Origin of the sequence: Paraurantiacibacter namhicola (assembly GCF_001687545.1) — a bacterium.
GTDB lineage: Bacteria > Pseudomonadota > Alphaproteobacteria > Sphingomonadales > Sphingomonadaceae > Paraurantiacibacter > Paraurantiacibacter namhicola.
Genome location: NZ_CP016545.1, coordinates 2,140,446 through 2,197,003, shown reverse-complemented (window position 1 = coordinate 2,197,003; position 56,558 = coordinate 2,140,446). Strand labels below are relative to the sequence as shown.

55 protein-coding genes and 1 tRNA gene (2 of these 56 cut by a window edge) are annotated in these 56,558 nt (G+C 63.4%); 21 read left to right on the top strand and 35 right to left on the bottom strand.

The window, feature by feature from the left end; genetic code table 11:
* The 4 genes from A6F65_RS10710 to A6F65_RS10695 all read right to left on the bottom strand — a co-directional run.
* Positions 1–270: the 5' portion of an NAD(P)-dependent alcohol dehydrogenase gene (locus tag A6F65_RS10710; protein WP_067788576.1), read on the bottom strand. Its footprint begins 831 nt before the window's first position; the window shows 270 of its 1,101 coding nt (coding positions 1–270); its start codon is at positions 268–270; its stop codon lies beyond the left edge, outside the window.
* A gap of 11 nt (positions 271–281) precedes the next feature.
* Positions 282–1,397 carry an NAD(P)-dependent alcohol dehydrogenase gene (locus A6F65_RS10705; RefSeq protein WP_067788574.1) on the bottom strand — a complete coding sequence of 372 codons (1,116 nt, stop codon included), beginning with the start codon at positions 1,395–1,397 and terminating at the stop codon, positions 282–284.
* Between the two features lie 73 nt (positions 1,398–1,470).
* Positions 1,471–2,001 carry a DUF1993 domain-containing protein gene (locus tag A6F65_RS10700; protein WP_067788572.1) on the bottom strand — a complete coding sequence of 177 codons (531 nt, stop codon included), beginning with the start codon at positions 1,999–2,001 and terminating at the stop codon, positions 1,471–1,473.
* 64 nt (positions 2,002–2,065) lie between these two features.
* Complete coding sequence (locus A6F65_RS10695) at positions 2,066–2,770, bottom strand: GcrA family cell cycle regulator (RefSeq protein ID WP_067788570.1); 705 nt, start codon at positions 2,768–2,770, stop codon at positions 2,066–2,068.
* Positions 2,771–2,827: 57 nt separating this feature from the next.
* On the opposite strand from A6F65_RS10695, the gene A6F65_RS10690 reads away from it, so the two are divergent.
* Entirely contained in the window at positions 2,828–3,730 is a 903-nt protein-coding gene (locus A6F65_RS10690; protein WP_083989474.1) for an ABC transporter permease, read from the top strand.
* Here A6F65_RS10690 and A6F65_RS10685 read toward each other — a convergent pair.
* Together A6F65_RS10685 and hspQ are read right to left on the bottom strand one after the other, a co-directional pair.
* Positions 3,727–4,329, bottom strand: coding sequence for a hypothetical protein (locus A6F65_RS10685; RefSeq protein WP_067788567.1), 603 nt, complete (start codon positions 4,327–4,329; stop codon positions 3,727–3,729). The genes A6F65_RS10690 and A6F65_RS10685 overlap by 4 nt on opposite strands.
* 77 nt (positions 4,330–4,406) lie before the next feature.
* Positions 4,407–4,787 carry a heat shock protein HspQ gene (hspQ, locus tag A6F65_RS10680; protein WP_067788565.1) on the bottom strand — a complete coding sequence of 127 codons (381 nt, stop codon included), beginning with the start codon at positions 4,785–4,787 and terminating at the stop codon, positions 4,407–4,409.
* Between the two features lie 179 nt (positions 4,788–4,966).
* On the opposite strand from hspQ, the gene A6F65_RS10675 reads away from it, so the two are divergent.
* From A6F65_RS10675 to A6F65_RS10655, 7 genes are all read left to right on the top strand, one after another.
* Positions 4,967–5,056 (top strand) — tRNA-Ser (locus tag A6F65_RS10675).
* Between the two features lie 115 nt (positions 5,057–5,171).
* The gene (locus tag A6F65_RS10670; RefSeq protein ID WP_335645321.1) at positions 5,172–6,380 is read left to right on the top strand and encodes a tyrosine-type recombinase/integrase; all 1,209 of its coding nucleotides are present in this window, start codon (positions 5,172–5,174) and stop codon (positions 6,378–6,380) included.
* A 158-nt stretch (positions 6,381–6,538) separates the two neighbouring features.
* Complete coding sequence (locus A6F65_RS12955; protein WP_157093122.1) at positions 6,539–7,138, top strand: hypothetical protein; 600 nt, start codon at positions 6,539–6,541, stop codon at positions 7,136–7,138.
* A 127-nt stretch (positions 7,139–7,265) separates the two neighbouring features.
* Positions 7,266–7,463, top strand: coding sequence for a helix-turn-helix transcriptional regulator (locus A6F65_RS12950; RefSeq protein ID WP_157093121.1), 198 nt, complete (start codon positions 7,266–7,268; stop codon positions 7,461–7,463).
* A complete protein-coding gene (locus tag A6F65_RS13075; RefSeq protein WP_169817027.1) occupies positions 7,460–7,903 on the top strand; it encodes a hypothetical protein in 444 nt (147 codons plus the stop codon). Before A6F65_RS12950 ends, A6F65_RS13075 begins: the two co-directional genes overlap by 4 nt.
* Positions 7,900–8,151, top strand: coding sequence for a transcriptional coactivator p15/PC4 family protein (locus tag A6F65_RS13070; RefSeq protein WP_067788558.1), 252 nt, complete (start codon positions 7,900–7,902; stop codon positions 8,149–8,151). The genes A6F65_RS13075 and A6F65_RS13070 overlap by 4 nt, the downstream gene beginning before the upstream one ends.
* A 115-nt stretch (positions 8,152–8,266) precedes the next feature.
* Positions 8,267–8,959: a hypothetical protein gene (locus A6F65_RS10655; RefSeq protein WP_157093120.1), complete on the top strand. Its 693-nt coding sequence runs from the start codon at positions 8,267–8,269 to the stop codon at positions 8,957–8,959.
* Positions 8,960–9,042: 83 nt separating this feature from the next.
* Here the strand turns inward: A6F65_RS10655 and A6F65_RS10650 are convergent, their stop codons facing one another.
* Positions 9,043–9,723, bottom strand: coding sequence for a thermonuclease family protein (locus A6F65_RS10650; RefSeq protein ID WP_067788552.1), 681 nt, complete (start codon positions 9,721–9,723; stop codon positions 9,043–9,045).
* Positions 9,724–9,848: 125 nt separating this feature from the next.
* Here A6F65_RS10650 and A6F65_RS12945 point away from each other — a divergent pair, with 125 nt between their 5' ends.
* A complete protein-coding gene (locus tag A6F65_RS12945; RefSeq protein ID WP_157093119.1) occupies positions 9,849–10,421 on the top strand; it encodes a hypothetical protein in 573 nt (190 codons plus the stop codon).
* Positions 10,422–11,087: 666 nt separating this feature from the next.
* Here the strand turns inward: A6F65_RS12945 and A6F65_RS10640 are convergent.
* The 14 genes from A6F65_RS10640 to A6F65_RS10575 form a co-directional block, all read right to left on the bottom strand.
* Positions 11,088–13,256: a DUF11 domain-containing protein gene (locus A6F65_RS10640; RefSeq protein WP_067788549.1), complete on the bottom strand. Its 2,169-nt coding sequence runs from the start codon at positions 13,254–13,256 to the stop codon at positions 11,088–11,090.
* A complete protein-coding gene (locus A6F65_RS10635; protein WP_083989470.1) occupies positions 13,253–18,277 on the bottom strand; it encodes a COG1361 family protein in 5,025 nt (1,674 codons plus the stop codon). The genes A6F65_RS10640 and A6F65_RS10635 overlap by 4 nt, the downstream gene beginning before the upstream one ends.
* 69 nt (positions 18,278–18,346) lie before the next feature.
* A complete protein-coding gene (locus A6F65_RS10630) occupies positions 18,347–19,393 on the bottom strand; it encodes a DUF11 domain-containing protein (RefSeq protein WP_083989468.1) in 1,047 nt (348 codons plus the stop codon).
* 68 nt (positions 19,394–19,461) lie between these two features.
* Positions 19,462–19,941 carry a hypothetical protein gene (locus A6F65_RS10625; RefSeq protein WP_067788545.1) on the bottom strand — a complete coding sequence of 160 codons (480 nt, stop codon included), beginning with the start codon at positions 19,939–19,941 and terminating at the stop codon, positions 19,462–19,464.
* A 28-nt stretch (positions 19,942–19,969) separates the two neighbouring features.
* On the bottom strand, positions 19,970–20,932 hold the full coding sequence (locus A6F65_RS10620) for a DUF11 domain-containing protein (protein WP_083989466.1): 963 nt from the start codon (positions 20,930–20,932) through the stop codon (positions 19,970–19,972).
* A 528-nt stretch (positions 20,933–21,460) separates the two neighbouring features.
* The gene (locus tag A6F65_RS10615) at positions 21,461–22,240 is read right to left on the bottom strand and encodes an SDR family oxidoreductase (RefSeq protein ID WP_067788543.1); all 780 of its coding nucleotides are present in this window, start codon (positions 22,238–22,240) and stop codon (positions 21,461–21,463) included.
* Between the two features lie 22 nt (positions 22,241–22,262).
* The gene (locus tag A6F65_RS10610; RefSeq protein WP_067788541.1) at positions 22,263–23,057 is read right to left on the bottom strand and encodes an SDR family NAD(P)-dependent oxidoreductase; all 795 of its coding nucleotides are present in this window, start codon (positions 23,055–23,057) and stop codon (positions 22,263–22,265) included.
* Positions 23,058–23,083: 26 nt separating this feature from the next.
* The gene (locus A6F65_RS10605; protein ID WP_067788537.1) at positions 23,084–24,460 is read right to left on the bottom strand and encodes an FAD-binding oxidoreductase; all 1,377 of its coding nucleotides are present in this window, start codon (positions 24,458–24,460) and stop codon (positions 23,084–23,086) included.
* On the bottom strand, positions 24,457–24,852 hold the full coding sequence (locus A6F65_RS10600; protein ID WP_067788535.1) for a VOC family protein: 396 nt from the start codon (positions 24,850–24,852) through the stop codon (positions 24,457–24,459). Before A6F65_RS10600 ends, A6F65_RS10605 begins: the two co-directional genes overlap by 4 nt.
* 34 nt (positions 24,853–24,886) lie before the next feature.
* Positions 24,887–25,966, bottom strand: a complete 1,080-nt coding sequence (locus A6F65_RS10595) for a cupin domain-containing protein (RefSeq protein ID WP_067788533.1) — start codon at positions 25,964–25,966, stop codon at positions 24,887–24,889.
* A gap of 91 nt (positions 25,967–26,057) precedes the next feature.
* Complete coding sequence (locus tag A6F65_RS10590; RefSeq protein ID WP_067788532.1) at positions 26,058–26,261, bottom strand: hypothetical protein; 204 nt, start codon at positions 26,259–26,261, stop codon at positions 26,058–26,060.
* Positions 26,262–26,313: 52 nt separating this feature from the next.
* Entirely contained in the window at positions 26,314–26,625 is a 312-nt protein-coding gene (locus tag A6F65_RS10585) for a 2Fe-2S iron-sulfur cluster-binding protein (protein WP_067788529.1), read from the bottom strand.
* Between the two features lie 20 nt (positions 26,626–26,645).
* Positions 26,646–28,049, bottom strand: coding sequence for an aromatic ring-hydroxylating oxygenase subunit alpha (locus A6F65_RS10580; RefSeq protein WP_083989464.1), 1,404 nt, complete (start codon positions 28,047–28,049; stop codon positions 26,646–26,648).
* A 55-nt stretch (positions 28,050–28,104) separates the two neighbouring features.
* Complete coding sequence (locus A6F65_RS10575) at positions 28,105–29,004, bottom strand: hypothetical protein (protein ID WP_067788527.1); 900 nt, start codon at positions 29,002–29,004, stop codon at positions 28,105–28,107.
* A gap of 197 nt (positions 29,005–29,201) precedes the next feature.
* Here A6F65_RS10575 and A6F65_RS10570 point away from each other — a divergent pair, with 197 nt between their 5' ends.
* Positions 29,202–31,076, top strand: a complete 1,875-nt coding sequence (locus A6F65_RS10570) for a DUF3604 domain-containing protein (protein WP_205631874.1) — start codon at positions 29,202–29,204, stop codon at positions 31,074–31,076.
* A gap of 114 nt (positions 31,077–31,190) precedes the next feature.
* Here the strand turns inward: A6F65_RS10570 and A6F65_RS10565 are convergent, their stop codons facing one another.
* The gene (locus A6F65_RS10565; protein WP_067788525.1) at positions 31,191–33,548 is read right to left on the bottom strand and encodes a TonB-dependent receptor; all 2,358 of its coding nucleotides are present in this window, start codon (positions 33,546–33,548) and stop codon (positions 31,191–31,193) included.
* Positions 33,549–33,710: 162 nt separating this feature from the next.
* Between A6F65_RS10565 and A6F65_RS10560 the strand changes: the two genes are divergently transcribed.
* Positions 33,711–35,609 (top strand): outer membrane protein assembly factor BamB family protein, encoded by a 1,899-nt coding sequence (locus tag A6F65_RS10560; protein WP_083989458.1) that lies wholly within the window; start codon positions 33,711–33,713, stop codon positions 35,607–35,609.
* On the opposite strand, the gene A6F65_RS10555 is transcribed toward A6F65_RS10560, so the two are convergent.
* On the bottom strand, positions 35,606–36,169 hold the full coding sequence (locus A6F65_RS10555; protein ID WP_169817025.1) for a nucleotidyltransferase family protein: 564 nt from the start codon (positions 36,167–36,169) through the stop codon (positions 35,606–35,608). The genes A6F65_RS10560 and A6F65_RS10555 overlap by 4 nt on opposite strands.
* Positions 36,170–36,283: 114 nt before the next feature.
* On the opposite strand from A6F65_RS10555, the gene A6F65_RS10550 reads away from it, so the two are divergent.
* From A6F65_RS10550 to A6F65_RS10530, 5 genes are read left to right on the top strand one after another with little or no spacing between them, the layout of a single operon-like run.
* Positions 36,284–36,760: a (2Fe-2S)-binding protein gene (locus A6F65_RS10550; protein ID WP_067788521.1), complete on the top strand. Its 477-nt coding sequence runs from the start codon at positions 36,284–36,286 to the stop codon at positions 36,758–36,760.
* A complete protein-coding gene (locus A6F65_RS10545; protein WP_067788519.1) occupies positions 36,757–39,123 on the top strand; it encodes a xanthine dehydrogenase family protein molybdopterin-binding subunit in 2,367 nt (788 codons plus the stop codon). Before A6F65_RS10550 ends, A6F65_RS10545 begins: the two co-directional genes overlap by 4 nt.
* A complete protein-coding gene (locus A6F65_RS10540) occupies positions 39,123–39,905 on the top strand; it encodes an FAD binding domain-containing protein (protein ID WP_067788517.1) in 783 nt (260 codons plus the stop codon). Before A6F65_RS10545 ends, A6F65_RS10540 begins: the two co-directional genes overlap by 1 nt.
* An 18-nt stretch (positions 39,906–39,923) precedes the next feature.
* Positions 39,924–40,508 (top strand): CoxG family protein, encoded by a 585-nt coding sequence (locus A6F65_RS10535; protein WP_067788515.1) that lies wholly within the window; start codon positions 39,924–39,926, stop codon positions 40,506–40,508.
* A gap of 13 nt (positions 40,509–40,521) precedes the next feature.
* Positions 40,522–41,499, top strand: coding sequence for an XdhC family protein (locus tag A6F65_RS10530; protein WP_169817024.1), 978 nt, complete (start codon positions 40,522–40,524; stop codon positions 41,497–41,499).
* Here the strand turns inward: A6F65_RS10530 and A6F65_RS10525 are convergent.
* Genes A6F65_RS10525 through A6F65_RS10510 form a run of 4 tightly spaced genes read right to left on the bottom strand, consistent with a single transcriptional unit; the run spans position 41,486 to position 44,511 of the window.
* Entirely contained in the window at positions 41,486–41,956 is a 471-nt protein-coding gene (locus tag A6F65_RS10525; protein ID WP_067788513.1) for a MarR family winged helix-turn-helix transcriptional regulator, read from the bottom strand. The genes A6F65_RS10530 and A6F65_RS10525 overlap by 14 nt on opposite strands.
* Positions 41,953–43,188 carry an MFS transporter gene (locus A6F65_RS10520; RefSeq protein ID WP_067788512.1) on the bottom strand — a complete coding sequence of 412 codons (1,236 nt, stop codon included), beginning with the start codon at positions 43,186–43,188 and terminating at the stop codon, positions 41,953–41,955. The genes A6F65_RS10525 and A6F65_RS10520 overlap by 4 nt, the downstream gene beginning before the upstream one ends.
* A complete protein-coding gene (locus A6F65_RS10515; RefSeq protein WP_067788510.1) occupies positions 43,185–43,970 on the bottom strand; it encodes a 2-keto-4-pentenoate hydratase in 786 nt (261 codons plus the stop codon). The genes A6F65_RS10520 and A6F65_RS10515 overlap by 4 nt, the downstream gene beginning before the upstream one ends.
* A 4-nt stretch (positions 43,971–43,974) precedes the next feature.
* A complete protein-coding gene (locus tag A6F65_RS10510) occupies positions 43,975–44,511 on the bottom strand; it encodes a VOC family protein (RefSeq protein ID WP_169817023.1) in 537 nt (178 codons plus the stop codon).
* A gap of 86 nt (positions 44,512–44,597) precedes the next feature.
* On the opposite strand from A6F65_RS10510, the gene A6F65_RS10505 reads away from it, so the two are divergent.
* From A6F65_RS10505 to A6F65_RS10495, 3 genes are read left to right on the top strand one after another with little or no spacing between them, the layout of a single operon-like run.
* Complete coding sequence (locus A6F65_RS10505) at positions 44,598–44,972, top strand: limonene-1,2-epoxide hydrolase family protein (protein WP_067788508.1); 375 nt, start codon at positions 44,598–44,600, stop codon at positions 44,970–44,972.
* Positions 44,973–45,002: 30 nt separating this feature from the next.
* Positions 45,003–45,779 carry an SDR family oxidoreductase gene (locus A6F65_RS10500; protein WP_067788505.1) on the top strand — a complete coding sequence of 259 codons (777 nt, stop codon included), beginning with the start codon at positions 45,003–45,005 and terminating at the stop codon, positions 45,777–45,779.
* A complete protein-coding gene (locus A6F65_RS10495; RefSeq protein WP_083989448.1) occupies positions 45,776–46,765 on the top strand; it encodes an amidohydrolase family protein in 990 nt (329 codons plus the stop codon). Before A6F65_RS10500 ends, A6F65_RS10495 begins: the two co-directional genes overlap by 4 nt.
* Here A6F65_RS10495 and A6F65_RS10490 read toward each other — a convergent pair.
* The 6 genes from A6F65_RS10490 to A6F65_RS10465 are packed head-to-tail and all read right to left on the bottom strand — an operon-like array spanning position 46,762 to position 52,716.
* Positions 46,762–47,523 (bottom strand): SDR family NAD(P)-dependent oxidoreductase, encoded by a 762-nt coding sequence (locus A6F65_RS10490; RefSeq protein WP_067788503.1) that lies wholly within the window; start codon positions 47,521–47,523, stop codon positions 46,762–46,764. The genes A6F65_RS10495 and A6F65_RS10490 overlap by 4 nt on opposite strands.
* Positions 47,516–48,205 (bottom strand): ThuA domain-containing protein, encoded by a 690-nt coding sequence (locus A6F65_RS10485; protein ID WP_067788501.1) that lies wholly within the window; start codon positions 48,203–48,205, stop codon positions 47,516–47,518. Before A6F65_RS10485 ends, A6F65_RS10490 begins: the two co-directional genes overlap by 8 nt.
* On the bottom strand, positions 48,205–48,948 hold the full coding sequence (locus A6F65_RS10480) for an SDR family NAD(P)-dependent oxidoreductase (RefSeq protein ID WP_067788499.1): 744 nt from the start codon (positions 48,946–48,948) through the stop codon (positions 48,205–48,207). The genes A6F65_RS10485 and A6F65_RS10480 overlap by 1 nt, the downstream gene beginning before the upstream one ends.
* A complete protein-coding gene (locus tag A6F65_RS10475) occupies positions 48,945–50,153 on the bottom strand; it encodes a cytochrome P450 (RefSeq protein WP_067788496.1) in 1,209 nt (402 codons plus the stop codon). The genes A6F65_RS10480 and A6F65_RS10475 overlap by 4 nt, the downstream gene beginning before the upstream one ends.
* Positions 50,153–51,373, bottom strand: a complete 1,221-nt coding sequence (locus tag A6F65_RS10470) for a cytochrome P450 (RefSeq protein ID WP_067788494.1) — start codon at positions 51,371–51,373, stop codon at positions 50,153–50,155. The genes A6F65_RS10475 and A6F65_RS10470 overlap by 1 nt, the downstream gene beginning before the upstream one ends.
* Positions 51,373–52,716 carry a metal-dependent hydrolase family protein gene (locus A6F65_RS10465; RefSeq protein WP_083989446.1) on the bottom strand — a complete coding sequence of 448 codons (1,344 nt, stop codon included), beginning with the start codon at positions 52,714–52,716 and terminating at the stop codon, positions 51,373–51,375. Before A6F65_RS10465 ends, A6F65_RS10470 begins: the two co-directional genes overlap by 1 nt.
* 240 nt (positions 52,717–52,956) lie before the next feature.
* On the opposite strand from A6F65_RS10465, the gene A6F65_RS10460 reads away from it, so the two are divergent.
* On the top strand, positions 52,957–54,234 hold the full coding sequence (locus A6F65_RS10460) for an acyl-CoA dehydrogenase family protein (protein WP_067788492.1): 1,278 nt from the start codon (positions 52,957–52,959) through the stop codon (positions 54,232–54,234).
* A 28-nt stretch (positions 54,235–54,262) separates the two neighbouring features.
* On the opposite strand, the gene A6F65_RS10455 is transcribed toward A6F65_RS10460, so the two are convergent.
* Together A6F65_RS10455 and A6F65_RS10450 are read right to left on the bottom strand one after the other, a co-directional pair.
* A complete protein-coding gene (locus A6F65_RS10455; RefSeq protein ID WP_067788489.1) occupies positions 54,263–55,039 on the bottom strand; it encodes an SDR family oxidoreductase in 777 nt (258 codons plus the stop codon).
* Between the two features lie 29 nt (positions 55,040–55,068).
* Complete coding sequence (locus tag A6F65_RS10450) at positions 55,069–56,112, bottom strand: phosphotransferase family protein (protein ID WP_067788487.1); 1,044 nt, start codon at positions 56,110–56,112, stop codon at positions 55,069–55,071.
* Between the two features lie 182 nt (positions 56,113–56,294).
* Here A6F65_RS10450 and A6F65_RS10445 point away from each other — a divergent pair, with 182 nt between their 5' ends.
* Positions 56,295–56,558, top strand: the start of a protein-coding gene (locus tag A6F65_RS10445; protein WP_067788484.1) for an aldehyde dehydrogenase family protein. 1,140 nt of this gene lie beyond the right edge of the window; 264 of the gene's 1,404 nt are visible here — the first part of the coding sequence; it begins with the start codon at positions 56,295–56,297; its stop codon lies beyond the right edge, outside the window.

Here is a 56,558-nt window from a genome sequence, read left to right as displayed (position 1 = left end):
TGAGCCGTAGGAGAGGACGACCTTGTCGCCCTTCGCCACGTCCTTCACATGCTCGCCGACCGCTTCCACCGTGCCTGCGCCTTCATGGCCTAGCACGACGGGGAAGTTGGTCGGGAGATCGCCCGCCTGCACGGCCAGATCCGTGTGGCAGACACCGATGGCGGCCATCTTGACCAGCACTTCATGCGGGCCGGCCCGGGCAATCTCCGCCTCCCGCAGCGCAAAATCCGCGCCCTTTTCGTCGACGACTGCGATGCGTGCCTTGGTCATGCGTTCTCTCCTCAGCTCACCACTTCGCCGCGGACGGGATCGTCCACCCGCGTGGCGCTTTCGGCAGCGTCGCTGTCATTCTTCAGGCTGGCCATGTCGATCACATGGCGGAAGCGTACATCCTCGCCCTGCATGCGCTCGAATGCCTTATTGACGCCGCTCATCTCGATCATCTCCACCTGCGGGCGGATGCCGTGCTTGGCGCAAAGCTCCAGCACTTCCTGCGTATCCGGCACGCCGCCGATCAGCGATCCGGTGATGCCGACATGCTGGAATACCATGGTCGCGGTATCGACATCCTCGAAGCCCAGGAAGTTGCCGACCACTGCGATCTGGCCCTTCGCGGCCATCAGCTGAAGATACTGGTTGATGTCATGCTTGTAGGGGATGGTGTCCACGATCAGGTCGATGCTCTGGGCATGGGACTTGAGTGCGTCCTTGTCGTCCATCAGGACGATTTCGTCCGCGCCCAGCGCTTCGATGGCCTCGCGCTTTTCCGGGCTGGTGGTGAGGGCGACAACCTTGGCGCCCAGCGCCTTGCCGATCTGCACGGCCATGTGGCCCAGGCCGCCGATACCGGCGACACCCAGGACCTGGCCTTCCTTCAGCCCGAAATGCTTCATCGGCTGGAATGTGGTGATACCCGCGCACAGGATCGGCGCGGCATGCTGGCTCTCGATTGCGTCGGGAATGGTCAGCGCGAACTCCTCGCGCACGGCGATGGCGGTGGAATATCCGCCATAGGAATTGGTGCCGTCCGGTTTCTTGGGGCCGTTATAGGTCAGCGTGCAGCTCTTGGGCCCGGTGCAATACTGCTCGTGCCCCATGTCGCACTGTTCGCAATCCTGGCACGAATTGACCATGCAGCCGATGCCCGCGCGGTCGCCGACCTTGAACTTCGTCACGCCTTCGCCGACTTCGGTGACCGTGCCCACCACCTCATGGCCGGGGATGCAGGGCCAGACCGTATTCTCCCAGTCGTTGCGCGCCTGGTGCAGGTCGGAATGGCAGACGCCGCAATGCGTGATCTCGATACCGATCTCGCCCGCGCGCACAGGTTCCCGGTTGAATTTCAAGGGCTTCAGCGTGGCGCTGGCTTCCTGCGTCCCGTATCCGATGACCTGCATGGCGATTTCTCCTGTTGGCGTTGATTGCGTGCCAACAGAGCGCCTGCGGAGCGTGCTTGTTCCGGGCTTTCGTTCAGCCGGTCGGCATCATCCGCATCGGGCCGAGGAAATCGCGCTTGCCAAGCGGCACGCCCTTCATGCGCAGGATGTCGTAGAAGGTGGCGGCGTGGAACATGAAGTTGGGCTGGTTGAAGCTGAGCACGAAGTCCTGCCCGTCGAACGTCATGAGCTTCTTCCCGCCCAGCACGAAATGCACGGTCGTGCCGGCATAGCCTTCCATGTCCTCGGGCGTGGCTGCGGCGAGGCGGTCCTTCGCCTCGCCGATCATCGCACGCATCGCGGCCCAGTCGGCGGGCAGGTCCGTGAAATCGGGCGTGAACTCTCCGGTCGGGACTTGGTCGAGCGTATATGCGGAATGCATCCAGCAGGATCGCACATGATGGGGCAGGGCCCACATCGTTTCGTGCAGCCTTGCCTCCAGCAGCTCAACCGCGTCGATGCCATGTTCGGCGCAATGCGCCTCCGCCTTGTCGATCTGCCCCAGCATTCCGTCCAGGATCTGGAGGCAGTTGGGGACGAAAGCGGCGTGCAGGGTCAGGCTCATCGTGGGGTTCCTCACAAAAGAAAAGGCCCGCGCGGCTTGCACCGGCGGGCCTCTTGAAAACGTGTCAGCGGACCCGCGGGCCGCCGAAGGGCAGCGGGGGCGGGGGACGGCGCGCACCGCGGGGCAGCTGTGCCTGATAGGCCCGGCCGCAATGTTCCACGCAATAGGGGAAGCCCGGGTTCACCTTCTCGCCGCAGAAATGGAAGTCCGCTTCGCCCGGATGGCCCATCGGCCAGCGGCAGACGCGGTCGTTCAGGTCCAGCAGGCTGGTCTTCTCGGCCATTTCCGGCAGCGGCTTGGCCGGGACCAGGCGGCGCGGCGGGGCCGGCGGAATCGGCGGTTGCTGGTCACCAGGGCCCTGCCGCAGGAAGCCGCCGGGGCCGACAGACACGATCTTGGGCAGGTCCGACTTGTTGCCATCGGGCATCGGCTGGCTCTGATTAACAGGGCCGGTCGCAGGCTTGCGCGCGGCAGCCGGGGCGGGCGCGGGTTCGGGCGAGGGCGCCGCTGCCTTCTTGGGCGCGGCAGCCTTTGGTGCAGGTTTCGCCGCGGCCTTCGGCTTGGCCGCAGGCTTCTTGGCCGCGGGCTTCGCCTTTTTCTTGTCGTTGGCCTTCACCGGGCTGGGGCGCGATTTCAGGCCGAGGCGGTGCGCCTTGCCGATCACGGCGTTACGCGAAACACCGCCCAGTTCCTCGGCAATCTGGCTTGCCGTATTGCCGCCTTCCCACATCTTGGTGAGGGTGGCGATGCGTTCTTCGGTCCAGCTCATCGAAATCCTGTTACTCGTTCATTGCGGGCGGGGTGACTGGCTGTTAACCCGCCTCCCATGGCCGATACCTCCACCGCCGCAGCACCCGCAGGGGGCACCGAAACGCCGGAATTCATCGACCCCGTCGGGGAAAGCGGGCGCCGGTTTCCGCCCAAAGGGCAGCCGCAGATAACCGGGATCAACCGGATCGGGCTGTGGAGCCTCTATATGAAGGAGGTGCGGCGGTTTCTCAAGGTCCACACGCAGACAATCTGGGCCCCTGCCGTCACGACATTGCTGTTTCTGGTCATTTTCACCGTCGCGCTGGGTCGCGGAGGGCGTGAAGTGCTGGGCGCGGACTTTGCCAGCTTTGTGGCGCCGGGCCTGATCATGATGGGCATGATGCAGAATGCCTTCGCCAATTCCAGCTTCAGCCTGCTGGTCGGCAAGATCCAGGGCACGATCATCGACGTGCTGATGCCGCCGCTTTCCACCGCGGAACTGATGATCGGCATCGTCGCCGCCGCGGTCACGCGCGGCTTCATGGTGGGCGGGGCGCTGGTGCTTGCGATGCTGCTGTGGCCGGGCGTGTCGCTGGAAATCGCGCATCTCTGGGCCATCGTATGGTTCGCGCTGATGGGAACGCTGTTCCTGTCTCTGGTGGGCCTGATCACGAGCCTGTGGGCCGAAAAATTCGATCACAACGCCGCGATCAGCAATTTCATCGTCGCGCCACTCAGCCTGCTGTCGGGCACGTTCTATGTCATCGACAACCTCAGCCCGCTGTTCCAGATGGTCAGCCGGTTCAACCCGTTCTTCTACATGATCAGCGGTTTTCGTTACGGCTTCCTGGGTGAAAGCGACATCGGCGCGGGCGCGGACCCGGTGGTGTGGGCGGCCGTCGGCTTGCTGGTGCTGAACCTGGCGTTTGGCGTGCTCTGCTATCGCCTGCTGAAAAGCGGCTGGCGCATCAGGAGCTAAAGCTCGCGCTGGCGGCGCTCCATCGCGTCGCGCAGGGTCGCCTCGACGGCAGCGATGCGCGGGACGCGGCCGACGACAGCCGTTTCAGTCGTTTTGTCGCCATCGCTGTCGTGGCCCGTACCGGTCATAATGGATAGGTGCCCGCTACCATCCTTGTGCTCGACCCGTTTGATCGACCCCAAGCGCTCCAGCCGAAAGGATTCAACGCTCGTCGCGCGCAATTTCGTGATGATCAGCAACCGGCGGTTCGTGATGCCGAAGACCTGCCGCTGCTTCAAGAATAACGGTGCAAGCGGAGCAGCCAGCATGCAGAGGCCCACCACGATGAATGGCACGCCGAACAGAGGGAAGGCATAGGCCAGAAGGCCCAGGGCCGGCCCGTCGGAATCTGCGGTGGTGCTGATCCCCGCATAGGCCATGCCGGTCCAGAACAACGCGAAGGCCGTCCACGGAATGGCGAACAGCCAAATGCTGAAGCCCATCAGCGACAGCCGCTGCTGCGGCTTGTCGTGCCACAGCAGGCGCTCGCCGGCCTGCAGCTCCTTGCGGAGTGCCTCGCCCAAGACGTCGGCCTGAGGATGGATGGCAGCCATTTCCATGGCCGCCGCGATAACGGAAAAGTCTTACGATCGCGTCAGCAAGCGCCGCGCCCGACTGGACGGGCTCGTAAAACCGATCAGTGCGTCATGCTCCGGCGCAGGTGATAGCGCCCGGCATCGAAGCGATCGAACAGCTCGCGCACCGTGGGGTGGTCCACCTCACCGCCATTGCCGTCTTCCAGCAGGTTCTGCTGGCTTACATAGGCGACGTAAGAGCTTTCCTCGTTCTCGGCCAGCAGGTGGTAGAACGGCTGGTTGCGGGCAGGGCGGATGTCTTCTGGAATTGCCTCGTACCAGTCCTCGCTATTGGCGAAGACGGGATCGATGTCGAAGATCACGCCGCGGAAATCGAACATCTTGTGGCGCACGACATCGCCGATGCCGAAGCGGGCGCTGGCATTCAGCGGTGCTTCGACCTTGCGGCCCGCCTGCGGGGAAAAGAAGTGACCGGTTTCCATTGCACTGCAACAAATAGGGATCCGCGATGAACGTGCCAAGTGCCGCAGCCTAGCAAATCCCCCGTAATTTCCGCTGAGGCAGGATCCCGCGCAACAGGGGCTTGGCAAGCTGCACGCCTTGGGCTAACCGCCGCGCACCTTTTGGCCATGGGCGTTTGCGCGCCCGCCACACCATCTGCGGAGAGGTGCCGGAGTGGTCGAACGGGGCAGTCTCGAAAACTGTTGAGCTCGCAAGGGTTCCGAGGGTTCGAATCCCTCCCTCTCCGCCACCGCCTCTTTCCGGGCCGATCCTACACATCCCAAATTTACGGCTAGAATAGCGGATAATAGCCATTTCCGCGTTCCCCGTTGTCCCTTGCCGTTCCCTGCCAGCCGCCTTATGGTGTGGGAGAAATTGTGGGAGCGAGCGAAGTGGGCAATCTAACTGCAACGGCGGTAAAGGCAGCAAATGCGCCGGGGCGCTATGGCGATGGGGACGGGCTTTTCCTGCTTGTCGGCAAAGGCGGCGCGAAAAGCTGGATTGTGCGAATCCAGAAAGACGGGCGGCGGCGCGACATTGGACTGGGTAGCGCAAGCAAAGTCCCACTGAAATTGGCGCGGGAACGCGCGGGCGAGGTGCGGGAGCAAATAGAGGTCGGGATCGATCCCGTTGCCGAGCGCGCCAAGGCGGCTGGCATTCCCACATTCCGCGAGGCGGCAAGGCAGGTTCATGCCGAGCACAAGGCAAGCTGGAAAAATGCCAAGCACAAGGCGCAATGGCTATCCACGCTTGAAAGCTATGCCTTTCCAGCGTTCGGGGATCGATTGATTGCCCATGTGGATGCGCCAGCCGTGCGCGATGCCTTGGCGGCAATCTGGCTTGAAAAGCCGGAAACGGCGCGGCGGCTGCGCCAGCGCATTCGCACTGTCATCGATTGGGCGGTGGCCAAGGGCTACCGCGACGCGGCGCTGGCGATGCCCGTAATTGATAAGGCACTGCCCAAGCAGCGCGCCAAGGTGCGCCATCACAAGGCTGTTCCTTATGCCGATCTGCCCGCTTTCATGGGTCAGCTGCGGGCAAGCGAAAGCATGGGGCGGCTGGCGCTTGAAGCGGTTATCCTGACAGCGGCGCGTTCGGGCGAAGTGCGGCTGGCAACATGGGGCGAGTTGGACTTGGACGCTGCCACTTGGGCAATCCCAGCCGAGCGCATGAAGGCGGGGCGGGAGCATATTGTCCCGCTTTCCTCGCAAGCTGTTGCGCTTTTCCGCCGGATGCAGGTGCATCGGCGGGAGGATAGCGACGCTGCGCTGGTGTTCCCCGGCCTGAAACGGGGAAGGCCGCTAAGCGATATGACGCTAACCAAGGCGATGCGCGACATGGGCCGGACGGAAACCCCGCACGGCTTCCGAAGCACGTTCCGCGATTGGGTTGCCGAGCAAACGACATGGCCAGCCGATCTGGCGGAAGCGGCGCTGGCGCACGTAGTGAGCGATAAGACGGTTGCCGCATATCAGCGCGGATCAATGCTGGAAAAGCGGCGGGATTTGATGGCCGCATGGGCTGACTATTGTGACGGGGCGAGCGGCGGCAACGTTGTCCGGCTGGCGCGATGAAGAATCCTCCTACGAGTGTAGACTCGTTCGCATTAGACGCTGAAGACTGTCAGGCTTTTCACTTTCGTCTTGATGCTCTCATAAACGGGAGGGCGCGGATACAGCGTCTGGCAGACCCAGAACTGGGCACCCCCACATCTATACTCCGAGCAAACAGATTGGAACTCGCAAGGCATGCGGCTGCGCTAATCGGCGACGTATGCGGAGATTGGATAAAAGTCAGCGAATTGGATGCCGATTCGAAGCTCGAATACGCCGTGTTATCTTTACAGATTTGGCAGCCCGCAATCGCCATGCACGACAGAAACGATTTTTTCTGGGACAACCTAATTGATGAGTTGCAGCGGTTACCGTTCGGGGATGAGCCAGAGGTGCTAAAGCCAGCGAAGCGACCTCCAGGCAGCCATTCTCAACCAGCGAAGCTATCTTTTCGGCGGCTGACTGCTCTGATCTGGGCCGGTTATCTCAAGTCCAAAGGCGTTAAACCGGCAGATTTTCGGCGAGATATATCGCTCGCTTATGGCGCAGATTGGGACGCGATAAGAAAGTGGCGGCAATCGTGTTCTAAGGTTCTTGGATCAAGCATTGTAGAGCGCAACTTGGAATATGCGCCTCAGGCGGTCGGAATACGCGATGACTTTCCGGCATATCACCAAAGCCTATACGCTAATGGCGCAGTCTATCGTGAACTGATGGGGCTGCCCAAGCTTGGTTGGAAGGCATATATGAACGCGGTGGACGGAATACCTAGACGATAGAATTTCCGGAATTTCCAAGCGGTTCGTATTCCCTTTGGCCTTCGCCGTTCATTGCTAACCTTAGCAGCACCTCGGCAACCGCTGGGGTGCGCGCCCGGCGCTTCGCTTCCGGGCTGGAGATAGGGCAATGCATAATTCCCTTCCCGAACTGCTTACGGTCGCCGATTTCTGTGACCGATACTCTATTGGAAAATCGTCATTCTATCGCGAGGTGAATGCCAACCGGCTGGCCATTCGTAAATTCGGATCGGCGACACGAATTGCCCGCGAGGATGCCGAGGCATGGGCTGCGAGCCTTCCCAAATATGATGGGGAAGCAGCATGACCGCGCGCCCGGTAATGGAACGGCCCCCGGTTGCGGTAACAACCGAGGGCCAGCCGAACGCTGTGGGAGCCAACGGCGACGGTCTTGTCGCGCATCGTGGCGCGGCTGGCAAGCCGATTAAGGCCGATCTGAGTGCATCATCGGATGCTGGCGGTCGAATGCCTGCCAGCGTCGCCTATCGCGGCCAGAGTGGCAAAATCTGGCGCTACAAAGGTAAGCGCGGGCGGGTGCTCGCCATGCTCGCCACCATGCCAGCCGGTTTGACGCAATGGGATACCCTGCCTTGGCACACGCGGCTGGGCGGCACGATCCATGCGTTGCGACGCGACGGGCTGGCAATCGACACAGCGCGCGAGGGCAAATTCCGCCATGCGCGCTATCGGCTGGTGACGGTCGGCTCCCTGTTGAAACAGGCAGGAAACAGGGAGGGCGGAGCATGAGCGGCCTTCCCGGATTTACCGACGCGCCCGTGTGGGAACTGGCGAGGTTCGATGGTCGCCTGATAGCCGGGGAGCGCGAATTTCGCGGGAAGCGGTTTTTCGAGCTGCGGCTGTGGGCTGGCGAGCATGGTGACAAGCCGACGCAGAAAGGTGTGACGCTGCCCACGGAACAGGTGCGGGCGTTGGCCGATGCGCTGCAATCCTATGCCGACAGGCGCGATGCTATCGCGCCGAACGTGCCCGCTTAGAGCGAAGTGGGGCGCATCGATCCAGCCGGACCGTGCGCCCCCTTCCAACAAAACTTGAAACTTGACCGCGATGGGCGATTTTAACCTGCCACGCGTTGGGCGCGCCGATGCGGAAATGGCGAAAAGCCCCGCGGCGCGCCGATCTGGCACGGCGCTTGCTAACTATAGCTATAGTCCAAGTTGCGAACGTGCTTGTGGCTGGGGCGGCGCGCGCAACCTGGCGGATCGGGCGAGCGACGGGCTGACTGACAGGCAGGTTGCAGGGATGCTGGATGCGGCGGCATTCGCTCTGGCGACGGGTCGCACGTTCCAGCGGCACTGGATTATCCACTATGGCAAGGCAGGCATTGCCGCGCATGACGGGGCGCGATTTGTGTCGCAGGTGCTGGCGCTGGCGAGCAAGCAGGCACGGCGCGAGGGCGGCGCACTGACTGCCCTATGGGTGCGGGAGCGGGCGAGCGAAAAGGGCGAGCACGTCCATATCCTGCTGCACCTGCCAGCCGCGATGCGATTGCATGGCCGGACGCGGCGCTGGATCGATACGGCGGGCGGAACATGGCGGGCAGGGGTTAGCCGGGTGCGAATAGTCGGCGGGCGATTGCCGAGCGGCGATGCGGCGGCTGGCGAGGCGCACGCGATGAATGCGGCGAACGTGCTGCGCTATTTCCTGAAAGCAGGAAGTCAGGAAACCGGAAAGCGGCTTGGCTTGACGCGGGCAGGTTGCAGCGGGCGTATCATCGGCAAGCGGTGCGGCTGGACGCAAAATATCGGCGCGGCGGCGCGAGGGCGGGGCGGGCCGCAAACTTGACGGCGGTATGGGTGCATGGCGGTGCGTTTCTGGCGCGTAATCGCTAATACAGTTTTTCGCCCGCGTCGCGCACGCGCGCGAGGCTACTTGCCGCGATAAGGTTCGCACGCAATCCCGTCATTGTCGCCATCCATTTCCGGGCGATAACCCGGCTGGCCACGATAAATAGGGGCTGCGCCAGCCGCCCGCGCCTCTTTACAATTGCGGTAATAGACGGTGCGGCTGGGCTGGGCTGTTGCATCCCGACGCGCGACGGGCGCAGGGGCGGGGGCGGGCACAGCAAGCTGGGTTGTCTTATCGGCCCGAAAATCGGCCGGATTTTGGAATGTTCCGCCCCACATACCAAGGCCAGCGCCACGGGCTGCATCCTGCCGGTCTAGCAGAAGCGTATCGCTTTCATCGATCACAATTGCCAAGCCGCTGCCTACCATCTCCCCGGCCAGGTCCAGCCTGCCGACGCTACAGGTTGCAAGGACGCGCTGGTAAATGTCCCTGCCGATCTGCCTGCATTCAATCCGGCCACGTTCCAGAAGGGCTTCGAGCAAGGCAATCGCATCGGCCCCGCACTGCCATTGGACACCGCCCCTTTCGCAAAACTGGCTTGCCTCAGGCGCATCGATCCCGACAAGGCGGATACGTTCCTCGCCTATGCGGATTGTGTCACCATCCACGGCAACGGCGCTTCCCGAATAGACTTGCGCCTCTGCGATTGAATAGCCGCCTGCCAGTGCGAGGGCGGCGACAAGCGTTAGCGATTTTTGCATCCACAAATCCCCGGTTGCCTGCTTTGATTGCTGACATGAAATGGCATAAGTTGCCTAATGTTTTCGGAAAATATCGGGGCGCTGGCATGGGCGGTTTTGGATCGGGGCGATACGGCGGACGGCCATTGGCAGACAGCTCGCTTCGCATCGATCTGGCGTGGATGCTGCGGACGGGGCGGGCGCGCGAGGGATGCCATTTTCGCGGCACGCTAAGCTGGACGCGTGCCGGAAATGAAGCGGGATCTATTAGCTATACCGCTGCCATGCATGAAGCTGGGCAGGAACGGCTGGAATTAACATTCACAAACGCTTCGCATGGCGAGCGGCGGGATGTGCGCCAGACTGTGCGCCTTTCCCATACCGTGCCGCATTTTGGCGGGAAGCGATGGTGGATGCATTGCCCGGTAAGCGGGCGGCGCGTCGGCAAACTATATCTGCCAACCGGCGGGGACATATTTGCATCCCGGCAGGTATGGAGGCTGGGCTATCATTCCCAGCGAGACGCGGCGCGCGACAAGCCGTTCACACGGCTGTTCCGGCTGCAAAAAAAGCTAGGCTGCACCCAAGGGTGGGAGCAACCGATATCCAAGCCCAAAGGTATGTGGGAACGCACATGGCAGCGCCACCTAGCCGATTACTGGCGGCTGGATGCGGAATGCGCTGTGGAGGTGGCCGCGATGATTGATCGGCTGGGCTGAAGCGGAGAGAGGAAACGGGAATGAAACGACGGGTAGGACGATTGCCTGTGACGGTGTCTTTGAGCGCGATATTCTTACTTGGTGGGTGCGGGTCCTTAGTGGCAGAGCCGGTCACGCTTTACCGAAACTCGACTGTTGAACGGTCAATGCGCGTTCACTTCGCAACCTTTGATGCCGCCGATGGGCTGGAATACAACTTGGCGAACTGCCGAATGGCCGCACGGGCATTGAATGCGAACGTAGCCGCGCTTGCTGAGAAACTCGCCTACGAGCGCCAATCGGACCTAGGCTATTGGTGCGAGGCTGGGGCCTTTGACCAACGCGGCGACGTGCCTGCCACATTTGACACCGAATGGCCTACTGAAGCTGAGTGAACTGGCCTTAGCGTGGTAAAAAATGTGGGAGAAGATTCTGGCCACGAAAAAATATCAAGAAAAATCAAATTGTAAGAGCGTGCGTTAGGGGGACTCCCTCTCCGCCAGTGGCCTCGCCCGAAGGGCGGGGCCGATGTCGGATCGGCGAGCGGTGGACGGAGCCTTGGTTCGGACTCGCAGGCGCATCGCGCCGTAGAGGGCCGTAGCGTAAGCGAAGGCCAATCCCTCCCTCTCCGCCATTTTCCTCACGCCGCTAACCGTACTTGGCGTCGCTGCCATCGCGCCGCCGATCCTATTCGATCATGTAGCGTGTGCGCAGGGTGAAGCTGCTACCTGCGGCGAAGCTGCCTGTGGGACGAATGCGGAAATGGGTGATGGCCGTGTCGCATCCGTCGGCATCGGGCACGGGCTGGTAGGTGAATGTCGAGCCGCCGTCGTTCGAGAATGTCAGATTGTCCCCCGCATCGGTGAGTGAGGCGTAAGTGTAGGTCAGGCCGGAAGCGGGCGAGCCTTGCGTGAATGTGACAGGCGTGCCGCTGCCGGCAGCATCGAAGCACATCTTGGCCTCCGGCGGGCCGAAATCGATGATGGAGACCGTGTTCACATCGGTTGGCGAGATGCCGGTGTTCTGTACGCTGATGATGTAATCGACCAGCGCGCCGGGGATGGCCTTGGGATTCGCGGTCCCGTTGATCGGGTCGGAGTTGATCGTGCTGACCTTCGTCACCGACAAATTCGTATCAGGCCGGCAGAAGGTCATGTCGTGCATCGCGATGCCCTGCTGGCCCGGGTTGGTCGGCGCCAGGCCGTGGTTGCCGTAGCGGATGATGATCGTGTCGATCGGCTGCGAGAAGGTGGCCCAGATCGTGCCGTTGGCGCTGTCGCTATCCGAAGGGCCATCGCCATAGGCGGTGTTGCCGATGACGTAATTGGACACGCCATTGGTCAGGACTGGGATGACGGTTGCGCCGTTCAGGCGGCCTTCCACCACGATCCGGTCCGCGAATTGTCCGGCGGCGTAATCGATGTCGAAAATGCGGAACTGTGCACCCTGCATCCGGGCGGGCAGGGTCACTGTGGTGGTCACGACGTCGGTCGTATTGGCCATGTCCACCAGCTGAAGCAGCGAATTCTGGTTCGTGCCGCCGTGCACCACGTTCTGGCGCGTGGGCGACTGCCCGCCGACGGTGGCGTTATTCAACCAGGTTCCGGGATTGGCCATGTTGAAGGCGATATTGCCCAGATTGGCCAGCGGATAGGTTTGCGAAGTCGAGCCTGCAGGCCAGGCGATCAGGTCCCAGTCGAAAACCACCTGCCCGTTGGTGCAGACGAGCTGCGGCTGCGTACCGGCGGTTCGCGCGCCGGATACGGACATCGTCGCGGCGGCATAGTCGTCCTCGATCGTCGATCCATTGTTCGGCGTTGAATCTGGGTCATAAGTACTGCTTGTCCGCACCTCTGCGGTATTGGTCAGCTGCGCACCGGCCGTGGCATTGACCGTGCCGGTGATGTCCAGCGTCACGCTCGCGCCGGGGGCGATGCTGGCCACGGTCCAGTCGCCCGTGGACGGGTCGAACGTGCCCGTACCCGTGTGTCCGGTGTAGACGAAACCGGCTGGCAGGCTGTCGCGCACCACCACGCCTGTTGCCGTGCGGCTGGACTGCGCGGAGTTGGAAAGCGTCAGCCTGAAGGTCGCGCTGCTGCCCGCCGCGGGGGTGGCATTGACGGCAATCTTTGCCAGCGAAAGATCGGCTGCCGGACGCGTATAGCTGAAATCCGAGATGCCGGTGAATTGCCCGCTGGGGTCGCCGGTGCCGGTGTAGCTGAAATAGATAATGCGGATGCGCTTCACCGATGTCGTGCCGAAATTAAAGCGCAGGTCGCCATTCGTGGCGGTGGTGTCGGAGCTTGCGATGCCGGTCCAGCCATTCACGATCGTATCGGACGTCCGCTGCACGGCCGAATTCGCGCTCCAGAACGAGGCGGTTGTGGCCGCATTGCGCCATACGCCGTCGCCATTGTCGTATTGCACTTCCATCGCATCGCGGAAGGTGCCGCTGTCGATGTCTGTCAGCGTGAACTGCAGGTTCTTCACCGGCTCCGACAGGTTGAAGATCGTGGTGACCTTGTCGTTCGGATCGTAGCTGGAATTGTCGAAATTCAGCAGCAGGGGTTGGAAGGCGCTGCCGATCTGCTGGTTATAGTAGGACAGGAAGCCGCCATAGCTGGGCACGAAGGTGCCGCCATTGATCTGCGCGCTGTAAGTGACGCGAACGGTGGTGCCGTCGCTGCCCGCCACCGTGAAATCCGTCGGCGCTGCGGTCAAATTGCCAAGGCCGGCGCCGCCCCAGTCGATCGTCTCCGTCTGCGCGGCAGCAGGTGCCGCCCACAGCGACAGCGCGATGCCCGCTGCCAGGACCAGCCGCGCGAGGGCGCGCATCAGGGATTGCGCGGCGTTCATTCGCCTAGCCCCAGGAACGAGAAACTGTCGGCATCAAACTTGATGCGCACGCTGGCGTAGAACCCCTCATCGGTATGGCGCATGCCGGAAAAATCGGGGTCGCGAAAGCCCGTGAAGTTGTAGCCCACGGTCAGCAGCACATCGTCTGCCGGCACGAAGCCGATCTGCGGGCCGATGGCATAGCTGACGGTGTCGTCATCAAGGTTGGCGCGCACGGTTGCCATGCCGCCCAGTTCGATACGTTCGCCGATGCCGAAGCGCGCGTCGAGACCGGCCAGCACAGCCGTGCTCGACAGGTCGAAATCGCCCATGCGGTCGAAATTGTAGCGCGCGCCCAAGAACAGGCCGAACTCGCTGCGGCGATACAGGCCGTCCTCATCGTCAAAGCCTTCGGGCGACCAGTTGGTGGAAATGCTGCCAATCAGGCGGCGCGAGGCGGCATCGCCGTCCACGAGCAGCGCGGTGCGGCCCGCGGGGCCGGTTTCGCCCAGAACGGCGCCGGTGACGCTGTCGCTGCGATATTCGATCTTGCTGAGGAACGCGAATTCGGACTCGGCCGGGCGATGCGCCCATGCCAGCGCAATGTCGGTCACTTCGGTCGATGCGCCATTCGCGCCCTTCGCGCGGGTCCAGGTGAGGCCCGAACCCAGCACGCTGCCATCGCCCAGTTGGCGGATTGCGCCGACCGTGATGCCGTAACGATTGGCAAATTCACCGTCGCGATATTCGGCGCGTGCCGTGGCGCTCCACGGGCCTTCGCGCCAGGATCCGCCCAGGGTGACTGCGGTGAAGTCCTCGAACAGCGCGCCGCCGGGGCCGAATTGGCCACCGCTGGAGGCGGGCTGGTCGGGATTGACCAGGTCTTCCAGCGCGGGCTTGCCGTCGATCGTCCAATTGCTGTCAAAGGTGAAATCCAGCGACAGGGAAGGGCTGACCTGCAGGGTCTGGGCGAGCCCGAATGCGGCGAAGCTGCGCTCGCCGCGCTCGGCAATGTCCTGCTTCCCGATGGTGGTGACCACCTGCCCGCCGCGCCACGGGGCAATCTCGAACCCGCCGCGCAGCGTGCTTGCATTGTACCCATTGCCATCGGCGTATTCGTAATCAGCCAGCACGCGCACGTTGTTGGTCACCGCGAAGCGCGCGCCCACGCGGTGGCGCAGCGGCAGGTCCACGCTTTCGGTCGAGCCGAGCGGCATGGAGGTGCTGGCGCTGACTTCCAGCTTGCCGTGGAACAGGCGCTGCGTGGCGCCCGCTTCCAGCACGGTGGAGCGGTTGCGGCTGCCGTCGGCAAGGCGGTCGTCAAAATGTGCGATGCCGACGCGCAGGTCGCTCGACTGCGCGGAATAGCCGAGCTCGATGCGGGCGGCGCGGCGGCGGGCATTGTCGGTCAGGCTGTCATCCTGCCATGCGCTGCCCAGCAGGCTGAATCGCTCGCCAAGGCGCATGCGGGCATCCACGCCGAACTTGCGGCGGCCCAGTTCCGCGCCGCTTTGCTGGCCAACGCCGTAGTCGGCCTCAACCGACTGGACATAAGCCAACAGGTCGAGATTGCCGGACTGGTGGCGGACTTCGGCCAGCCATGCGGTTGCCGTGTCGCCATCGCGGTGGCTTGCGGCGAGTTCTGCGCGCACTTCCGTGGCCGTTCCGATGCGGGCACGCAGGTCCACGGCGCCGATTTCGGTGCGCGGGCCATCGCCCTTGTCGGTGATGGCGGTGGCGCCGATGCGGATCGTGTCCGCGGCATCGGTCCAGTCGACGCGGATACCGGCATTGGTCTGCCCGCCGCGCAGCGTGTCGGTCTCGTAATCGATCACGATGAACTGCGGGTTCAGGTCGAAGTCGCGGCTCAGCACCGGCTGCTTGAAAGTGATGGTGCCGGACAGGAAGTCGATATCGTAATCGACGAAGCGGCTCAGCTCGCGGCGCTCGACGACCAGCTCGGAGCGGAAGCGGTCGCGCGTTTCGATGACGACGCTCTCGCTATTGGGAACGATGGCCCGGCTGCCGAGGCGATAGGGGCCGGAAATGCCTTGGCCCTGGATCTCGTCGCGCTGGAAGCGGGTGCCGGTCTTCGCGCCGAAGGCCTGCACGCCCAGTTGGCCCAGGCGGGCCTCGCCGGAAAGGCCGGTTGCGACGCGGTGATAACGGGCCAGGCGCGTCTCGTCGAAGCCGGTCTCGAAGTCGCCATACTGCACGTTGAACAGCGCGCCTTCGATGCGGGCGTAGAACTTGCTGCGCGATGCGGCGTCGAACTGGCGCACGGAGGCATCGGCGAAAACCGTGTAATAGGCCTGCGGGTCCAGCGTGCCCAGCAGGCGCTGGTCGCCTTCGTCCTTCGCGCTGTCATAGGCAAAGGTGACGAGGAGGCCATCGGCCACCGGACCCTTGGCATAGAAGGCGATGCGCGCTTCGTCGCCCAGGTCGCTGGCGGGATTGGTCTCGCGGCCCATGCCCTCTGACACGGTGCGCGCACCGATGGAGCCTTCGGCCAGGCCGACCACGGTCCATTCCAGATCGCCCGGGGCAATCCATGCATCCAGCTGCTGCTCGCGCGAGACCTCGCCGTCGTCGAAACGGAAAGTCAGCTGCAGCGAACCGCTGGTCATGGTGGGGGCAAGCTCGATCAGCGCCAGGCCGGTATCGTCCTGCACCGTCCAGCGCGCGGCGGAGGGGCCCTGCCGGGTGAGCTGGCTCAGCTGCTGGCGGGTCACCTGCTCGGCGCTTTCATAGGGTGCGTTCAGCGTGAATTCGCCCGACACGCCCTGGCGCAGCGGGCGGCCGTTGCGGTCCAGCACGCGGATCGCCAGCACCGGGCGCGTGCGGCCATCGGCGACAAGGCTGGACTGCGCGGGGAGGAGCTCCACGCGGGCGGGCAGGTTGGTGAAGTGCACCACGCGGTCGCTGCGGGACAGGACCGTGCCGTCTGCATCGAGGATTTCAGCCGTCAGGACAGTGCGCTCGTCCGCCAGCGGGACGCCGCGCCACATGCTGACGGCAAAGCCTGCATCCGGCGACTTCTGCATCCCGTCGTAGGACAGCGGCTCCACCGGGCGGCCGTCCACAAGCAGGCGAACGCTATAGTCGCGGCGATGACGGATTGCCACGCGAACCGCAGGCGCACGGGGGTTGGCATCCACTGCGGGGGCAAGCCAGCCGTCCGGCCCGTCGCCCAGGCCGATCCAGTCCATCGGCTGCGGCGCAGCGTGCGCGGTTTCGCCAGCGCCTTCCTCCAGCGCGATGGTGCCGGCAGGCTCCGGCGCATCGAGGCGCGCGTCAGCAAGGGCAGCTTCCGGCACGGCGGCGTGGAAGTCCACGACCACCAGCGATCCGCCCTGGCCGATGGCAAAGTGCGAGTTCTCGCTGCCGGCGCTGCGCGTAGAGCGCGTGCAATCGACGAATTTGCCGCCTTCGGGCAGGGTCATCGGGCTTGCCTGCACCACATGCGTGCCGGGGATGACGCCGTCGAAGTGGTAGCGGCCTTCGTAATCGGTGATGGCGAAGCTGCCGTCTTCCAGCATCACGCGCACGCCGGGGATGCCGATGCGGGCCTCTTCCTGCGTGCAGGGGCCGGCGGTGATCCGGCCGATGATCGTCATGCGGCCCGCGATGATGTCGCGCTGGATCTCCACCGAGGCGCTGGTGCGGGCGGAGCGGCCGAGCGAATCGACGGCTTCGGCTTCGTTCTCTGCATGGCCCTGCGGCGCGTCGGCCCGCACGGTCATGGCGTAGGTGATGCGGCGCTGCCCGCCTGCCGGGATATCGCCCAGCGCGAACACCAGGCTGCGATTGTCCGCCGCGATGGACAGGGCGCCCGGCGCAGCGGCACCGTCGATGCGCACGGAGTCCATGCGCGGGCGCAGCCAGGGGGAGGGCGTGTCCGTCACGGTGACATCGCGCTTTGCGCGGCCCGTGTCCGGGTTGCGCACGGTCACGGTGTAGAACACCGCATCGCCCGGCTGGGCCTGGCGGCGCGAAGCCTGCTTCGTGATGGTCACGGATACGCCGGGGCGATCCAGCGGTATGTCGATCTGGACAGGTGTCGGGTCCACCAGTTGGAAGATGCCGCCATAAGATGCATCCGAAATCACGAAAGATCGGCCGTCCGGACGGCGGATCAGCGCGATCTGGTCCGGCGTTTGCGCGGAAGGTGCGGTATAGGGCGCAGGCGGCTCTATCCGGATGATGTAGGATCCCAGGTCCGTCAGCGGGAACCAGTATTCGCCCGGCGGCATCGGATAGACATTGCCTGCCGCATCGGTGATCGGCTGGCCGGAGATGACGGTCGAGGGCCAGGGCGTGACGCCGTCTTCGGCAAAAACCCTTGCAGGCTGGCCGGTTACGGCATCGATCAGCGTGACGACGGCGCCCGAAACAGGCTCGCCCGTTTCGCTGTCAAACACCACGCCGAAGGGATCGGCCAGCACGGTAACCTGCGTTTGCAGCACGACATCCGCGCCGCCCGGGCGGACAGCACCGATGGTGACCACGTCCCCGTCAAGCAGGCTGAGCACGCAGTCACCCGGCCGCGCTGCAGGCGGGATGCGGCGCGTTGCGATGCTACCTGCAAAAAGGCCGGTATTCGGCCCCGTCTCGTAGATTGTCAGGGTTTCCCGGTCACCCGAAGGCGCGGTCAGCACGACCTCCAGGCTGTCTGCCACCGCCGGATCGCGATTGGCCGAGGGGAGGGAGACGGTGAACAGCAATTCCTGCCCGGCACGCAGGCTTTGTGTTGGTGTTGCCGGTATATTGGTGACGGCGCCGCCGCTGCCACCTGCGCGGGAATTGGAATTCCCGGCGCAGAATGGAGCAGTAATGGCGAGAACCGGACCCGGCCCGGGTACGAACGCGCGGATTTCCGGTTGCCGTTCCTCGACCGTCAGTTCGACCCGGTTGGACCGGGTGTCGTACTGGCGGCCATCATCCGTCCATGTCGCATTGGCGACATTGACGATAGTCTGCGCATTTGCGGGCCCGGCAGACACGAGTGATGGCAGCAACACCCCGAAGAGCATTGCCGCCATCAAACGCAAAGAGGGCCCGAAGTCGCGCATCATATGCGCAGCCACACGCGAACGCATGGCCGCCTATCCTCAGTCGATCGTGACTGTGAAGTAGAGCGTCTTCGTTTCACCGCCCGCGACATCGTCCAGCGCTTCGCTGACCGCCGTGCTTGCGGTGGTGTAGCCATCGACTTCAGTACCGCCCGAGCAGACGCCCGAGCCATCGACCGTACCGTTGACCTTCACATCGCCCGTGGTGCCGTAGGCATCGGGATAGAAGCTCACTTCGGCAGGCAGCGTATCGCTGACCGTGATGCCGGTGGCAGTTGCCGCACCCGTGGCATTGGACACCTGGATGCAGTATTCCACCCGTGCGCCGGGAATGGCGTAGGGGTCGGTTGCAAGGTTGACCGGGTCCCACACGACACGGCTGGTCTTCACGACCGTGACGTCTGCTGCGTCCACCTCAACGGTGTGCGCGGCGGAGAAGTCGCCTTCGAATTCGTTGTCGGCAACACCGTCACCGTCGGCAAGCACGGTGTCGATGCCGTTCTTGTCATTGGCAGTTGCCGTATCTTCGATTTCGGCGCCGATCGTGCCGGTCCCTGCTTCGAAGGCATTGGCCGTCAGGATGATGTCGGTCGACTGGCCATCCGTGGCGGTTGCCGGGATGTCGAAGGCAACCCACACGTCGAACGTCGCATCCGGAGCCAGGGAATCGATGAAGTCGATTTCCTCACCAACGTCATATGCGCCGTCACCGTCGGCGTCGACGAAGATGACGACGTTTTCGAAGGTGTAGGCCGGCGTGCCGGGCTGCGTTGCCGTCAGGTCGAAACCCACCGTGTCGTTGGACAGGTTGGTAACGGTGAACTGGCGGACGACGCCGTCCTGGTTGGCCGACACGTTCGGCGATGCGCCGACGGCTGCAACAGTCACGTCGATCTTGCGGTCGACGGTGAACTCGTCGGTTGCCGTCTCCGCAGTCTGTTCCACGCCGCCTACGCTGAACGAGACGGACACGGTATTTTCGATTGTTTCCCCGGCACCGGTACCAGCCGCCATCGCAGGTGATGCCATCATGGTCACCAATGCGAAGGAACTGACCGCGCCAAGAAATTGCCTTGTGCGTTTCATAGTTCTGGTCCTCTTTGATGCTCCGAGTTTCGTGCCGCCCACGGAGCTTGGCGGTTACCGTCCGCCGGTCAGCGGATGATTGCGGGATATTCCAGGCGGCCGGTCTGGCCGGGTTCGACCACGGCCAGCGTCCACCGGATATGCGTGATGTCGGCATGCGTTGCCGCGCGCTGGGTACCGTCCTCGCCTGCCAGCTGCAGGTCCGCCAGGCGGCCCCAATTCTGGCCGCCGTCAACGGACACGATCATGCCTGCATCGGCGTCGGGCGCAACGCGCACGGCCTTGGGGACCGGGTTCGTCATGACGAAATCCTCGATCGGCTCGCTGCCGTTATTGGTGTAATTGGTGCCGAAGATCAGCCGGTCGCCGGGTACGGCCGTGGTCGGCTCCACCAGCTCGACCTGCGTTTCGCCGCCTTCGACGATGGTGGTCTTCACCACCTTCACATCGCCTTCCAGTGTGATCGGCTGGCCCTGGGCGAGTGCGCCGGAACCCTGCGCCAGGAAGGCGAGGGCGGAAGCGATGGCGATTTTCCTGATGATGTTCATGGTGCTGCGACCTTCTGCTTGAAGAGAATTACTGGATGACGACCTGGAAGGTGACGACGGGGCTGGTGCCGCCGCTCACGGTTCCAAGGTCCACGGTGATGCCGCTTGCATCCGCCTCGCCGGCATCGTCGCCGGACGCGTCGGTCAGGGGGGCTGCATCAAGGGTGATGGTGCCGGGCGCGTAGCTCGTCCCGGCAGGGAAGGCGTCCGTCACCTGCAGGTCCGAAAGCGAACCGCTGCCGGTGACATTGGCGGTGATCGTGTAAGTGACGACCGCGCCGGGGACGACGGTATTGCCGCCGAACGGGTCGGCCACATCGGCGGTCTTGATCAGGCTGACCGTCGTGATGCCGACAACCAGCGATCCGCTGGCCGTGGCTGCCGCGCCGGTGGCACCGACCACGGCATCGACCCCGCTCTCGCCTTGGCCCGCGAACACGGTGCCGGGCGTGCCGCTGCCGGTCACGGCAGTTGCCGTCAGCTCGACAGTGGTTTCTTCCGTGTCCAGCACGTCGCCGGGGACGGTCACGATCACGAATACAGTGACGGGCTCATCGGCGGCCAGCACATCGGTTGTCGCCGGGCCGGTCAGGATCTCGTCGATCCCCTCGTCATATGTGCCGTTGCCGTTGGTATCGACTGCGATGGCATCGACCGTGGTGTCGAAGTCATTGCCTGCGACCACGGGATTGGCCGTCAGCGTGAACGCTTCCGGACCATTGCCCGTGTTCGTGATTTCGAACGTCAGCACGGCCTGCCCGGGCGCAGCTGCCTGCGGACCGGAGTCCAGCGAGGTGACGGTGACATCCAGCAATTCGTCCACGCTGAGATCGACGGTGTTGGAGTCCACCACCGTGGTCCCATCTGGGCCGGTGTAGCTGGCCTGGGCCGTGTTGGAGATGACGGTCCCTGCACCCACGCCTTCTGCAAGGGCGGGCTGGGAAAGCGATACGCTGAGAAGCAGCGAGAGGGGAATGAGTGCACGTGTCATGCACGCAATTCTACGTATTGCTGGTAAATGGACGGTAAAGATTTGGCTGAACGCCGTATTAATGCGGGCTTTTTCTCGGTTAACGGAATTACCGTGCGATAGGCCGGTTCCGAAGCCTTCGCAGCATGGGTTCAGGGCGCCTGCCACGGCCGGTTTCAAGCATGGCTGACGGGTTCGCCGGCCCTTAGCGGAACTGGCGCGGCAAAACCCTCGTCGCCGCCGATCTAAGGGCTTCTGTTGGTAAGACGGGGCAAACCACCCGTTGGCCTACCGGGACACTAAATGCCGATAAAATTGCTTTATATCATACGACTATGAAGATTATATGAGACAAAGTCTAGTATCGAAATGACCCGGCCTAGGCATGCGCAAAGCTAGGTGCGCTCCAGGTCGCCGTAGAGTTATTACGTAAAAACAGATAGTTATTTCGCGTAGATAGAAATCACTTCAGTGGTACGCCTCAACAATCCGGTATATAAAGGCATAGGTTCCCGCCGCCGCATCCGTCGCGAGCAGCCCGAGTGAGCCTCAGACGGCAGTGAAGCCGCCATCCACATTGTATTCCGCACCGGTCACGAAGCTCGCCGCATCGGAGCACAGGAACACCACTGCACCTGCGATCTCCTCCGGCCGGGCGAAGCGTCCCAGGGGGTGGTTCGCGATGATTGCCTGCTTTGCCACATCCGCGCTCGGCACCGCGCCCAGGGAGACGTATTCGTCGATGATGCTCTTCAGCATCGGCGTCTCCACTCCGCCGGGATGCACACTGTTGGCGCGGATGTTGTAGCCCAGCAGGGCGAATTCTGCCGCCATGGACTTGGTCAGGATCTTCACCGCGCCCTTGCTGGCGCAATAGGCCGAGTTAAGCGCCGCGCCCCGCTGGCCGCCGATGGAGGACATATTGACCATGGCTGCTCCGCTTGCGCGGGCTTTTCCGCCTTCTTTCAGCAGCGGCAACAACGCCTGCGCGCCCAGCACGATGCTTTCCACGTTCACCCCATTCAGGCGCCGCCATTGCTCGAGGCTGGTGTTCTCCACCGTTGCGACGATCGATATGCCCGCATTGTTCACCAGCGCATCAAGCCGGCCGTATTTCTTTTCGACCAGCCGGGCGAGGGCGGCCCAGTCGTCTGCGCTGGTCACGTCATGCTGTTGGTAATGATCGGCAGCGACATGCGAACCATCGTCCTGCATGTCGCTGGCCACCACATTGGCCCCTGCGGCCTTGAGTGCCTTGCAGATCTGCGATCCGATGCCACCAGCGGCACCGGTGACGGCAACGGTCAAACCTTCGAGTGCGATGGTCATCCGGCATTCTCCTTTGTGATGGTCATTGTGCGGTCCAGCCGCCATCGACGGTAAGTTCGGATCCGGTGCAGAAACTGGCAGCATCGGAAGCGAGGAAGCAGATCGCCTCTGCAACTTCCGCAGGCCTGGCGATCCGTCCGATTGGCGTTGCGGCCTCCAACCCTGCCAACATGGCTGCTCCGGCGCCGCTTTCGCCGGCGTCTGCGGCCTGCATCCCGCGCTCAAGCATTGGCGTATGGACGAAACCCGGATGCACGGAATTGACGCGGATTGGCTGCTTCTTTGCGTTAAACTCCGCCGCGATGGCCTTCGTAAAGGCACGCACGGCCCCCTTGCTGGCGCTATAGGGCGAGACATCCGCCATGCCGACCATGCCCAGCATCGAGCTGACATTGACGATCGCTGCGCCGCAGGGCGACTTTGCCCCCGCGGCGCTCAAAAGGCGGGTGAGGTGCTTGGTGCCCAGGAACACGCCATCGCTGTTGACGGCCATCATCCGGCGCCATGCGTCGATCTCGATGCTCTCGACCGGCCCCACGCAATCGACACCGGCATTGTTGACGAGCACATCCAATCGACCGAATTCTTCCGCAATGAACTCGCGCGCGGCAATCCAGTGCGCTTCGTCGGCCACGTCGAGCGTGAGGTAGTTTGCGCCAGCCCCCAGTGAAGCGAGGAAATCGGTGACTTCAGGATCTTCCTGCGGGACGATATCGCCGACGATGACTGTCGCGCCGCGCTCTGCCAGCATGGTGGCAGTTGCCGCGCCGATGCCTCGCAGGCCGCCGGTGACGAGGGCGATACGACCTTCGAACATTCTACTCTCCTCGAGCCATCCCGGCCTTAACCCTGGAAGTGGAAAATCTTGTCCGGGTTCATGATGTTGCCGGGATCGAGCGCCTGCTTGATCGAGCGCATCACATCGACGCTGCCGCCAAGCTCTTCTTCCAGATAGGCCATCTTGCCGCGGCCCACGCCGTGCTCTCCAGTGCAGGTGCCCCCGGCAGCCAGAGCGCGCCGGACGAGGCGGTCATTGAGTGTCTTTGCCCGCTCGACATCCTCCGGCTCGCCTTCGCGCTGGCAGATCGCGAGGTGAAAGTTGCCGTCGCCGACATGGCCAAGCATGGGGGCGTACAGGCCGCTTTCGGCGATGTCGGCGTGTGTCTCCGCGATGCAGTCGGCCAAGCGCGAGATCGGCACGCAGATGTCGGTCCACCACTGCCTGGTGTTGGTGGCGTAGGCCGGGATGGAGAGCGCCGCATCGTGCCGCGCCTGCCACAGCTTGGTGCGATCTTCGGGCTTTTCCGCCCATTGGAAGGCGCCTGCACCGTTACCGGCGAAGATCTCGCTCACCAGTGCGACCTGCTCATCAACGCCCTGCTCGGTGCCGTGGAACTCCAGGAACAGGTGAGGGCTTTCCGGCAGGTCCAGCTTGGACACGTGATTGACCGCGCGGATTGTCTGCGTGTCCAGGAATTCGATGCGCGCGATCGGCACGCCCAGCTGGATAGTCTCCATCACCGACTGGATGGCATTGCCGATGTCGTCGAACGGGCAGACAGCCGAGGCGATCTTCTCCGGCATGCCATACAGGCGCAGCGTGACCTCGGTGATGATGCCCAGCGTGCCTTCCGATCCTACATAGAGCCGCGTCAGGTCATATCCGGCGGAGGACTTGCGGGCGCGGCGCGCGGTGCGGATCACTTCGCCGCTGGGGGTGACCACTTCCAGCGAAAGGACATTGTCCTTCATCGTGCCGTAGCGCACCGCATTGGTGCCTGATGCCCGGGTGGAGGCCATGCCGCCGATGGTGGCGTTCGCCCCCGGGTCGATCGGGAAGAACAGGCCTGTGTCGCGAAGATATTCGTTGAGTTGCAGCCGTGTAACGCCCGGTTCTACCACAACGTCGAGGTCATTCTGATTGACCTTCAGGATTTTGTCCATGCGCGAAAGGTCGATGCACACGCCGCCGCGCAATGCATGGATATTGCCTTCAAGGGAGGTGCCGACACCGTATGGCACGATGGGCGTTCCGTGCGCAGCGCAGGCCTTGACCACCGCCTGCACTTCTTCCGTCGATAGCGGAAATACGACTGCGTCGGGCGAGTGCGGATCAAGGTGCGAAATATCCCGGCCATGTTCGGTGCAAACGCCGGGCGAACAGGTGAAACGGTCGCCAAGCAGGGCCTCGAGCTGCGCTGCAAGGCCTTGGTCGATCACCGGTAGCGGCCCTGGCGCTTGAGGATCTCGATCTTGTAGCCATCGGGATCGGTCACGAAGAAGAAGGTCGCAAGCGGGTTGCCGTTGTGGTCCATGGACTTCACCGGCGTCGGGTCGAAGCCAAGCTCCTCGAACCGCGCATGCTCCGCCTCGATATCGTCGACGGCGACTGCGATATGGCCGTAGCCGCTCCCGTGGCTGTAGGCGTCTTCCTGGCCTTCGTTGATCGTCAGCTCCAGCTCGATATCGCACTCGTCATTACGCAGGTACACCAGGGTAAAGCCGTCGAATGGGAAGCGATCTGCAACGTCGAGATCGAAGGCCTGCTTGTAGAATCTGGTCGAGCGATCCTCGTCGGCGACGCGGATCATGGTGTGGATGATTTTCGCCATCGAAAGTCCTGTCAGTTTGCGCTTGCGGACCGGCTCAGGCCGGGCGCTTGGCTATCGGGGCCCAGGCCAGCAGCGTCGCCGCCTCGGACTTGGAGCTGGGGATCAGCTTCGCGCCGGCGGCCTCTGCCAGCTGCTGGTATTCCATCCAGGACAGGATCGCGACAGGCGGCGTGCCCTTGCCGGAATCGAAGGCGATAGGGCCATAGAGATTGGCCGTGTAGATCAGGTCCTGTGTGCCGAGCCGCTGAGTCGATTCATGGCGCGCTCCCGGCGGCTCGTAAACCCAGATGCCGGGTCCGGTGCCCTCCGGCGGCCCGGCGCGATATCCCATGGCGCCCTGGAGCACGAGGAAGTCGGCGCCGGCCAAGTGACGGTGAGGGGGTGCTTCGCCGTTGTGACGCACCACCATGGTAACGAAGCCGGTCTCTTCGCTGATGCGGAGGATCTTGAGGCCTACGTCGGGAATATTCTCGTCGACCGCCCACGGGACGGCCCTGGTGTCTACGAAATGCGGGTGGCGCACATCGGCCGGCGTGGCGAATTCGCCTGCCCCGCCGACGAACAGCTCGCCCGCTTCTTTCGATGCGATAGCCATGGGTTCGCCATCGCCCTCGAAGCGGTTGGAGGTGTCCTTGGCGCAATAAGCCAGGGTGTTGGGCACAAGCGGTGACTTATGCTCCCGGGCAAGGCGCAGCACATCCAGGCTCGTCAGGATGGAATTGACGGAATTGCCGTCCCCCAGGAAGGCAGCGGCGCCGTAGAAATTGACGAGTAGTTCGGCATCGGTTTCCGCCTTGATGGAGGCGACGCGCGAATTTGCGCCGATGAAGCCCCAGACGCCCGGCTCTAGGATGCTGATTTCGCTGTCCTGCTGGTATGTCAGCCTGCCCGAAAGGACCCACATGTCCATGCCGCCAAGGTAGACGGCATCGGGCAGCTCTGCCCCGGCCGCGATGCGCACCATGGTGGTAAAGAAGCTGCTTTCCGTGCTCGTCCGTAGCGGCTTCAGCGAGACGCCGGGCAGGTGCGGCGCATCGAGCCAATACATCCTGTTCGTATCGATTGCGCCTTCGAGCCCAGTGGGATCGTATTCAGGATTATACGCTTCAGCCATTGTCGGTCCTCATACCCCCCGGTGTAGAGATATATCGATAGCAATATATTTTTGTGGGCGCGAGTCCTTCCTCGTGCCCGGCGACAGGTTGTCAGCCGCCGGGGCGATGCTTGCCGAGCTTGGCCAGGAACTGGCACATCTGCACGTCCGCCTGCTTCAGTTCGCCTTCGAGATGTGCCCCGAATTCGTCGAACAGGCCTGTCGTCCCGGTCTCCGAATCCTCGACGCGGATCTGCCCGCTCTCGTCGAGGGTGTAATTGCAATTGTCGAGGCGGTTGAAACGGGTGTGGCTCATGCGGCGGACTCCTTGGCTGGGCGAGTGGCGGCATTCGGCCGCTGATGGCGGATCACGATTTTCGCACGCCGCTGCGCTGGACGGTGATGTCTCCTGTAGGCACGGCCTGGCAGGCCAGCCGGACAGGCTTTCCCGCTCGCCGCGCCACGATGGCAAGGGCAGGGCTGGCCTCCTCTTCCAGCGCGGTGACGGGGGAGAGGGCGTCCTCACCCTGCTCGATTACGGCATAACACGTACGGCACTGGCCTTCGCCGCCGCAGACGGTTGGCCAAGTGTAGCCGAGCCGCTGCGCCGCGCCGAGAAGCGTCTCGCCCGGCTGCGTTTCCATGGCGATATCGGCGGGCAGGACCGTGACAGTGGGCATTCGCGCAGCTTCGTCCCTGCTCAGGGCCGTTCGAGATAGGTTGAAAGCGTGTTGTGCATGTGGCGGATGCGGCTTTCCTGATAGACGCTCATCACCACGCCCTTGCGGCGAGTGGTCTTCAGGCCTTCCTGCATTCGCGCGACATTCACCACGTCCTGGTCGAACACGAGGCCGAGCCAGCCAAGTTCGGAGGCGCAGCCCCAGTCCTCGTCTTCCGACAGCATGCGCATCTTCGCGGGCGGCGGGGCGGGCTCCCCAACCGGATTGGGCCGCAGCAGGATCACTTCCATCAGGCACTTGCCCGGATCGTTGTTCCAGGGCCGGAAGCGATAGACCATCGGCAGGGTGACGCCGCCCCAGGGGTGGAAATTGGGGAAGATGAAATACTCGATCGCGTCGAGCAGCTCCGCATTCGACAGGTGGCTGCAATCGGCCTGCGTCACCTTCGTGAAATACTCGCGCAGTTTGTCTGCGAAATGCTGGCGTCCGGAAACGCCTTCGGGGACGGAGGTGATGGGTTCGAAACCCGGCAGGTCCATGTCGGCCTGCATCGCGTCGAGCATCTCCTGGTCGCTCACCGTGTCGCCAAGGTGCGGGCTCGGCGTCATCTGAGCGGTCAGCATGCGGCTGACATGCGGCGCATCGGGCCAGATATCGTACTGGCTGTTGCAGTCGCCCACATAGGGCAGCACCTGCGGATGGCTGGAGACGACATGGTAGACTTCCATGAAAGCCTCCTGCGCCATCTTCCAGTTGCAGTTCATCACCTTACCGACATGCGCGCTGATATGGCGATCATGCATCGGCCAGTTTTCGAAATGCTCGCCCGCAGGATGCATGTATTCGGCCAGCGGCTGCGGGTCCTCGGACTGATTGATGAAGACGAAGCCCGCCCATGTATCGACATGCGCCTCGTCGAGGTTCATTTCCTTGTCTTCCACCTGCCCGAAGTCCCAGCGGCAGGGGATGTCCTTCAGCGTACCGTCGAGGTTCCAGGCGAAGCCGTGGAAGGGGCAGCGCAGCTGTTTCACATTGCCCGCGCAGCTGCGCAGCTGCGTGCCGCGGTGGAGACAGACGTTGTAATAAGCCTTTATCTCATCCGGCGCGGTGCGGATGATGATGAAGCTGTCATCGTTGATCTCGTAAAGGATGTGGTCGCCGACTTCGGGGATATGCTCCTCGCGGCAGACCATCTGCCACACGCGCGGCCACAGCCGCTCCTTTTCCAGGTCGTGGAATTCCTGGCTGAGGTAGCGATCGGTCGAGAGCGGCTCATCGCCCTGGTGGACGAAGCTCTGTTCCTTCAGAATTTCCGGCTGCGATCCGGAATCTGCGGCGAGGATGTCCTGGAAGGACCGGCCCGGGCAGCGCGCGACCTCGGCATTGGCGGGGTCGAAACTGCCGGCATCTGCTTGCTTGTTCATCCTGACGTCTCCTCTCGCGGCCGGAGTGCGGGCTTTTGCGGCCCGTCACGGGCCTTTACTTCAGTTCGGCCCCCCAGCCTGCGGGTTTGCGCGCCACCACCTTGAAGTCGCTGGTGTGCATCTTGAGTTCGGGTTGGAAATTCCAGCTCTTGAGCAAGCCGCCGAAATGATCATCCTCGCCCTGGATCTCCAGCGTGTCCGTGGCAGTATCCCACGGCGCGAAGGCCAGGGTGGCAGCCATCGCCGTCGCGTAACGCGTCTGCTTCGGGATGAACCCGGCCTTGTGCGGATTCTGTGAGGGGGTGATGCAGGTGTCGGGCCCGGTCGCGACATCGACCGATACGCTGACATGGCCTTCCACGGCCTCCGGCAACCGCGCGCGCAGCGTGTATACAGAGCGGCCCAGGTGGTTGGCGGCAAAGGTCATCTCGTCATCGCCGACATAATCGAAAGCCAGGTCGGCAAGGCCGGGATGTTTCGGGAAGCCCCAAACTTCCCGCCCGCAGGAAATCGCGGATTGCGCGCCCACGGTATATCCGTCGCGGTCGCCGCCGCAGAGCACGCGGTGCGTCATCACCAAGGCATCCGGATGCTCTACGTTCAGTGAGAAGGGCGATTCATAAGGCAGTTTCAGCGGGCTGGATTTCGCCACGACCGGGAAGGAGAACCAGGTCTCAAGATATGGGTTCGTGCGATCCGTCGGCCCGCAGTCGGTGTCGGTGAAATTGTTGCACCACAGCTGCACCGGCACGCGTCCGCCCACCGATACCGGGACTGTATCCTCGTGCTCGAACTCTTTCATTACCTCTGCAAGGTCGGCCCCGCCGTAGATGACCAGATTGGTGCTTTGCAGGCGCAGCGGAATGCGCGCGACGTGGCCGTCGGACGCAAGGTAAGTGTCGCTTTGCGGCCAATTGCTCCACCAGTCTTCGGAAAACCGCTGTTCGCCCATCATGCCTATCCTGTCCGTTCTGAAAACTGCAGTCCAAAGACGCGCAACAGACCGCGCCATGGCCGAAAAACAACCTATCCAACTCCGGATGTGATGTATAGATATATTCATATCAATACAAATGGGAGAGGGCAGATATGACATTGGAGAGTAGGATCCCGGCTGGAGACAGCCCGGATAAGCGCAGCCTGCCAAGGCATGTGACGCGCGCCCTGATGTGCGGTTGCGCTGCGCTGGCGCTGGCCGGCTGTTCGGCGGAACAGCGGTCCGACCAGGCAGAGGGCGAGGGGCCGGGGGCGCAGCTCGCCGCCACTCCGGACAAGCTGCTCTGGGGTGACCTGCACACGCATTCCAACATGTCGTTCGATGCCTACAGCTTCGGCACGCATCACTTCTCTCCGGAGGATTCCTATCGCTTTGCGCGCGGAGAGGCGGTGACATCCACCACCGGCGTGACGGCAAAGCTGCAACGGCCGCTGGATTTCCTGCTGGTGGCCGATCACGCGGAATATCTCGGCCTGATGCAGGGCATCGAGCGGAAGGACCCGCTGCTGCAGCAGCACGCATTGTCCACCCGCTGGTCCGGCTTCGTCGAGGAAGGCCGCATGATCGATGTGATCCAGGAATTCGTGGCCATCACCTCGGGCGAGGCGCCTGCCGAGCCGCTGCCACTGGAATTTTCCCGCAACACCTGGGCCGGCGTCATCGCTTCGGCGGAGAAGTATAACGATCCGGGCAAGTTCACCACGATGATCGGCTACGAATGGTCTGCCATGAAGAGCGGGGACAACCTGCACCGTGTGGTGATGTTTGCCGACGGTCCGGAAAAAGCACTTCAGACGCTTCCCTATTCGGCGCTGGAGAGCAACGATCCGGAGCAGCTCTGGAAGGCGCTGGCGACATACGAAACCAATACCGGTGGGCGTGTCCTGACCATCCCGCACAATGGCAATCTGTCCGACGGGGCGATGTTCCCCGACAAGACCATGTCCGGCGAGCCGCTGTCGATCGATTACCGCAAGACCCGCCACAAGTTCGAACCGGTAGTGGAGGTCACGCAGGTAAAGGGCGATGGGGAGACGCACCAGCATATCTCCCCGCATGACGAATTTGCGGATTTCGAGAACTGGGACGAGACGGACCTCGGCCGCAATCCGCGCACGACTGACAAGGAGGAGCTGCGCCGCCAGATGCAGGGCGAATATGCCCGCGGCGCACTCAAAAAAGGGCTGCTTTATACTGCCTTCGACGGCATCAATCCGTTCGAATTCGGCATGATCGGCAGCACCGATGTGCATACCGGCATCCCGGCTGTCGCGGAGGACAATTTCTTCGGGAAGTTCCCGGATTCCGAACCATCTGCGCTGCGCCTTGCCTCGTCCATGGGCGGCGCGCTCTGGGGTAACGCCACCTTGTCCGCAGCAGGCTATGTCGGCGTCTGGGCGCGAGCGAACACGCGCAAGGAGATCTTCGACGCCATGGTGCGCCGGGAAGTCTATGCCTCCACCGGACCGCGGATCGAGCTGCGACTGTTCGGCGGCTGGGAATTTTCCAGCGCGGACCTGGTCGGAGAGGCGCTGGTTGCCAACGGTTACGCCAAGGGTGTGCCGATGGGTGGCATCCTGACACCTTCGAAGAAGGCTAATGCGCCGGGCTTCCTGCTGCATGCAGCCATGGATCCCGACGGAGCTTACCTGGACCGTATCCAGATCGTGAAGGGCTGGCGCGACAGCGACGGGACGCTGCACGAACAGGTCTATGACGTGGCCCTGTCCGATGGCCGCAAGGTCGATCCCGCGACTGGCAAGGCGCCGCCAGTGGGCAGCACCGTGGACGTGAAGACTGCGACGTTCACAAATTCCATCGGCGAACCGGAACTGCGTACTTTCTGGGTCGATCCGGAATTCGATGCCGGACAGCAGGCGTTCTATTACGCACGCGTGTTGCAGATCCCCACGCCGCGTTGGACGACTTACGATGCGGTGCGATACAATCTGGACCTGCCGCCCAATGTCCCGGCAGAGACCCAGGATCGGGTTTACAGTTCGCCCATCTGGTACCGCGCGCCGCGCTGACAACCACCGCAGGCAAAAGGAAAGGGGCCCGGCTTCACGCCGGGCCCCTTTTTTTGCCCCCGTCCCCCGCAAGCGGGGGACCTGTCGGGGCGCCAGTGGCGCCCCGATCCCCTGTTAGAATTCGAACACGATTTCCGCGCCATAGGTGGTCGGCGGGTTAATCGTGCCGAAGGACCACAGACCGAAGGTCGGGACCGGCTGGGTGCTTCCCGGCTGCACGCCGAAGGTCGTCCCCACGTCCAGCACGTGCTGGAAGTATTCCGTCCCGGTCAGGTTACGGCCGAAGATGGAGAACTTGAAGTTGCTCCCTTCGTAAGAGACAGATGCATTCAGCAGCCCGAATGCGTCGATCTTGCCCGGATTTTCCCGGCCCGGAATGTTGGTGTGGATGTTGATCGTGTTGGCGACGACGTAATATTTCGACTTCCAGGAATAATCGGCAGCGAAGATGATGCCATCTCCATTACCGAGCAGGAGTTCGTAATTCATGTCGGCCTGCACGTTCCAGCGCGGTGCGCGGCGCAGTTCGAAGTCCGTCTTGTCGATTGTCGCCAGATCGCCGGCATTGGGACCCGAAAGGAGCGGCGCCTGGTCAAGCCACTGATCGTAACTTGCGTCCAGGTAACCGACATTCAGGCCCAGGCTCAGGCCCTCTGCGGGCATGACGCGGCTTTCCAGTTCGAAACCGAACAGCGTGGCCGAAGCGGCGTTCTGCACGATCGTGACCGTCGCACCGCGCGGATCCGGGAAGACCACGTCTTCCTGCTTGTCCTTATACTTGGTGCGGAAGAACGAGCCGTTCAGGATGATCCGGCGATCGAGCCATTCCGACTTGAAGCCAAGCTCGTAGTTCTCGACCGTCTCGGGATTGTACGGCCCAAGCGTCAGGATGTCGTTGCCACGGCCGTTGAAGCCGCCGGAGCGGAAGCCTTCGGAATAGGACGCGTAAATCAGCTTGTCGCCGAAGTCGTAGCTGAGGCCCAGCTTTGGAGTGAATTTCTTCCAGGTCTCCTCGCCCGTAACGGAGCCGGTGAGCGGCGCCGGAAGTGCGTTGCTGAAGCCGGGCGCATTACGCCGCGTCTCGTTACATGCACCATAAGAGATGATGTAAGTGCGGTTATCCACCGGACCGCTGCCGAGGCCACCGCAGGCAGCCTTCTCGTCGATCAGGTAGCGTCCGCCCAGCGTGACCGTCAGGCCATCGAGCACTTCGTAGTCCAGCTGCGCGAATACGGCGTAGCTTTTGGCCGACTGCTGGTAATCCGTCCCGCCGACTTCACCGCCAAAGAAGAAGGTGCGCTGGCTGATGGTGTAGTCGCTGTCGAAGTAATACAGACCCGCGACGATATTGGCCGGTCCCAGGTCGGCCTGATAACGAAGCTCTGCCGAGAACTGGTCAATCTTCTGCGGACGCGTGGCGTAGAACAGGTCCGCGGCGACGCCGTCGAACTCGTTCAGCGCGTCTTCGTCCGTATCGCGGTAATTCAGAACGGCGTAGATCTCATGCCCGTCCGCAACTTCGTAACGGCCGTTGAGCGTGACGGAGTGCGTGTCGAGCCTGGCGGCCTGGTCGAAAGAGGTCCGCGTCTGGCGATGGTAGTCGACATTGGTTGCCGGCTGGCCCAGTCCGATACCGCCCGGCAGCGTGCCGAACAGCTGGTTCGGATCGGTCAGCGCCGTCACCGGGCGCGTCGCCGTGCGATCGCGGATATAATCGTATGCGACGGTCACTTCGCCGCGATTACCGATTTCGAATTCGATCATCGGGCTAATCATGAACAGATCGTTGTCACCTTCGCGTTCGTTGCGCGTGACATTGTAGAAGTAGCCACCGCCGTCGAGGCGGACTGCAGCGACCTTTGCCTTGATCGCGCCGTTCGCAAAGGACGGCAGGTTGAGCACGGCCTTGACGTCAAACTGGTCGAAGCGTCCGTAAGTGACGCTGACCTTGCCGCCCAGTTCGCCGGTAGGCCGGTTGCGGCGGATATGCATCAGGCCGCCGATCGTATTGCGGCCGAACAGCGTGCCCTGCGGGCCGCGCAGGACTTCGATCGTCTCCGCATCGAAAACGTTGAGAAGGGCGCCCGTCGTGGAGGCGAGATAGACGCCGTCGAGGAAGACGCCGACCGGCGGGTCGAAGCTCTTTTCCACGTCATTCAGCTGGATGCCGCGGATGGCGATGGCTGCCGTGCCGTTACCGAGGATCGGGTCGACGACGATATTGGGAGCGATGCTGCCAAGGTCGAGGAGGTCGCGGCTGAACTTCTGCTCGATCAGCTCTTCATTGAGAGCGGTCACTGCGATCGGAACGTCCTGCACATTTTCGGCGCGGCGGTTGGCGGTGACGATGATCTCGCCGAAGCCGGTGCCCGGTGCCTGGGCATCCTGCTCCATTTCCTCGTCTTCGTTGACCGTCTGAGCGTATGCCGGAGCAGCCGCTGCGACGAGCGCGACTGCGCTGACAGAGGCCAAACCACGAGTGAAAGTTCGAAGATTCATGTCAATCCTCCCCAATTGACGTTGCGTACTCATCAAGACATATATCGATTTCGATATAAGTCAATCTGCACCGTACCGGCCGAATACACCGAGCGTGAAAGTGATGCATGATTGCCGCTATCAAGGGGGGTTCGGATGGCTAAGAACGTGATATTCTGTGCAGTTTCAGCGGTCTTGGCGCTGGTCGCTTGCGGGCAGTCGAGCGGGCCAGAGGGCGGAGGGACGCTTTCTTCCACCGATGAATTTGCAACCGGAGACGGCCTGATTGCGGATCGTGATTCCCTGCCCGGGGCAAAGCTGTACGCGGACAATTGCGCATCCTGCCATAATGGCGGGGTTGCCCGGGCGCCGCATTTCCAATGGCTCGAAATGATGTCGCCTGCGTCCATATATGCCGCGCTCGATGGCGGAGTGATGGCGGAACAAGGCGCGATGCTGTCCGACGAGGGCAAGCTGCATGTCGCGGAATACATCACGCGCGTGGACCTGTCTGATGGCCTGCCGGCTGCGAATTATGCCGCCGCCTGTGAAGGGGGCGCCGCAAACTTCGACCGGGCGCGCAAGCCGGTCGACATAGGTTGGGGGCACGATACGCGGCGCTTCGTGCCCGCCTCGAAGGGCGGCCTTACAGGCGGCGACCTGGGCGAGCTGGAACTGCAATGGGCTTATGCTTTCCCCAACGCCACCAAGGCGCGGTCCCAGCCCGCTATCGGCTTTGGCGCGGCGTTCGTCGGCAGCGATGACGGGACCGTTTACGCTTTCGACCTGGAAACCGGCTGCGCGCGCTGGACCTTCAAGGCCGGGGCGGAAGTGCGCACCGCGATCGTGCTGGTCGATGGACCTACGCCGATGGTCTATTTTGGCGACCTGACCAGCAAGCTGTACGCCGTAGAGGCGCTGACCGGGAAAATGGCGTGGTCGCGCCGGATGGATGACCATCCCAGCGCCACGCTGACGGGCACGCCGGCCTATCACGACGGAACCCTTTACGTACCGGTCTCCTCGCTGGAGGTCATCCCGGCGGCGGACCCGAATTACGAATGCTGCACATTCCGCGGCCATCTCGATGCGATCGATGCCGCAACCGGCAAGGTGAAGTGGCAGCACTGGGCCATCGAGGAGGAGCCGAAGCGCATCGAGAAGAATGGGCGCGTCTCCTACGCCCCGTCGGGTGCGCCCATGTGGGTCACACCCACGATCGATGCCAAGCGCGGCGTGCTTTATGCCGGGACGGGCGAGAACTATTCGTCACCCGCCGATGGCAATAGCGATTCGATCTTCGCTCTGGATCTGCAAAGCGGTCGCCGCGTCTGGCAGCGCCAGACAATCGCCGGCGATGCGTGGAACGTGGCCTGCATGATGGAGGACAATCCCAATTGTCCCGAAGAGCGCGGGCCCGATTTCGATCATTCGTCCTCCCCCCTGCTGATCGATGTCGGCGGCGGCAGGCAGGTGCTGGCGGTGGGGCACAAGAATGGTGAAGTCTACGGACTGGACCCCGACGCGAAGGGCAAGCTGCTGTGGCAGACGAAGGTTGGGCGCGGCAGCATCCAGGGCGGTGTCCACTGGGGCATGGCGGCACAGGGCACCACGATTTACGTGCCGATCAACGACATGAACAACACGCGCAATGGCGATGTTCTGGATCCGGATGCGGCGCGCCCCGGCATGCATGCGCTGGATGCGCGTACCGGCAGGAGGCTGTGGAGCCAGGTGCAGACAAACGTCTGCGGCGAAGGGCGGCCAAATTGCGATCCGGGGATTTCCTCGGCCGTGACGGCGGTGCCCGGCGCTGTGGTGGCGGGCCATATGGACGGGTGGATCCGTGCCTATGACCGGAAGACGGGCAAGCGGTTGTGGGAGTTCAATTCCGCCCGCAAGTTCGACACGGTGAACGACATGGCCGGAAGGGGGGGCAGCATGTCCGGCCCTGGCGCAGCAGTCGGGGATGGCTATCTGGTCATAAATTCCGGTTACGGCCTCTATAGTCACGAGGCGGGCAACGTGCTGCTGGTTTTCGCCAGGAAACGCTAACGCGCGAAATCCTCCGGCCGGTCGAAATCCGCCAACAACTTCGCGTCGCACGCCACGGTAGCGGCATCGCCCAGCATGTCGCGCGCGCCTTGGTCGCCGGTAAGCGCCATCAGCATGTCGAAGTGCGCGCGCCCGAACACGGCGGGCACTTGCGGACGACCGCCGCCGATGGTCGCGACCATATCCATACCTTCGGTTTCGAAGGCGCCGAGCAATCGTTCCAAATGCGCTTGCGGGACGAGCGGCATGTCGGCCAGCGCAAAAAGCAAGGCCTCAACGCCCGTGTCTGCCAGCGCCCGTGCCCCCAATGCGATGGAGCTCGCCAGCCCGCGGTCCGGTGCCGGATTGGTGACGACCATATATTTGGACGGGACGGGCCAGTTGGCTCTTTGCTGGCTTACCACCGCATGGGCCACGAAGGGCATGGCTGCCAGCGTCCCCGCCGCATGCAGGGCAAGCGGTTTGCCGCGCCAGGGCTGGGCCAGCTTGTCCTGCGGACCGAAGCGGCTGGAGCGCCCGGCGGCCAGCAAGACCGCCCCCACGCGTGTGGCGGCAATCAAAGACAAATCCGGCGCGTGACCAGCATTATATCGATATCGATAGGTCTTGGCATCTGACCTGACATGCCATAGGCTCGCCTGTAAGACGAGCATGTATAGGGAGGGCGAGGCGCGATGGCTGAAATTTCACTGGAGGTGAATGGCAAACAGGCGGTTCTGGATGTCCCTGACAACACGCTCCTGATCCATGCCTTGCGCGATCACCTGCGCCTGACCGGCGCGCATGTGGGTTGCGACACCAGCCAGTGCGGCGCCTGTACCGTGCATGTCGATGGTCAAGCGGTGAAGAGCTGCGCGATGCTGGCCGTGCAGGCCGAAGGGCGCAGCGTGACCACGATCGAAGGCCTCGCAAAGGACGGCGACGATCTGCATCCGATGCAGCAGGCATTTCATGACAATCACGGCCTGCAATGCGGCTATTGCACGCCCGGCATGGTAATGGTGGGTATCGATATCGCACGCCGCCATGGGAAGCCGGACCCCGCCACGGTGCGGCACGAGCTTGAGGGCAATCTTTGCCGCTGTACGGGCTACCAGAACATCGTGGCCTCTATCGTCGAAGGCGCAGGCAAGATGGAGGGCACGGCATGAATATCCCGGCTTCCAGCGTGAAATTCGGCCAGTCGGTAAAGCGGCAGGAAGACGGGCGCTTCCTGCGCGGCAAGGGCAAGTATGTCGACGACATGATCCTGCCGGGCCAGCTGTATGCGGCCTTCGCGCGCTCACCCATGGCGCATGCCCGGATCACGGGTATCGACCTGGACGATGCCGCGGCCATGCCGGGCGTGCGGCGCATCCTGACGGGGCGCGACCTTGTCGATGCCGGGCTGCCTGCGCTCCCGGCCGGTTGGGCAATCTTCTCAACCGACGGGGAGCCGCAGAAGATCGGTGTGCGCAATGCAATCGCGACCGACCGGGTGCGCTATGTTGGTGAGCCGGTCGCGCTTGTGGTGGCCGAAACTCTGGCGCAGGCGCGCGATGCTGCAGAAGCGGTGATGGTCGATTACGAGGACCTGCCGGTCGCGGTGGACGTGCTGGATGCCGTGGCAGACGGCGCCCCGCTGCTGCATGACGAGATTGCGGGCAATTGCGCGTTCGACTGGGATATCGGCGACAGTGCGGCAGTCGATGCCGCCTTCGACAAGGCTGCTCACCGTGTCTCCCTGACGCTGCGCAACAACCGCCTGATACCTAACGCCATCGAACCGCGCGCGATCAATGCGCAATGGGACGCCGGCAGCGAAGAGCTTACGGTTTTCCTGACGCACCAGAACCCCATCGGCATGCGCATGTTTTATGCCGCGGCATTCGGCCTGGCGGCAGAACACAAGCTGCGCATGGTGTCCCCGGATGTGGGCGGCGGCTTCGGTTCAAAGGCGCACAATTATCCGGAAGAGCTAGCTGTGACCTTCGCTTCGAAGATGGTCGACGGCCCGCTGAAATGGACGGCCGATCGCAGCGAGGCTTTCCTGACCGACGCGCATGGCCGCGATCACCTTACCGAGGTGGAGCTGGCGCTGGATGCGGACGGCAAGTTCCTGGCGTTGCGGGCCGATACGTTGGCCAATGTCGGGGGCTACATGTCGAGCTCCGGATCGCTGGTGCCGACTTACATGTATTCAACGATGCTGTCCGGCCAGTATGCTATCCCTGCCATCCATGCACGCGTGCGGGCAATATACACCAATACCTGCCCGGTAGACGCCTATCGCGGGGCAGGGCGGCCCGAAGCGGCCTATGTGGTGGAACGGATCGTCGATGTCGCAGCGCGCGAGCTGGGGATCGACCCGGCGGAGATCCGGCGCCGCAATTTCATCACTGAATTCCCGTACCAGACGCCGGTCGTCTACGAGTATGATTCCGGCGACTACGAGAAGACGCTGAACGCCGCGCTCGAGCTGGGCGATTACGGTGGTTTCGCAGCGCGCAAGGCAGACAGCCAAGCGCGCGGCAAACTGCGCGGCATCGGTCTTGCAGCTTATGTGGAAGCATGCGGCATCGGTCCATCCGCCAAGCTGGCCAAGCTGGGCGGCGGCGCGGGCATGTGGGAATCTGCCGAGGTGCGCGTGCATCCGGTGGGGACGGTGGAAATCCTCACGGGCGCGCATTCGCACGGGCAGGGCCATGCCACAACGTTCGCGCAGGTCGCTTCCGACCGGTTCGGCGTGCCGATAGAGAACATCTCCGTTATCCAGGGCGATACGTCGCGCATCCAGGCTGGCACAGGGACTTACGGCTCGCGCGCTTCGGTGGGCATGTCGGCCACGCTGCGGGCATGCGACCAGATCATCGCCAAGGCAAAGAAGATCGCCGCACACCTGATGCAGGTCGAATATGACGCGGTGGAGTTCGACGAGGGGATCTTCTCCAGCAAGGATACGAACGTCACGCTTGCCTTCCCGGAAGTGGCTTTTGCTGCCCATGCGGCCTCCGGCTTCCCCACGGATGAGATTGAGCCGGGCCTTGTTGCCACCAGCTTCTTCGATCCGCCGGAATTCACTTACCCTGCTGGCGTCTATGTCTGCGAGGTGGAGATTGATCCTGACACCGGGACCGTGGAGGTTGCCAGCTTCTGCGCCGCGGACGATTTCGGCAATGTCGCTAACCCGATGATTGTCGAAGGTCAGGTCCACGGCGGCGTGACGCAGGGCATCGGTCAGGCGCTTTGGGAAAATGCCATGTACGATCCCGAAACCGGCCAGCTGATGTCGGCCAGTTTCATGGACTACGGCATGCCGCGCGCGCAGGGCGTGCCGGAATACAAGCTTGAGTTTGCATGCACGCCTTCCCCCAGCAATCCGCTGGGCATGAAGGGCTGCGGAGAGGCGGGGGCCATTGGCTCTCCGCCCGCCGTCATCAACGCGGTCTGCAACGCGCTGGGCGTCCGCCATGTGGACATGCCCGCCACGCCGGAGAAGATCTGGCGGCTGTGCCAGGAAAGGGAGCAGGGCTGATGTACGATTTTACCTATCGCCGTGCCGGCTCGCTGGATGAAGCAAAACGCCTCATTGCCGAGGAGGACGGGCAAGCGCTGTCCGGCGGACAGACCTTGATGCCGGTGCTGCGCGCAAGGCTGGCGATGCCCAGCATGCTTGTCGACCTCTCGCGCCTGGACGAGCTGAAGGGTGTAAGCATGGAAGGCGACCGCATCGTCATCCTTGGCGCCACCACACATGCAGAGGTCGCTGGCGATGCTATCGTGCGGGAACATTGCCCTGCGCTTGCCGAGCTGGCGGGCGGTATCGGGGATCCGCAGGTGCGGCATCGCGGCACGATCGGTGGCTCTGTGGCCAATAACGATCCGGCCGCCTGCTACCCCAGCGCCTGCCTTGCGCTCGATGCGGAAATCCGCACGGAAAGGCGCACCATCGCAGCAGCCGACTTCTTCACATCCATGTTCGAAACTGCGCTTGAGCCGGGCGAGATCGTGACGGCGGTCACCTTCCCGGCGTGCCGCGAAGCGCGTTACGAAAAGTTTCCCAACCCGGCCTCGCGCTTCGCGCTGATCGCGGTATTTGCCGCACGGCTGGGCGACCGGGTCCAGCTCGCCGTGACTGGCGGCGGGACGGGCGTGTTCCGCTGGCGCTCCGGCGAGGACGCGGCGCAGGATGACGGCGATCTTTCGTCAGCATCCCTCGAAGCGGCGCATTTCACCGGCGACCTCCACGCCAGCACCGAATACCGCATACACCTGACCCGCGTGATGGCGCAGCGCGCCCTCACGGCAATCGGCTGACAAGGACGTTCCGATCTTATGGAAATCAAGGGTACTTACCAACTGCCGTGCAGCCCGCAGCGAGCCTGGGAGGCGCTGAACGATCCCGACCTGCTGAAGGCTTGCCTCAAGGGCTGCGAGCGGTTGGAGAAAACCGCCGATGATCGCTTCGAAGGTACTGTTGCGACGAAAATCGGCCCGGTTTCCGCGCGTTTCGACGGATCCATGACACAGACCGATGTCGTCGCGCCCGATCGCTGCACCATGGTTTTCGAAGGCAAGGGCGGGGTGGCGGGTTTCGCCAAGGGCTCCGCCGATGTGACGCTGGAAGAGGCTGAAGGCGGGACACTGCTGACCTACGTCGCCGATGCCAAGATTGGCGGGAAGCTGGCGCAGATGGGCGCGCGGTTGGTCGAAGGCACGGCGCGGTCCATGGCCGAGGATTTCTTTGGCAAGTTTTCTGCTGCCCTGGCAGCCGAACAAGGCGGCGCAGCCGATGCGGCTGTGGCGGCCGAGGCTGCGGCTACTGACGCTGCCAGTGCGAAGGCCGCAGGTTTGTCGCCTGTCTGGATCGCGCTGATTGCTGTCTTGGCGGCGTTGCTGGCCATCTACTGGCTGGCGTGACACAAGCGCGCCAGTGTTCGACGCGCCGCGCATCCTATCCTTCCTGCAGGAAACGCTGAGGCAGGGGCAGCCCGCCTGCCTCGTCACTGTCACGGACGTTACGGGCGCATCCGTGCGCAATCCGGGCGCGCATATGGCAGTCGCGGCCGACGGCAGCTTTGCGGGATCGCTTTCTGGCGGTTGCATTGAAAGGGCCGTGGTGAGCGAGGCGCTTGCAGCCATGGAAGCGGGCGCGCCGCACTGCATCGCTTACGGAGCAGGAAGCCCGATCATCGACATTCGCCTGCCATGTGGTGGGCGTGTCGATTTGCTGTTCACCCCCATAGCAGACACAGCGGCAGTCGATGCCTTGCTGATCCGGCTGGCTGCGCGGGAGGTGGCCGTACTCTCCCTGCCGACAGGCGAGGGAGTTCCCTTGGTTCTGGATGCGGGAGAGACGGGCTGGCAGGACAAAACATTCCTAGTGCGTCACCACCCGCCGTTGCGACTGGTGATCGCAGGTCACGGCGGAACGGTGGAGGCGCTGGTACGGCAGTCCGAAGCCCTTGGCATCGCATGCCATGTCGCCACGCCGGATGCCGATCTTGCAGAGGCACTCTCGGCCACGCATGCCGATGTGCGCCGCCTTATGCGCCTGGATGAAGCCCTCGGTTTCGCGCTAGACGGCTGGACTGCGGCGGCATTTTTCTTCCACGACCACGACTGGGAAACAGCATTGCTTGCCGAGGTATTGGGTTCCAGTGCCTTTTATGTCGGTGCGATGGGCAGCCGCGCGACGCATGCCGGCCGCATGGGCCTGTTGCAGGATGCCGGCGTGCCGGAGGGCGCGATAGCGCGCATCGTCGCCCCCATCGGTCTCATCCCGTCGTCACGCGATCCTGAGACACTGGCGTTGTCCGTGCTGGCGCAGGTGGTCGACAGCTATAATGAAATTATCGGGGCGCAGTTTCCGAACGCTGCAGCCGTGGCGGGCGAAGTCAGTCCTGCTTGAAGCGGAATGCCTGCAATGCCGTGTCCGCCCGCTTCAGTGCTGCGCGCACGGTTTCCATGTCGTCCTCGCCGATCGAGTCGAGCAATACGCCAACCACCTGCCGGCTGAGCAAGTTGGCTTCCTCTGCCACTTCGCGGCCCCTGTCGGTCAGCGAGGCGACGCGCACGCGCGAATCATCCTTGCCCTGCTCGCGCTGGATATAGCCAAGCTTCTCCAGCCGCTTGATCTGGTGCGAGATGGTGGATTGCGGCAACGCCATGATGCGTACGATTTCGCCCGCCGGAAGCGATCCGTGCTCCAGCAGGACCACCATCATGCGCGACATGATCAGGTCGACGCCCCAGACCTGGAAATAGGGATTGCAGGCCCGCGCCATCAGGGCGTTGAGCCGGTGCGTCAGGAACGAGATGCGGTCCATCAACGGGGGCAGCGGCAATCTGGTCTTTGCATCGCTCATGTCGCGCTGCTCCTGTCGTCCACGAATGTATCCGGATAACGGCCCAATAATGGCATTAGCAGCGCTGCGATAGCGAAGAATGTCCCCGCCACCAGGAAGCTGGTACCATAGCTGCCCGTGCGATCATGCAGCGAGGCAAACAGGAAGGGCGCGGTCGCACTTCCCATTGCTAGCCCCGCATAGGCCAGCGCGTAGATCTTGGAATAATGTGCCAGCCCGAAATAGCGGGCGGTCAGGAATGCCAGCAAATCCAGCTCAGCCCCGGCGGCAAGGCCGAGGATGGCGCAGGATGCAATCAGGATCGCTGGCGCCATCGCATCCTGCAGCACAAGGCAGGCGGCGGCGGGCAGCAGGAGGACGACCATGGCGACCCCTGGCGCCCAGATGCGGTCCACTACGAAGCCCACCAGCACGCGGCCGGGTATCATAGTGATGCCCACCGCTCCGGCGAAAGCTGCTGCGGCCTGCGCCTCGATACCCCGGTCGATCAATGCCGGGACGAGGTTTGTCAGCGTGCCGGAAATGGCGAGATATCCAAGCAGGATCGACAGGGCGAGGACCCAGAAACGATAATCGCGCAGCGCCTCGCCTACAGTGACGCCGGGCAGACCCGCGCTCGCCCCATCTCCGGCCCGGCGGCGTGCATCCGGTCTCAGCCAGACCCAGACCAGCGGCAGGGCAATCATTACGGGCAGCAGCGCCGTTCCGCGCAGCGCGATGCGCCAGCCGCCGTAAGCCTCCAGCGCGACGATGAGGCTGGGCAGAAGCAGCGCGACCAGCGCCGTGCCGACCAGGGCAAGCCCCAGCGCGGCCCCGCGCGCCTTTTCGAAACTGCCTGACACGACGCGCGACCACAGGACCGGGTTTGTCCCAGCGCCCAGGATCGCGGTGGCCGCAAAGCCCAGATAGAATATCGCAAGCGTACTGGCGTAGGACGCAACGAGCAGCCCGAGCGAGACGCCAAGGATCGAAGGGAGGGCGACCCTGCGAGCACCGAAACGGTCGATCATCCATCCCGTGACTGGAGCGGTCAAAGCGCCCAGTCCCGAGCTGAAAAGGATCGCCAGCTGGATATCGGCGCGGGCCCAGCCCAGCTCTGCCTCGATCGGGCGGGTCAGAGGGCCGATGGCGTAGAAAGGCAGCGCGATGGCGCTCAGGCCCACACCCACGGCGCAGGCGACCAGCAGCGTCCAGCCGCCGCGCAGTTCGTGCCAGCCTGCTGCACTGCTCAACTGGCGCCTCCAAAGCGTAGCGTCGCCTCGCCCAGACCCGGGCAATCGAGGTGGTAGGTTGCCGGGCCTTCCATCGGGATCATCGGGCCCATGGCGCCTGTCAGGATGATTTCACCGGGAGCCAGCGCGCGGCCGCGCCGGTGAGAATCCTCCACGAACCAGCGATAAACCCCCAATACGCTGCCCAAGCATGCCGATGCGCGGCCTTGGCTGATGGTTTCGCCGTCGCGCGTCAAATTCATCGTCGTCTCTTCGAAATCGGCATCCCGCGGCGAGGTCGATTGCGGTGCGCGCATCAGCCAGCCGCAGCAGGCGTTGTCCGCCGTCGCGCCGCCGATGGCGCTGGGCCAGCCAAGTAAGTGGGAATCGGCCACTTCGAATGCGGCGCTGACGCTGGCGAGGGATGCCAGCAGTTCGTCATCGCTGGCCCCGGCGGCAGGCATGAAGCCAACTTCCAGCAGCATCTCCCCCTCGATCCGCGGGCTGACGGTTCCTGCGGAATGCAGCATGGCGCCGTCTTCCAGCATCGTGTCGGCATAGATTACGCCCACCATCGGCTCATCCGCCCCGAACAGGTCCAGCGCGCCCTGCGATGTCAGGCCCAGCTTCCAGCCGATGGGCCTGCGCCCGGCCTTGGCAAACAATGCGTTGAGCCGGTCCTGGATCGCACGTCCACGCTCGGCATCGCGCGATGCAGCCAGCGCAGCTTCGTCTTCGATTGCCTGTCGATCTCGCCAGGCTGCGAACAGCTTGTCGGCAATGGTATTGTTCTGGCTGTGCATGTCATCAAACCTCGATTGCAATCGTATTACCGTCCCATTCGCGCGCCGCATCCGCGACCGCGCGATAGAAGTCGTGGAGTGACTGGTTGACGCGGTAGACCTCTACCATGTGCCCCAGTGCAGCGACTGTATCGACATAAGCGGCCCCGCGCTTTTCCGGCGTGACAAGCTCTGTGGAGACCTCGTGGCCAAGCGCGAGGTAATGCGCGAGCATCGCGTCGTAGTTTTCGGGAAACAGGGCGACGTGGTGCACGCCTTCCTCATCCGGGCCAAACATGTCGCGGAAGGCGGACGGGTTGCCGCAGTGCTGCATGACCAGCTCAATCTGTACTGGGCCAGCCTGCGCATGTGCCGCGCTGATATCGAGCGCGCTCGGCTTCCCGCGATAGGACACGGGATCGAGACCAATGTGCCGCCTGAGAAGGAAGGGACCAATCCCCATCAGCTGCGCGAAACGCGGCATGGCCTCATCGATATCGGCGACATGGTAAGCGACCTGCACAAAATGCTGGCGGCCGGGCGTGCTCGGCTGCGGCGTCACCTGTCCCTCCCCTTTATATCGAAATCGATACTTCACCCTCGCACCGTTTGATGTCAATAAGGCTGGGAAGGGGAGGCCGGGCAGCAATGACGCGGGAGCAGACACCGGAAGGCGTGGTGCGCGCATTTATTGCGGCATGGTGCGGCCCGGACCTCGACCAGGTTTGCGCCATGCTGGGGCAGGATGTGATCTATCACAATATTCCGATGGATCCGCTGGTGGGCAAAGGCGCCGTTGAGGCATACCTTCGCGCCGCCGGCCCGTTCGAGGACAGCGACTGGGAATTGCTGCATATCGCCGCCAATGGAGAGCATGTGCTGACCGAGCGGATCGACCGCATGGTGAAGGGCGGCAAGCCGATTGCGCTGCCGCTTATGGGCATATTCCGCGTATCGGGCGGGCTGATCTGCGAATGGCGCGACTATTTCGATCTCGCGATGTATCGCAGCCAGATGGCCTAGGGTGAGGGATCTATTGGGAGTGTTGCCGCAATGAAACTGGGCCTTGAAGGGCGCACCGCACTGGTGATGGCAGGAAGCCAGGGGATCGGCCTCGCATCCGCGCAGGCCTTCCATGCGGTGGGCGCCAATGTGGCGATCTGCGCGCGCTCCCAGGGTCCGCTGGACGCGGCAGCTGCAAGCATGCCGGGCTGCCTTGCCATGACGGCAGATGTCACCGACGAAGGGAATATCGGCGCTTTTGTGGAGGCTGCGCGGGAGAAATTCGGCGCGGTCGACATCCTGGTAAACAATGCTGGCGGTCCGCCGCCGGGCCTGTTCGCCGATCTAAAGGACGATGACTGGGCGAAGGCTGTCGAACTCACGCTCATGTCCGCCATCCGCGCCACCCGCGCGGTGCTGCCGGGAATGCAGGAGCGCGGCTGGGGGCGGATCGTCAATATCTCCAGCTTCGGCGTAAAGCAGCCGGTGCCCAATCTAACGCTGTCGAACAGTATCCGCATGGCCGTGCTGGGCTGGGCGAAGACGCTGTCGAACCAGGTCGGGCCGGACGGGATCACAGTAAATACGGTGTGCCCCGGCTGGACCCGCACTGCGCGCGTCGAAAAGCTATTCGCGCAGCAATCGGCTGACACCGGCAAGAGCGAGGACGAGATTGAAACTGCATTGGTGCAGGGCATCCCGCTGCGCCGCGCGGGCGAGGCGGAGGAGATCGCCAATTGCGTCGTCTTCCTCGGCTCCGATGCGGCAAGCTACATTACGGGTTCGGCCATCGCGGTCGATGGCGGCGTCGCGCAGGGCTACGCATGAGCCTCGCGGACGCCCGCGTGATTGACATCCATGCCCATGCGGTGATGGAGGAGACGTTCGGCACTGCGGGCGAATTCGGGCCTGAGCTGACCGAAGAGGACGGCGTGCCAGTCTTCCGCATCGGCAGCTACAAGCTGCGCGGGGTGAAATATCGCGGCAGCGCCTTCATGGACCCCGAGGTGCGCGTGGCGGCGATGGACCGGGCCGGGATCGACTGGCAGCTGCTCTCGCCCAATCCGCTGACCTATTTCCACTTCATCCCGGCAGCCGAGGCCATCGCCTTCTGCCGCCGCCACAACGACACCATGGCGGCCTTGGCGTCAGCACGGCCCGACCGGCTGGGCGGCGCTGCAGCCCTGCCAATGCAGGATGTGCCCGCCGCGATTGCGGAACTGCGCCGCGCGGTGCGCGAGCTGGGCCTCAAGGCCGCCTATATCGGCACCGACATGCCGCACGGGCTCGACGATCCAAGTATGGATGCCTTCTACGAGACCGTGTGCGAGCTAGACGTGCCGCTATTCATCCATCCCGCGCCTGCCGGCATCGACGGTCCTGCTGCGAGCCCGGCGCTGTCGAAATACGAGCTCGACATCATGCTCGGCTTCACCATGCAGGAATCGATTGCCGTGGCGACGTTGCTGTTCGGCGGCGTGCTGCATCGCCATCCCAGACTCGATGTCTGCATCAGTCATGGCGGCGGCGCGCTGGCGCTGGTGTGGGGGCGGCTTGAACACGCGGCACACAAGCGCGCCTGGGCGCCCGACCACCTGCACCGCGACGGGGCCTTTGCCGAGCAGCTGGGTCGGCTGTGGTACGATATCCACATGCATGACGACCGCGCATTGGAGCTGCTGGTGGAGCGCGTGGGGACCGATCGCCTCGTCTACGGCACCAACTTCGCCGGATGGGATGCGCCCGAGAAATTCCGCGTGCCGACCATGGACGTGCCGCTGGCGGACAATGCGCGAAGACTGCTGCGGGGCTAGACCCCGCGCGTTACGCCCAGGCCCATGCCGCCATCGACGGTCAGCGTGGTCCCCGTGGTGAAATCGCTTTCCAAGAAATAGCCGACCGCCTGAGCGATATCCTCGCCTTGGCCAAGCCGGTCGATCGTCTGGATGGTGTGGAGCGTTTCATAGCGAGCCTTGGCCTCTTCCTCGCTTGCCAATCCGGCGCGCACATTGATTTCGGTCAGCACGCTGCCGGGGATTATGCAGTTCACGCGGATGCCGCGATCGCCCAGTTCGGCAGCATAGACCTTGGAAAGTGTCTGCACTGCCGCCTTTGTTGCGGCATAGGGCGATGCGCCGGGGAAGGCGCGCTGCGTGTGGACCGACCCGACAAACAGCACCAGGCCCTTGCTCTGGGCGAGATACGGGGTCGCAAGGCCCGTCAGCATCATCGCGCCTACGACATTGGCATGAAAGATGGCGAGCAACTCCTGCTCGTCCAGCTCCTCGACCGGCCCGCGCACCATATTGCCGGCATTGTTGAACAGGCAATCCAGCCTGCCGCCCGCATGGTCCGCTGCTGCCTCGATCATGGCAACGCGGTCCGCCGCCACGGTCACGTCGCCGGCGATGCCGTTACAGCCAATTTCTGCGGCTTTTTCCGCGATCCGGTCTGCGCGGCGGCCGGTGATCGTCACTTTCGCGCCGCGCGTGGTCAGATAGCGTGCCGTGGCCTCTCCCAGGCCCGAACCTCCGCCTGTTATCAGCACGCTCTGTCCTGCAACCTCACGCATTCCCGGTCTCCTTCAACCATTCAAGCTGCGCGGCGATCAGCTCGCGGTGGCCGGGCGCATTGATCGAGCGGGCATCATGCCCAAGCGCATCGACTGCAACGCGGCCTTCTCCGAATGTCCTGATCCAGGCGAGCGGCTGCGGGCCTTCCTCGATCTCGCATGTGGCAAGTACTGTGCAGTCCTCTGCCGGATCGAGATTGTGATAGGCTTCGTCGAGCAATTCGAACGCATCCGGTCCCGCAGAAAGTTTTGCCCCCGCATCGCTCAGCTGCACGCGCATCTTGCCCATCGGCGGGTGATGCGAGCGACCCCACGACCAGCCACCGCCCATGACACGGTGCCAGCGCGGCTGCGTGTCGAAGCAGATCGTACCGACGTGTTGGACATGCAGGCGTCCGCCGCCGGAGACATATTGTTCGATCGCGTTCATGTGCTGGTAAGGCAGGGCGTAGGCGTATGCTGCGCGGTCCGGCGCATACTTTTCATGTTGTACCATCGACCAATGAAGTGCGTTCACCGCAAGCAGCGCCGGGCCTTCGGCAAGCATCGCGACAGCGGTATCGATATCCCCCTCCAGGTGCGGCTCCAATCCCGCCTCCGCGATTAGCGCGGCGAGGGCAGGTGAGGAGTCCTCGAAAGGGTGGGAATAGCCTCCGGTGAGCAGGATCGCCTTGCGCGACACTATTCGCGCGGCAGGTTCTTGAGCACGGCATGGGTCACCGCACCATCGACGACCAGGTCGTGCCCGTTGATATAGGCTCCCTCGGCGGAATCTAGGAAGGCGACGGCGTTGGCAATATCCTCAGGCGTGCCGAGACGGCCGAGCGGGACGCCCCTGCTGCGCGCCGCGCGCACTTTCGGGTCAGCATAGATCGGCGTCGACATGCCGCCATCGATGAAACCGGGGGCAATGGAGTTGAAGCGTACGCCGTGCTCGCCATACTCCAGCGCAAACTGCTTCATCAGCTGCTTCACTGCCGCCTTGCTGGCCGGATAGGCCCCGGATCCGGGACCGGGGGAATAGGCGTTAATCGACGTAAGCGAGATGACATGCCCGCTGCCGCGCTGCGCCATTCGCCGCGTGGCGGACCTGGCCGTCCAGAACACGCCCATCGTGTTCACTTCCATGACCAAGCGGATATCCTCATCGCTCTGGTCCGCAAGCGGGCCGAAACGTACGATTCCGGCGTTGTTCACCAGCAGGTCTGGCGCTTCGCCAAAATTATCGAATGCGGCTTCCACAGCGGCCGGATCGCTAACATCGCATGGCAGCGGTACGGCCCCGTCGACGGCGCTGCAGCGTGCCTCGACCGCTCCACTGTCACGATCGAGTATGCCCACCCGGTAGCCTTTCCCGGACAGCGTTTCCGCGATCGTAGCGCCGATCCCGTTGGCGCTGCCGGTGATGATTGCGCTGCGGCTCATGCAATTTCCTTTGTGAATTTCACGGGATAGCGCCCCCAATTGGGGCGCTTGGTCTTTGTGTCGGGGGTTGGCGGATCGTCACGCAGCCTGCGCGCGCCGAGTTCGAGCAGCTTGATCACAATCAGTGGCACGATGCCGAATTGCGCCTTCGCCGGGTCCGTGCCGGGCTTCGCAACAAGGCCCCCGTCGAGTTCGCGGCCGAGGCACACATGGACGCCGATCCCGAAGGCCAGGCCGGAGCGCATGACGCCCACGGGCACGTCGCGGTCCGGGTTGAATGTGCCCGCATCGGATCCGAATATCGCCTCGCTGCGGTTGGCATTGAACAGGTCGAGTTCGACACGGTCGCCCTCCGGCATGTCGCCCGCCCCCTGGACGCTCATCGGGCAGACGCTCTTGCGCCATGCCTCGGGGCTGGCCGGGTGCAGACGCAGGCTTTCGTGGACGCAGTGCTGTACGAAGACCGGGTCCTCCAGCCGCTTCCACCGCGCCTGATCCTCGCCGGCCCATGTCTGGATTTCCTCCAGCGCATGGACGACCGAATTGGCGGTCGAATGCGAACCGGCCTGCATGTAGAAACCGATTTCGCGAACGCGCTGCGCCTGCGTGAACTGCAGTTCGTCCTGCGCTTTCAGGATCACGGTCAGCACATCGCGGGGAAGGGTATCCTCCTCCACTTCGCCGCGCTCCACCTGCGCGATCAGGTCCTCGCGCCGCGCAATCGAGGCCTGCAGGAAATCCCGGTCGAATTCGGCCAGCGCTTCTCGCACTTCGGCGGTCAGTTCATCCTTGTCGCGCGTGGAATGCACCATGGTGGCGCCTTCGCTCATCTTCTTGACGAGCCGGATGAGCTGCGCAGTTTCTTCCGGCGTCCGCGCAGGCCGATCCACCCCGGCAAAATCGGCGGTGAGGTTTACTGTGAGCCGATAGCCGAGCTCGATCAAATCGCCGCCGCCTGCCGCTACAAAGGGCGCGATGGTCTCCTCCAGCGTGGCGGGAAAGACCTCTTTTTCGTAATATTTGAAGAAGTTGCGGCGGAAAACGCGAATTTCTACCTCGCGGCGCTTCTGGTGCGCTTCGCCGTGAAGCACAAGCAGCGTATCCTTGGTTATCACCTCGCCCGCATCGTAAAGCGCCTGTCGGAGGCCGGTATTGCGTAGCGCCGCCTCGCAATCGCGATAATCCGCCAGACGGTGAACCTGCATCAGATCAGCGCTTCGTCGGGCTTGAAGACCACCGGGTATTCGGACCAGGTGATGCGCGTGATCGTCTCGTCCTTCTTGGGCACGCCCTCCGGATCGCGCTGGACGCCGAACTTGAGCAATGCCTCCACGATCAGCGGCACGGTACCGTACTGGTGATCCTCCGGTGTGGAATTGGGCTTGGGTTCGACCCCGATGGCAAGGTTGCGGCCAATGCAGGCGTGCATGCCGTAGCCCATCGACAGACCATAGGGCATCTTGCCGCGCGTCACCTCTCGGTGCGGATTATATGTGTCGGGCGCATCACCGAAGAATTCCGGATTGCGATTGGCCGCGCGCATATTGACCACGACCTCGTCGCCTTCAGGCACCTCGTCGCCCTGGGCGAGGGTTACCGGGCATAAGGCGCGGCGCTTGGCGACCGGGCTCGATGGGTGCAGCCGCAGGCTTTCGAATACGCAGCGCTGGATGAAATAGGGATCATCCTTGAGCAGCGCGATATCCTGAGGGTTTGCATCGAGCCATTCGAACAACTCGTGCATCGCATGGGCGAGCGAGTGGATCGTCGTATGCGCGCCCGCCAGCATGTAGAAAATGCCCTCCTGCAGGAACTGCTCGTCAGTCATCTGCAGTTTTTCCTGGCCCAGGATCAGCGCCATCAGCACGTCGTCGGGAAGCTCTTCCTTTTCCATGCGACCGGCCTCGACTTCGGCCAGCATGGCCTCGCGGCGGCGGCGCGAGGGCGTCAGGAAGCGGGTATCGAATTCGCCCATCGCTTCGCGGATGCGGGCCTTCTTGGGCTCGAGATCATCCTCCAGCGATTGGCCAAGCGCGGGCGCGAGGCTGAATTCCTTGAGAAGGCGCAGAAGCTCGCCGGTTTCCTCGGCACTGCGTTCGGGGCGGTCGATGCCGGCGAAATCGACCGTGAGATTCATCATCACGCGGTAGCCGATGTCGACAAGGTCGCCGTGCCCTGCTTCCAGGAACGGCCGGATGGTCTCGTCGAGCGTGCGTGGGAGGAAGGTTTTCTCGTATTTGAGGAACACGTCCTTGCGGAAGATCGTACCTTCCACCAGCCGCCGCGCCCGGTGTTCCTGTCCGTGCAAATTCACAAGCACATCGCTCATCATGATGGCGGCGGCGTCGTACAGCGACTGCCGCAGTGCAGGCTGCTTCAGCGCGTGGACACAGCCGTCATAAGTGGTGACTTCGTGTTCTGACATCACTTCCAGCCCAATGTGGTTGCGCGGGTTGCGGGTAGGGTCGAATAGTTGGAAACGCGCCACGAAGGCAGGCCGGTCCGGGTTGGCAGCGGGGTCTCGGTATCGATCCGCCGTCCGCCCTTGAAAATATGCTTCATGCCTTGCGGGCGGCCGAGAAGGGTGACGTCCTTCGTCACGTCGCCTTCCACCACGATGACATCGGCGATGCGGCCTTTTTCCAGCGTGCCCAGCTTGTCTTCCATCTTGAGCGCGCGGGCGCCTTCGCGGGTGGCGCAGATCATGGCCTCTTCAGGGGACAGGCCCATGTTCTCGACGAAGACCTGCAATTCGCGCCAGTGCCATTCGCCATAGGGCGTGATGGAGAAGCCGCTTTCGGTCCCGCAAAGGAAGGGCACGCCCGCATCATAGGCGCGGCGCAGCTGGACGCAGCTTTCCTCGATTTCCTTGGCGAACAGCGCCTTCAGGTAAGGACTGGCGCCGATCGCATCGCCATGCTCGGCCAGGACCGCCTGAAAGGTAAGTGTTGGTACAATCGGCGTATTGTGCTCGATTACCGCCTCGAGTGCTTCCTCGTCCATGTAAGTGGCGTGGAGGATCATGTCGAAGCCAGCGCGCGCGGCATCGCGGGTGGAGCTGGCGTTCCGGCAGTGGCCGGTCACCGGCAGGCCCAGCTCGTGCGCGGTGTCGACCGCCAGCTTCAGTTCGTCATAGGTCCAGACCTGTATCTCACCCTCGGCGCGTTGGCGGGGGATCAGGCCGGTAACATGGATCTTGATCCAGTCGACACCGCGCTTTGCCTGGTTGCGGATTTCGGTAACGATCTCGTCCTTGGTGCGGGTGACCTTGAGATAACCGATCGCCCCTTCGTCAGGCACCAGCATACCAGCCGTGCCGCCGACCGAAGTGAACAGCGCATTCCCGCCGCAAGTCATGCGCGGACCCTCGCACACGCTGCCCTCGATCGCGTCGCGCAGGTCGAGCGAGACGCTGTAGATGGTGTCGGCATCGAACAGGCTGGTCACGCCTGAGCGCAGCACCTTCTGCACATTATGCGCGGCGACCAGCGCGGACAGGCCCTCGCGCCGATGGAAGAAGAGCTCGTCGTTTGAATGCGGCTCGTCGAAACTGATGTGGCAATGGGCGTCGATCAGGCCGGGCATCACGGTGCAGCCGCTGGCATCGATACGGCGCACGTCGTTGCGGCCTTCTGCCCAGTCGAGCGCTGCCTGCCCAGTGGCGGCAATCGCGCCGTCGAAGGCGATTGGCTGCACGCTGGAGACCGCGCCGGTCGCGTCGAAGACGAGACCATTCTCGATCAGGGTTGCTGCGTCGCTCTGGTTCACGGTGATCCTCCAAGGACATTTATATCGACATCGATATTTATCGCAAGCCTCATGGCTCCTGCCGTCCACAAAGCGCCAGATGGCAGCAAGGTCCGCGATTTTGCGTACGTCTGCCCGGGGAAAGCGGTCGCCATTGGCTTAGGGGCGTGCGCGTCTCGGCGCGCCGGTGGACAAGGGCCGCGCAAACAGGCAACCCGCTCTCCATGATCTGGCCTTGGCCGATAGCAGGAGAATAGCGCGGTGGATTTCGGATTGAGCGACCGGCAGGCCGCTATGCGCGACCGGGTGCGGACCTTCGTCGATGAACATCTCCGCCCGCGCGATGCCGATTACAAGGCGGCAGAGCAAGCCGCCAGCGAGGCCGGTGACCGCTGGCAGCCTAATCCCGTTATCGAGGAGCTGAAGCCCGCCGCGCGCGAGGCCGGTCTGTGGAACCTCTTCATGCCGCCCCATTCCGGGCAGGAGCATGTCGACGACAGCTACACCTTCGAAGGCGAGCAGTTGTCCAACCTCGAATACGCCCTCTGCGCCGAGGAAATGGGCCGCATTCACTGGGCCAGCGAGGTCTTCAACTGTTCGGCCCCCGATACCGGCAATATGGAAGTGCTCTATCGCTACGGGACGCGCGAGCAGAAGGACCGCTGGCTGACCCCGCTGATGAATGGCGAGATCCGCAGCGCCTTCCTGATGACGGAGCCCGATGTCGCGTCTTCCGACGCCACGAACATCCAGGCCAGCATCATCCGCGATGGCAACGGTTGGGTGGTCAATGGCCGCAAGTGGTGGTCCAGCGGCGCGGGCGATCCGCGCTGCGAGTTGGCCATCGTCATGGGCAAGTCTGACCCGGACGGCTCGCGCCACGGCAGCCAGTCCATGATCCTGCTGCCGATGGACACGGCTGGCGTAACGATCGAACGGATGCTGAGCGTCTATGGCTATGACCACGCGCCGCATGGCCATGCCGAAATCAGCCTGGAGGATGTGCGCCTGCCTGCCGATGCCATCCTGCTGGGCGAGGGGCGCGGGTTCGAGATCGCTCAGGGCCGCCTGGGGCCGGGGCGCATCCATCACTGCATGCGCACCGTGGGCGTGGCGGAAGAAGCGCTGGAGGCCATGTGCCGCCGCCTCACCAGCCGCGTGGCCTTCGGCAAGTTCATCTACCAGCAGAGCGTGTGGGAAGAACGCGTCGCGCGCGCCCGGATTGATATCGAGATGAGCCGCCTCCTATGCCTGAAAGCGGCCGACATGATGGACCGCGCCGGCAACAAGGCCGCAAAGACCGAGATCGCGATGATCAAGGTGCAGGCACCGAACATGGCGCTGTCCATCCTCGACGATGCCATACAGGCACATGGCGGGGGCGGCGTCAGCCAGGATCACGAGCTGGCCGCGACCTGGGCCAGCATCCGCACGCTGCGCTTCGCAGACGGCCCGGACGAGGTGCACAACCGCGCCATCGCGCGTAGCGAATTCGCGAAATACACGGACCTGAAGGCGAAGCCGGGCACGGCGGTTTAAGCCGCGCGCCGCACGGCGCGTCCGGGCGTTACAATCCGGCGGCGATGGTCACCCCGCCGTCGATCACCATCATCTGCCCCGTCATCCATGCGCCGGCATCGCTGGCGAGGTAGACGGCCGCCCCGGCGATGTCGCCCGGTTCGCCAAGGCGCCGCATCGGCGTTGCGGCCGCCGTGCGGTCATGCATCTTCTGGTCTTCCCACAGCGCGCGGGCGAAGTCCGTCTTCACGACGCCGGGCGCAATCGCATTGATGCGGATATTGTCCTTGCCAACTTCCACCGCGTAATTGCGCACCAGTTGGAAATCCGCCGCCTTGGAGATGTTGTAGGCGCCGATATTGGCCGATCCGCGCAGGCCGCCGATGCTGGATACCACCACGATGGCTCCGCCGCCGCTGGCCCGCATGTCCGGCAGGCAAAGCTGCACCAGCCAGTGATTGGAGAGGACATTGTTGTCCAGGATCTTGCGGAACTGGTCATCCGAGATACCGTCCATCGATCCGTAATAGGGATTGCTTGCCGCATTGCAGACGAGGATGTCGACCGGGCCGAGGTGCTCGCGCGTTTCGGCCACGAGGTTTTCCAGCGCGGGCTTTTCCGAGATGCTGGCTGCGATGGCCACCGCGCGGGTTTCGCCGTGCTTCGCATTGATGGCCGCGGCGACTTCTTCGCAGCTTTCCTGCTTGCGGCTGGAGATCACGACGCGCGCCCCATGATCGGCCAGCTCTTCCGCGATGGCGCGGCCGATCCCGCGTGAGGATCCGGTGACGATGGCGATCTTGCCCGAACAGTCAAACAGCGACATGCGTGGTAACTCCTTGAAATTCCGAAATGTCAGGCGCCGGCCTTGCGGGCGAAATCCCATGCCGCAGCAGCCAGCGGCTCGACCAGCGCGGCCTTGGAATGGGCATCCTTGCCAGAGGCATTGCCGTCGATGATGCGCTTGCGAATGCCCTGCAGGATGCCGACAAGCCGGAAGAGATTGTAAGCGAAATACCAGTTCATGTCCGGCACGCCGCTGCGGCCTGTTGCCGCGCAATATCGCTCCGTCACTTCCTCCAGCGATGGGATGCCAAGCTCTGCCAGGTCCAGCCCGCCCAGCTGCGCATTGCGGCCCGTGCGGGGCAGGGCCCAGTTCATGGCAAGATAGGTGAAATCGGCCAGCGGATCGCCAAGCGTCGAAAGCTCCCAGTCCAGCACCGCGCTGACGGTGGGCGCATCGGGAGCGTAGATGAGGTTGTCGATCCGGTAATCGCCGTGGATGATGCTGGTGCGGTCCTGCTGCGGCACGGTGTCCGGAAGCCAGGCAATCAGCCGTTCGACCTCTTCCAGCTCCTCGGTCTGCGCGGCGCGGTACTGCTTGGTCCAGCGGGCAACCTGCCGCTCGAAGTAATTGCCGGGCGCGCCGTAATCGCCAAGTCCCGCCTCGGCCGGGTCGACGGCATGCAGCCGGGCCAGCGCATCGACCATCGCGAGATAGGCGGGGCCGCGGTCTTCGCGCGGCAATTCCGGCAGTGCGCCGTCCCAGAAGGTACGGCCTTCGACGAGCTCCATGACGTAGAAGGCGGAGCCGATGACCTCGTCATCCTCGCACAAGGAGTAGGGTTTTGCGACGGGCAGGCCCATGGGATGCAGTCCGCTGATCAGGCGATACTCGCGCTCCACCGCATGGGCAGACGGCAGGATCGGGCCGAAGGGTTTGCGCCGCAGGACGTAATTCGTCCCGCCATAGCTCAGCCGGTAAGTCGGGTTGGACTGGCCGCCGGGAAACTTTTCCAGCGACAGGTCTCCGCTGCCCGATGGCAAACTGTCCTTGAGCCATTCGAGGAGGCGCGGGCCATCCAGGTCGGCAAACGTGCCGCCTTCGCTATTGTCCATGTCACGGTCTCCTCTCACCAGCTGGGCACGCCATAGGTTGGCCGATTGCCGATGCACAACCACAAAGCCTGTTCGCGCGGCGATTGGGATTTGCGGGCCGAGCGCCCATATGGGCGATACGCGCGCGTGGACATGGCCATCCGCGATCTGGCACAATCGCATTTTGCAAACGGACATCGCACATGAACACGAAGATGCTGATCGGCGGGAAGCTGGTCGATGGCGCAGGAAAGCTCGATGTCGTGAACCCGGCGACGGGCCGCAGCTTCGTCCAGGCCGAGCGGGCGGACGAGGCGCAGCTGGAACTCGCCGTTTCATCCGCGAAGCAGGCCTTCCCCGCATGGGCTGCGTGCGGCTGGGAGGAACGGGCAGGCTACGTGTCCCGGCTGGCCGATGGGCTGGAGGAAGTGAAGGATGACCTTGCCCGCCTGCTGACCATGGAACAG

Excerpts from the sequence above, each read along its gene's own strand:
- A6F65_RS10495 (WP_083989448.1), top strand. The coding sequence starts at position 45,776 with ATGAGCCTCGCGGACGCCCGCGTGATTGACATCCATGCCCATGCGGTG.
- A6F65_RS10700 (WP_067788572.1), bottom strand. The coding sequence starts at position 2,001 with ATGAGCCTGACCCTGCACGCCGCTTTCGTCCCCAACTGCCTCCAGATC.
- A6F65_RS10490 (WP_067788503.1), bottom strand. The coding sequence starts at position 47,523 with ATGCGTGAGGTTGCAGGACAGAGCGTGCTGATAACAGGCGGAGGTTCG.
- A6F65_RS10500 (WP_067788505.1), top strand. The coding sequence starts at position 45,003 with ATGAAACTGGGCCTTGAAGGGCGCACCGCACTGGTGATGGCAGGAAGC.
- A6F65_RS10545 (WP_067788519.1), top strand. The coding sequence starts at position 36,757 with ATGAATATCCCGGCTTCCAGCGTGAAATTCGGCCAGTCGGTAAAGCGG.
- A6F65_RS10615 (WP_067788543.1), bottom strand. The coding sequence starts at position 22,240 with ATGACCATCGCACTCGAAGGTTTGACCGTTGCCGTCACCGGTGCCGCT.
- A6F65_RS10475 (WP_067788496.1), bottom strand. The coding sequence starts at position 50,153 with ATGCAGGTTCACCGTCTGGCGGATTATCGCGATTGCGAGGCGGCGCTA.
- A6F65_RS10655 (WP_157093120.1), top strand. The coding sequence starts at position 8,267 with ATGGCGAAAAGCCCCGCGGCGCGCCGATCTGGCACGGCGCTTGCTAAC.
- A6F65_RS10515 (WP_067788510.1), bottom strand. The coding sequence starts at position 43,970 with ATGCACAGCCAGAACAATACCATTGCCGACAAGCTGTTCGCAGCCTGG.
- A6F65_RS10585 (WP_067788529.1), bottom strand. The coding sequence starts at position 26,625 with ATGCCCACTGTCACGGTCCTGCCCGCCGATATCGCCATGGAAACGCAG.
- A6F65_RS10480 (WP_067788499.1), bottom strand. The coding sequence starts at position 48,948 with ATGAGCCGCAGCGCAATCATCACCGGCAGCGCCAACGGGATCGGCGCT.
- A6F65_RS10590 (WP_067788532.1), bottom strand. The coding sequence starts at position 26,261 with ATGAGCCACACCCGTTTCAACCGCCTCGACAATTGCAATTACACCCTC.
- A6F65_RS12950 (WP_157093121.1), top strand. The coding sequence starts at position 7,266 with ATGCATAATTCCCTTCCCGAACTGCTTACGGTCGCCGATTTCTGTGAC.
- A6F65_RS10600 (WP_067788535.1), bottom strand. The coding sequence starts at position 24,852 with ATGGCGAAAATCATCCACACCATGATCCGCGTCGCCGACGAGGATCGC.
- A6F65_RS10560 (WP_083989458.1), top strand. The coding sequence starts at position 33,711 with ATGGCTAAGAACGTGATATTCTGTGCAGTTTCAGCGGTCTTGGCGCTG.
- A6F65_RS10535 (WP_067788515.1), top strand. The coding sequence starts at position 39,924 with ATGGAAATCAAGGGTACTTACCAACTGCCGTGCAGCCCGCAGCGAGCC.
- A6F65_RS10540 (WP_067788517.1), top strand. The coding sequence starts at position 39,123 with ATGTACGATTTTACCTATCGCCGTGCCGGCTCGCTGGATGAAGCAAAA.
- A6F65_RS10525 (WP_067788513.1), bottom strand. The coding sequence starts at position 41,956 with ATGAGCGATGCAAAGACCAGATTGCCGCTGCCCCCGTTGATGGACCGC.
- A6F65_RS10595 (WP_067788533.1), bottom strand. The coding sequence starts at position 25,966 with ATGGCTGAAGCGTATAATCCTGAATACGATCCCACTGGGCTCGAAGGC.
- A6F65_RS10705 (WP_067788574.1), bottom strand. The coding sequence starts at position 1,397 with ATGCAGGTCATCGGATACGGGACGCAGGAAGCCAGCGCCACGCTGAAG.
- A6F65_RS10455 (WP_067788489.1), bottom strand. The coding sequence starts at position 55,039 with ATGTCGCTGTTTGACTGTTCGGGCAAGATCGCCATCGTCACCGGATCC.
- A6F65_RS10580 (WP_083989464.1), bottom strand. The coding sequence starts at position 28,049 with ATGAACAAGCAAGCAGATGCCGGCAGTTTCGACCCCGCCAATGCCGAG.
- A6F65_RS10685 (WP_067788567.1), bottom strand. The coding sequence starts at position 4,329 with ATGGAAATGGCTGCCATCCATCCTCAGGCCGACGTCTTGGGCGAGGCA.
- A6F65_RS10505 (WP_067788508.1), top strand. The coding sequence starts at position 44,598 with ATGACGCGGGAGCAGACACCGGAAGGCGTGGTGCGCGCATTTATTGCG.
- A6F65_RS10470 (WP_067788494.1), bottom strand. The coding sequence starts at position 51,373 with ATGTCAGAACACGAAGTCACCACTTATGACGGCTGTGTCCACGCGCTG.
- A6F65_RS13070 (WP_067788558.1), top strand. The coding sequence starts at position 7,900 with ATGAGCGGCCTTCCCGGATTTACCGACGCGCCCGTGTGGGAACTGGCG.
- A6F65_RS10650 (WP_067788552.1), bottom strand. The coding sequence starts at position 9,723 with ATGCAAAAATCGCTAACGCTTGTCGCCGCCCTCGCACTGGCAGGCGGC.
- A6F65_RS10550 (WP_067788521.1), top strand. The coding sequence starts at position 36,284 with ATGGCTGAAATTTCACTGGAGGTGAATGGCAAACAGGCGGTTCTGGAT.
- A6F65_RS10625 (WP_067788545.1), bottom strand. The coding sequence starts at position 19,941 with ATGAACATCATCAGGAAAATCGCCATCGCTTCCGCCCTCGCCTTCCTG.
- A6F65_RS10610 (WP_067788541.1), bottom strand. The coding sequence starts at position 23,057 with ATGTTCGAAGGTCGTATCGCCCTCGTCACCGGCGGCCTGCGAGGCATC.
- A6F65_RS13075 (WP_169817027.1), top strand. The coding sequence starts at position 7,460 with ATGACCGCGCGCCCGGTAATGGAACGGCCCCCGGTTGCGGTAACAACC.
- A6F65_RS10630 (WP_083989468.1), bottom strand. The coding sequence starts at position 19,393 with ATGAAACGCACAAGGCAATTTCTTGGCGCGGTCAGTTCCTTCGCATTG.
- A6F65_RS10690 (WP_083989474.1), top strand. The coding sequence starts at position 2,828 with ATGGCCGATACCTCCACCGCCGCAGCACCCGCAGGGGGCACCGAAACG.
- hspQ (WP_067788565.1), bottom strand. The coding sequence starts at position 4,787 with ATGGAAACCGGTCACTTCTTTTCCCCGCAGGCGGGCCGCAAGGTCGAA.
- A6F65_RS10620 (WP_083989466.1), bottom strand. The coding sequence starts at position 20,932 with ATGACACGTGCACTCATTCCCCTCTCGCTGCTTCTCAGCGTATCGCTT.
- A6F65_RS10575 (WP_067788527.1), bottom strand. The coding sequence starts at position 29,004 with ATGATGGGCGAACAGCGGTTTTCCGAAGACTGGTGGAGCAATTGGCCG.
- A6F65_RS10695 (WP_067788570.1), bottom strand. The coding sequence starts at position 2,770 with ATGAGCTGGACCGAAGAACGCATCGCCACCCTCACCAAGATGTGGGAA.
- A6F65_RS10640 (WP_067788549.1), bottom strand. The coding sequence starts at position 13,256 with ATGAACGCCGCGCAATCCCTGATGCGCGCCCTCGCGCGGCTGGTCCTG.
- A6F65_RS10450 (WP_067788487.1), bottom strand. The coding sequence starts at position 56,112 with ATGGACAATAGCGAAGGCGGCACGTTTGCCGACCTGGATGGCCCGCGC.
- A6F65_RS10635 (WP_083989470.1), bottom strand. The coding sequence starts at position 18,277 with ATGGCGGCAATGCTCTTCGGGGTGTTGCTGCCATCACTCGTGTCTGCC.